Origin of the sequence: Streptomyces sp. R33, from assembly GCF_041200175.1 — a bacterium.
GTDB classification, from domain to species: domain Bacteria; phylum Actinomycetota; class Actinomycetes; order Streptomycetales; family Streptomycetaceae; genus Streptomyces; species Streptomyces katrae_B.
Genome location: NZ_CP165727.1, coordinates 6,751,161 through 6,806,030, shown reverse-complemented (window position 1 = coordinate 6,806,030; position 54,870 = coordinate 6,751,161). Strand labels below are relative to the sequence as shown.

Below are 54,870 nucleotides of genomic sequence, written 5' to 3'. Positions count from 1 at the left end.
GAGAACACCGCGCGCAGCGCCTGGCTGAGCTCGCTCTCGGCGACCTCGCGGTGCTCCTCCTCGGCCTGGCGGGCGGCGTGGGCGGCCTCGTACAGGACGATCGAGGAGGCGGGGTCGAGCGCTCCGGAGGCGGCCACCTCGATCACCACCGAGGCGCGCCGCACGAGCTGCGCGTCGAGGGCGGCGCGGGCGGCGTCCATCCGCGAGTGCAGCCGGTCCAGCCGTCCGGCGGTCCAGCTGAGGTAGACCCCGATGACGCCGAGCGCCAGGGCAGTCCAGACAAGGGTTTCGATCACGGCCCGCGACAATACCCCCTCCCCCCGCACGCGCCCTTCGCGCGGGTCGGCGCATGCGGGCCTCCCCGGCTCCGGCGCGCCGCGGGGGAATCCGTCCGTAGGCGCCGGGCCCGGGAGGGGCTGCCCGGGAGGGGCTCGGGGAGGCGCCCGTCAGGCCGACGGGTCCCGGGTGAGGCCGAGGCGGGTGCGCAGGGGGACGCGCTCGTCCGTGGCCACCGCCGCCGCGCCGTCCGTCACCGTCTCGTACACCGCGAGGATGTCCGCGCCGACCGTCGACCAGTCGAAGCGGCGTACGTGCGCCGAGCCGCGGGTGCTGAGCTCCGCCCGGCGGGCCGGGTCGCGCAGCAGGGCCACGGCGCCGGCGGCCAGCGCGTCCGCGTCCTCGTTGGTGAACAGCTCCCCCGCCGCCCCCTGGTCCAGGACCTGCGCGAACGCGTCCAGGTCGGAGGCGAGCACCGCGGCCCCCGCCGACAGCGCCTCGACGAGGATGATGCCGAAGCTCTCGCCGCCGGTGTTCGGGGCGACGTAGACGTCGACGCTGCGCAGCAGCCGCGCCTTGTCCTCGTCGGAGACCATGCCGAGGAACTCGACCCGCGCCCGCAGGTCGGCGGGCAGGGAGGCCACCGCCTCCTCCTCGTCGCCGCGGCCGGCCACGAGGAGCCGTACGTCCGGGCACTCCTCCACGATGCGCGGGAAGGCCGCCATCAGCACCGGCAGTCCCTTGCGGGGCTCGTCGATCCGGCCGATGAACCCGAGGGTCTGCCCGGACCAGGCCGGATTCGGCTCGGCACCGGCGAAGAAGTCCACGTCGACGCCGTTGGGGATCACGACCGCGTCCCCGCCGAGGTGCTCGACCAGCGTGCGCCGGGCGTACTCGCTCACCGCGATCCGCGCGCTGATCTTCTCCAGCGCCGGCTGCAGGATCGGGTACGCCGCGATCATGGCGCGCGAGCGCGGGTTCGAGGTGTGGAACGTGGCCACGATCGGGCCCTGCGCCGCCCAGCAGGACAGCAGTCCCAGCGAGGGCGAGGCCGGCTCGTGGATGTGGATCACGTCGAAGACGCCGTCGTGCAGCCAGCGCCGCACGCGGGCCGCCGACAGGAAGCCGAAGTTCAGCCGGGCCACCGAGCCGTTGTACGGCACCGGCACCGCCCGCCCCGCCGAGACCACGTACGGCGGCAGCGGCGTCTCGTCGTCCGCCGGGGCCAGCACCGAGACCTCGTGGCCGAGGCGGATCAGGTGCTCGGCGAGGTCCCTGATGTGGAACTGGACGCCGCCGGGCACGTCCCACGAGTACGGGCAGACAATGCCGATCTTCACGCGGAGCGCTCCTCCAGGTCGTCCAGCCACAGCCGCTGCAGCATGTGCCAGTCCTCGGGGTGCTCGGCGATCCCGAGCGCGAAGGCGTCGGCCACGGCCTGGGTCATGCCGGCCGTCTTCTCGTCGCGGGTCCCGGTCTTCGGCACCGCCACCTCGGGGTGGATCCGGCCGTACATCTTCGGCGAGTCCCCGTAGTGCAGGGTTGCCGGGAGCAGTACCGCCCCCGTCTGCTGCGCCAGCAGCGCCGGCCCGGCCGGCATGCGCGCCGCCGAACCGAAGAAGTCCACCTCGACCCCGGAGGCCGACAGGTCGCGATCCGCGACCAGGCACACCAGACCCCCGGAGCGGAGCCGGCGGGCCAGGATCCCGAAGGCCGCGCCGCCGCTGTGGGGCAGCACCTCCATGCCGAGGCTCTCCCGGTAGGCCACGAAGCGGTCGTAGAGGCTCTCCGGCTTCAGCCGCTCGGCGACCGTGGTGAACGGGACGCCGATGTGGCCGATGGCCCACGCTCCGGCGAGGTCCCAATTGGCCAGGTGCGGCAGGGCGACGACGACCCCGCGCCCGGAGGCGAGTGCCTCGCGCAGGAGGTGCTCGTCCTTGAACTCGACGTCCGTGCCGAAACGCTTCGGGTCCATCGTCGGCAGCCGGAAGGATTCCATCCAGTAGCGCATGTACGAGCGCATGCCGGCCTGCGAGAGCTCCCGGAGCCGCTCCGGCCCGGCGTCCGGTACGACTCGAGCCAGGTTCGACTCCAGCCGCAGCACGCTCTTGCCGCGCCTCTTCCACGCGTAGTCGGCGATCCGGCGGCCGAGGGCCACCGCGGCCGGCTCCGACAGCTTCTTCACCCCGGCCCAGCCGAGCCCGTACAGGCCGTCGACCAGCTTGTCCTGCACCCGGCCCATCAGGCCGCGCCGCCCTCGGCCACGGCGGCCGCGGCGTCGGCCTCCGCCGCCTCACGGCGTACGGTGACCACCCGCTGGACCAGCGTGACCAGCGAGCCCACGGCCACGACCCACAGGGCGATGGGCAGCAGCACCCCGATCCAGGACGGCACCCCGAAGGTCTCCAGCCCGGACAGACCAGCTGCGACCAGCGAGATCACCAGCCGCTCGGCGCGCTCGATGAGCCCGTTGACGGCGACCGGCAGCCCGATCGACTCGCCGCGGGCCTTGGTGTACGAGACCACCTGGCCGCTGGCCAGGCAGAAGATCGCCACCGCGCACAGCACGTTGTCGTTCCCGTTGCCCGCGTACCAGAGCGCGAGGCCGCCGAAGATCGCCGCGTCGGCCACCCGGTCGAGCGTCGAGTCGAGGAAGGCGCCCCAGCGGCTGGAGACCCCCGCCTGGCGGGCCATGTTCCCGTCCACCAGGTCGGAGAACACGAACAGGGTGATGGTGATCGTGCCCCAGAAGAACTCCCCCCGGGGGAAGAAGACCAGCGCTCCCGCCACCACTCCGGCCGTGCCGATCAGGGTGACCGCGTCCGGGCTCACCCCCCGCCGGAGGAGGAATGCGGCGAATGGCGTGAGAACACGCGTGAAGAAAGCACGCGCGTACTTGTTCAGCATGGCCTTCCCAGAGGGTCGCTGGGCCGCACGGCCACATCGGCCACCGGCTGGCCCATCGTAGCCAGCGCCCCGGGCCGCCACTGCCGCGCACCCACCGGTTCGCGCCAGACAATCGCCGGTCCGTGTCCGCGACACGCTCCGGACGGCGCCGGGTACTACGTATGGACGCAGTGTGACGCCAGTGCAAAGCTCGAAGGACCCCGATCAACCTCCTCACCGTCACACCGGGAGGCACGAGCACCATGGGAGCCACATCACACCAAGCCGGAGCCGCCGGCAGGGCACCGACGGCCGACCGGCCGTCGTCCGTACGGAACGTCGTGCTGGTCGGCCACAGCGGAGCCGGCAAGACCACGCTGGTCGAGGCCCTCGCCCTGACGGCGGGCGCCGTCAACCGGGCCGGCCGGGTCGAGGACGGCACCGCCGTCTCCGACTACGACGAGATCGAACACCGGCAGCAGCGGTCCGTACAGCTGTCCCTCGTCCCCGTCGAATGGGGCGGAATCAAGATCAACATCCTGGACACCCCCGGATACGCCGACTTCGTCGGCGAGCTCAGGGCCGGTCTGCGCGCCGCCGACGCGGCCCTCTTCGTCGTCTCCTCCTCCGACGGCATCGACGGCGCCACCCGCATGGTCTGGGACGAGTGCGAGGCCGTCGGCATGCCCCGCGCCATCGTCGTCACCCATCTGGAGGCCGCCCGGGCCGACTATGCGCAGATGACCACCGTCTGCGGCGAGATCTTCGGAGCCGACGACCCCGACGCCGTCATCCCGCTCTACCTGCCCCTGTACGGGCCTCCCGGCCCCGACGGGCACGCGCCGGTCGCCGGTCTCCTCGGCCTGCTCTCCCAGCGCGTGTACGACTACACCTCCGGGGAGCGCGTGGAGCGCGATCCCTCGCCCGACGAGCTCGCCCGCATCGCCGACGCCCGCTCCCGCCTCATCGAGGGGATCATCGCGGAGAGCGAGGACGAGAGCCTCATGGACCGCTACCTCGGCGGCGAGGAGATCGACATCAAGACACTCGTCGACGACCTCGAGCGCGCCGTGGCCCGCGGCACCTTCCACCCCGTCCTGATGGCCGCCCCCGCCACCGACGGCGCCCGCCAGGGCCTCGGCACCGTCGAGCTCCTGGAACTGGTCACCGGCGGTTTCCCCACCCCCCTGGAGCGCGCCGCCGTCGCCGTCACCGCCCCGGACGGCGCCGACCGCCCGGCCGTCACCTGCGATCCCGACGGGCCCCTCGTCGCCGAGGTCGTCAAAACCTCCTCCGACCCCTACGTCGGCCGCGTCTCCCTCGTCCGCATCTTCTCCGGCACCCTGCGCCCCGAGGAGACCGTGCACGTCAGCGGCCACGGACTGGCCGACCGCGGGCACGAGGACCACGACGTCGACGAGCGGATCGGCACCCTCACCTCCCCCTTCGGCAAACAGCAGCGCACTCTCACCCAGGCCATCGCCGGCGACCTCGCCTGCGTGGCCAAACTCACCCGCGCCGAGACCGGCGACACCCTCTCGGCCAAGGACCGGCCCCTGCTCATGGAGCCCTGGCCGATGCCCGACCCGCTGCTCCCCCTCGCCATCGAGGCCCACAGCAAGGCCGACGAGGACAAACTCTCCCAGGGTCTGGCCCGGCTCGTCGCAGAGGACCCCACGATGCGGCTGGAACAGAACCCGGACACCCACCAGGTCGTCCTGTGGTGCCTCGGCGAGGCGCACCAGGACGTCGCCCTCGAACGGCTGCGCACCCGCTACGGGGTCCAGGTCGACCCCGTCCCGCACAAGGTGAGCCTGCGCGAGACGTTCGGCGCCAAGGCCGCCGGCCGCGGCCGACACGTCAAACAGTCCGGCGGGCACGGCCAGTTCGCCATCTGCGAGATCGAGGTCGAACCGCTCCCGCCCGGCAGCGGCATCGAGTTCGTCGACAAGGTCGTCGGCGGCGCCGTGCCCCGCCAGTTCATCCCGTCCGTCGAGAAGGGCGTACGCACCCAGGCCGCCCGCGGGGTCGCGGCCGGCTACCCGATGGTCGACGTACGCATCACCCTCCTCGACGGAAAGGCGCACTCGGTGGACTCCTCCGACGCCGCCTTCCAGACCGCGGGCGCCCTCGCCCTGCGCGAAGCCGCCGCCGAGGCCCGCATCCACCTCCTCGAACCGGTCGCCGAGCTCGCCGTCCACGTCCCCGACGAGTACGTCGGCCCCGTCATGAGCGACCTCGCCGGCCGCCGCGGCCGCGTCGTCGGAACCGAACAGGCCGGCCCCGGCCGCACGTGCGTCCGCGCCGAGATCCCCGAGATCGAGATCGGCCGGTACGCCGTCGAACTGCGCTCCGTCTCGCACGGCACGGGCCGCTTCACCCGCGCCTACGCCCGCCACGAAGCCATGCCGCCCCAGATCGCCGACAAGGTCCGGGAACAGGCCGAGAAGGGAACCTGATCGCCGCGGCGCCAGGCGCCGTTGGAAAGCCGCCCACCCAACCCGCTTGCGGTGGGCGGCATTTCCCTGTCCCATGACCATGGGACGAGATACGCCGATAGGCTCATCTGCGCGGCAAAAGAGCACAACGCACAGCGATGGGGGCAACGGTGGCGGACGACGGATTCGACTTCAGGCCCGGGGCACAGATCCCCTTGCAGGGGGCCGGCGGCCAGACCGCGGCGACCAACGCCCTCGCCTCGGCCGCATACCGGGACGGCGGCAAGGACAGCAAGCTGTCCGACATACTCAAAGCCGACAACGAGTACCACAAGTCGACGATCAAACCCCCCAAGATCTCGCTCTTCGAACCCAACCTGGGCGAGGCCTTCTGCCGCGCCGTCGAGGCCCGCACCCTCGCCTCCGGCCGCAAACCGCTCATCCAGTCCTTCGGCCTCGATCCGCAGACCGTCGTCGAGCACTGCCTGGCCGCCTCCCGCATCCGCAAGGAGCGCGACCGCAAGCTGCGCATGATCATGCTCGTCGCCGGGGTGCTGTTCCTGCCCGGCCTGCTGCTGTGGCTGGGCCTGTTCCAGCTCCGCAAGACACTGTCCAAGGGTGACGGCAAACGCTCGTCCTGGCTGGGCACCCTGCTGCTCGTCGGCGTCGCCGTCGTGGCGGCCGTGCTCATGTTCCGGCTGCCGTTCACCGGCTTCCTCGGCCTCTACCTGCGCGGCATGATCATCGTCCCCGCCGCGGGCTGGCTCCTCGCCCGCCGGATCTGCGAGGCCACCGCCACCGACCTGCGCTCCCGCTGGGACGGCCTGCTCGCCGGCGACGGCATCGGCGCCAAGATCCCGGAGGCGGTCCCGGGCAACCCCGACGAGAAGGCCCGCGAGGACCTGCGGCACTCGCTCGCCAAGCTCACGGCCGAGGACCGCAGCAACTCCGTCTTCTACGCCGGCCCCAAGGGCATCCTCGGCATGGGCACCCGCTGGGGCAGCTGGCAGATGGCCGAGGAGCTCGCCCCCAAGACCGAAGGCATGGAGATCCACCCGTTCCGCAGCTGGGACGTCATACGCGCGGTCGACACCGAGCTGCGCAAGCTGGAGCGCGGTCCCCTGCACACCGGCGGCCTGCCGCCCGCCTCGATCCAGCACTGGATCGTCACCCCGGTCGGCGAGGGAGCAGCGGAGGTCGCCCGCCCCACCGGCGCCGACGTGGACACCTTCCTCATCAAGCCGCACGAGATCACCCGGATCTGCAACGAGCAGCAGTTCAGCGGCGGCAACCGGCACTACCTCGGCATCCAGTACCCGCTCTGGGACGGCCAGTTGGTGATCACCATGCTGGTGACGGTCACCGTGCTGTACAAGACCCTGCGGGTCGAGGTGACCGGTCACGCGCTCGGTCCGGTGCACGGCCTGTTCACCACGAAGTCCGCGGCCCCCAAGGTCGAGGTACCGAAGTCCGTCCGGTTCTGGGAGACCGTGGAGCGCACGCTGCCGCTGGTGGACGCCCAGGAAGTGGTCCGCCTCGCCGTCCGCGCCCCGCTGACCTGGTTCCCGCCGATCCTCGACTTCTTCGGCGGCAAGCTGGTCCTGCCGGAGCCGTTCGGCCTGCGCCACGTCTGGGCGGGCCAGCCCTGGCGCCACCGCTTCATGGCCGACGACGCACTGCGCGCCGCCACCCCCGTCCTGCGGGCGGTGCACGCGGCCGCGATGCGGGTCCTCGAGGAGAACGGCGCCGACATCGACCGCTTCAACAACCGTTCGATGATCGTCAGCGGGCTCGTCCAGGACGCCGCCCCGCGCAAGGCCGACGTGTACGACGCCTAGCCGGGAGCTCCCGGGACCGGCCTGCGGCCCCGGGAGCTCCTGGTCGTCCGGCCCTAGTCGGTGGGCCAGGCGTCGGCGAGCATCTGGCGGGTGTCCGCCAAGAGTTGGGGCAGCACCTTGGTGTGGCCGACCACCGGCATGAAGTTCGTGTCCCCGCCCCAGCGGGGCACGATGTGCTGGTGCAGGTGCGCCGCGATGCCGGCCCCCGCGGCCGCGCCCTGGTTCATGCCGATGTTGAACCCGTGCGCCCCGGACGCCTTGCGCAGCGCGATCATGGCCCGCTTGGTGAGATCGGCCAGCTCGGCCGTCTCGGCCGCGTCGAGCTCCGTGTAATCGGCGACGTGCCGGTACGGGACGACCATCAGGTGTCCGCCGTTGTACGGGTACAGGTTCAGCACGGCGTAGACGTGCCTGCCCCGGGCCACGACCAGGCCGTCCTGGTCGGACATCTCCGGAATCCCGCAGAAGGGACAGCCGTCCCCGGCCTCCGGACCGGTCGGCTTGTTCTCCCCCTGGATGTACGCCATCCGGTGGGGCGTCCACAGACGCTGGAACGCGTCCTGCGTGCCCACACCGATCTGCTGCTCCGGCTCACTCGTCATGGGATGCAGCATATGACCTTGCCCCTGGAGGGCGTGTCGCCGGGGCGAAGACCGCCGCCACGACCGCGATGCTGGGGCCATGCGCGAACAAGCCGAGACCCGGGACGCAGTGTGGGAGCGCCGTACCGAGCTGCCCCTGTTCTACGCCTCGCTGGTCTTCCTCGCCGGGTACGCGGTCCGCGTGCTGGCCAGCGACGCCCACAGCCTCTGGCGGGACGTCGCGAGCGTCCTGGTCCTGGTGACCTGGCTCTGCTTCATCGTGGACTTCCTGGTGCGGCTGGTCCTCAGCCGCCAGCGGCCGCGGCGTTTCATCCGCCTGCACTGGCTGGACGCCCTGGTCGTCCTGCTGCCGACGCTGCGGCCGCTGCGCATGGTCAAGGTCCACGACGCCATCCAGGCCAAGCACGACCGCCCGCGCCGCGGGCTCTACCCGCGCGTGATCACGTACGCCGGCCTCTCGTCGGTGCTGCTCGGCTTCTCCGGCGCGCTGGGCATCTACCACGTCGAGCGGCAGGACCCCTCGTCCCCGATCCACACGTTCTGGGACGCGGTGTGGTGCGTGTGCCAGACGCTGACCACGGTCGGCTACGGCGACGTGACCCCGGTGACGGCGAGGGGGCGGCTGATCGCGGTCGGGCTGATGACCTTCGGCCTGGGCCTGCTGGGCGCCGTGACGGGTTCCTTCTCGGCCTGGCTGATCCAGGTCTTCCGCCGGGAGGGCGAAGAGGGGCCCCCGGAGAACGGCAGTTCTCCGGGGGCCCCTCAGTGAGCCGCTGCGCCGGTCAGACCTGGACGCGGTCCTCCACGACCTTGGCCAGCTTGGCCAGGGCCTCGTCCTTGGCGATGCCGTTCTCCTGCGAACCGTCGCGGTAGCGGAAGGAGACGGTGCCCGCGGCCATGTCCTCGTCCCCGACGATGATCATGAACGGGACCTTGAGCTTCTGGTGGTTGCGGATCTTCTTCTGCATGCGGTCGGACGAGGCGTCCACCTCGACCCGCAGGCCCTTCTTCTTCGCCTCGGCGGCGAACTCCTGCAGGTACTCCACGTGCCCGTCGCCGATCGGGATGCCGACGGCCTGGACCGGGGCCAGCCACGGCGGCATGGCGCCCGCGTAGTGCTCCAGCAGCACGGCGAAGAACCGCTCGATGGAGCCGAACAGCGCGCGGTGGATCATGACCGGCCGCTGGCGCGAGCCGTCCGGCGCGGTGTACTCGAGGTTGAACCGCTCCGGGAGGTTGAAGTCCAGCTGGACGGTCGACATCTGCCAGGTACGGCCGATGGCGTCGCGCGCCTGCACGGAGATCTTCGGGCCGTAGAAGGCCGCGCCGCCCGGGTCGGGGGTCAGCGGGAGGCCCTGCTTCTCGGCGACCTGCTGGAGGACCGCGGTGGCCTCCTCCCAGACCTCGTCCGAGCCGACGAACTTCTCCGGGTCCTTGGTCGACAGCTCCAGGTAGAAGTCGGTCAGACCGTAGTCGCGCAGCAGGTTCAGCACGAAGGTGAGGGTCCGGTCGAGCTCCTCGGCCATCTGCTCACGGGTGCAGTAGATGTGCGCGTCGTCCTGGGTGAAGCCGCGGGCCCGGGTCAGTCCGTGGACCACACCCGACTTCTCGTACCGGTACACGGTGCCGAACTCGAACAGGCGCAGCGGCAGTTCGCGGTAGGAGCGGCCGCGCGCGTCGAAGATCAGGTTGTGCATCGGGCAGTTCATGGGCTTGAGGTAGTAGTCGGTACCACCATCGAGCTGCATGGGGGGGTACATGCCCTCCGCGTACCAGTCCAGGTGGCCGCTCTTCTCGAAGAGGGCGCCCTTGGTGGCGTGCGGGCTGTAGACGAACTCGTAGCCCTCCTCCTCGTGCCGGCGGCGCGAGTAGTCCTCCATGGTCCGGCGGATGATGCCGCCGCGGGGGTGGAAGACGGCGAGGCCGGAGCCGATCTCGTCCGGGATGGAGAAGAGGTCCAGCTCGTTGCCGAGCTTGCGGTGGTCGCGCTTCTCGGCCTCGGCGAGGAAGTCGAGGTGGGCCTTCAGCTCGTCCTTCGACGGCCACGCGGTGCCGTAGATGCGCTGGAGCATCGGGTTCTTCTCGCTGCCGCGCCAGTAGGCGGCCGCGTTGCGCATCAGCTTGAACGCCGGGATGTTGCGGGTGGTGGGCAGGTGGGGACCGCGGCAGAGGTCCTTCCAGCACAGCTCGCCGGTCTTGGCGTCCAGGTTGTCGTAGATGGTCAGCTCGCCGCCGCCCACCTCGACGTTCGCACCGTCGTCGGTCGAAGCCGAACCCTTGATGCCGATGAGCTCGAGCTTGTACGGCTCGTCGGCGAGCTCCTCGCGGGCCGCCTCGTCGGTGACGACGCGGCGGGAGAAGCGCTGGCCGCGCTTCTGGATCTCCTGCATCTTCTTCTCGATGGCCTTCAGGTCCTCCGGGGTGAAGGGCCGGGCCACGTCGAAGTCGTAGTAGAAGCCGTTCTGGACCGGCGGGCCGATGCCCAGCTTGGCCTCGGGGAAGAGCTCCTGCACGGCCTGCGCCATGACGTGCGCGGTGGAGTGGCGCAGGATGTCGAGGCCGTCCGGGGAGGAGATCTCGACGGGCTCGACGATCTCGCCGTCCTGGACGACGTACGCAAGATCCTTGAGCTCGCCCGCCACACGCGCGGCGACGATGGTGCGCTCGCCTGCGAACAGCTCGGCCGCCGTAGTGCCCGTGGCCACCACGCGCTCGTCCCGCTCGGAATCGCGTTGGATGATCACACGGACGTCTGACACCGGTCTCTCCTGACTCAGGGGATGCGCGAGCGAACGCCGCGCGCCTGAATCGTACCGAGCCGACGGGCTCCGCCGCGAAACGGTTATGCCTGGCCGGATTCGTTACGGTGGACCCGCCGCCCCCTCGCCGTCCTGCCCCGGAGGAATCGTGACCGTGCCGAGCCCGCTCGACGTCCGGGCGCTGGACCTGGCGCAGGACGCCACGGCGACGGCGGTGCACCGGATCGGCCGGGCCGCGTACGCGGTGGAGGCGGAGCTGATCGGCTTCGACGGCATCCCGGCGCTGCGCGAGAGCCTCACGCAGATGCGGGAGCAGCCGCTGCACTGGCTCGGCGCGGTCGCGCAGGACGGCTCGATCGCCGGCTTCCTGGCGTGGCAGGAGCAGCCGGACGGCAGCGCCGGCATCGACCGCCTCTGCGTGTCCCCGGCCTGGTTCCGCCGCGGCGCCGCCTCGCTCCTGCTCCGCCACGTCCTGTCCGAGCTCCTGCCCGACCGTACGGTCACGGTCACGACGGGCGCGGCGAACACGCCCGCGCTGACCCTGTACACCCGCCTGGGCTTCACCCGCGGCCCGGACTTCTCCCCCGCCCCGGGCCTCACGATGGCCGCGTTCACCGCCGACGGATCCGGCCCGGCCGGCAGATCCGGCCGGGCCGGCGTTCGAGGCGCGGGGTCCGGGGCGGAGCCCCGGGCCCTTTGAGCCCCGCGCAGCGGCGAGCCGCCCGTCAGTCGTCCGTCGGAAGGACGTCCCCCGGATCGAGTGCCTCGTCCAGCGACTTCATCAGCCGGTCCCGCTCGACCTCGTCCATCGGCACCGGCGTCACGTCCGTGGCATCGGTCAGCCGCCGGAACCCGCCCCGGCGCTGCAACCGCCCGCTCACCCGGATCGGCACGCCCACCAGATGCGCATGCCCCGCCACCCGGTACGCCTCCTCGTCCAGGACGGCCCGTACGTACGGGATCTCCGCGCCCGCGAGGACCCGCAGCCGGATCGTCCCCCCGCCGCCCGGCGCCGAGCGCCGCATCCGGACCACCGCCCCCGCCACCCGCACGGGAACCGCCGGTTCGTCCCGGGTGTAGCGCGCCGCCGCCTCCCGGAGCACCGGCAGGTCCCCCGGCGAGAACTCCACCGGCTCCGGCCGGGCCGCGCACCCCGCCGGGACCCCGGCCGCCGGGGCCCAGGCCAGGGCGATGCGGGCGCCCTCCGAACCCCGCACCAGCGCGATGAGCGCATCGGCCAGCTCCCGGCTGACCCCGGCCTCGACCGCCGCGTCGAACGCCTCCATGCCGCCGGTGGCACGCCGGTAGTCCACGGCCTCCCGCGCCGCGTGCAGGGCGTGGTGCAGCCGGGTCATGGTGCCCCGCCCGCCGTCCACCGGGACGTACGCGGTGAGCCTGCGCCCGCCGGGGGCCGGCCCCACCAGGACCCCGTGCAGAGCGCGTTCGGCCTGTCGGCGGTGGCGGGCGCCGTAGTACCCGGCCCTGGCCCGGTCCGCGAGGGCCCCGGCGAGCAGGAGCTGCCGAGCGGCCGAGCGGAGCTGCTCCTGCACGGTCCACGCCGCCGCGCCCTGGGGTCCGTACGGCCCCTCGGGGCCTTCCGGGATGCGCCGGTCCCAGCGGATCTCGTCGCTGGGCACGCTCAGTCCGTACAGCACCTCCCGCGCGGACGGCAGCGCGCTGCGCGCGAGCGCGGTCAGGGCCTCCTCCAGCAGGTCGGAGCAGTCGGGGAAGGCACGGCTCTCCGGGACGAGGAGGCTGCTCCCCCCGCCGGCCGGCCCGTGAGCGGCGGGCGGCGTCCAGCGCCCGTACCTCCCCGCGGCCCCGCCCCGGCGCTGCCAGCCGTGCCGGTGCAGCAGGGCCCCCAGCACGGCGGGGTCGACGTGGGCGGGGTCGGGTGTCCCCGAGTCGGAGAAGTCCCCGTACTCGGACGGGGACGTCAGCGGTTCGAGGTTCGGTGAGTGCCAGTGCATCAAGGAGTCCCTCCCGACCCGACCCGGGTCATGATCTCGCACAGCGCCCGGTCGTCGAAGATCCGCGTGGTGGGGATCCGTACGGTGGTCCGGCGCCGGCCGGTCACGGGGTGCCCGGCGAGGTTGGTCCAGTAGCAGCAGTGCCGCAGGTCGAGCCGGTCGTGGCCGGCTGCCAGCCACTGGTCGCGTTCTCGGGGGACGAGCATCACGACGAGGATCTTGTGGACGGCGACCGGCGTGCGGGCCAGCTTCACCAGGTGCTCGTTGTCGAGGGTGAACGCGAAGGTGGGACCGGCCGGTCTGGGTGGTACCTGGTAGGTCGCCTTGAGCTGCACCTTGATGGTGACCTCGTCGTCGACGGCGTGTTCGGGCGCGCCGTGGTTGACCTGCCAGTCGATGCCGTTGTCCGGAAAGGGCTGGGAGAGCGAGCAGCCGGCCGCGGCGGCGACGGCGTGCAGGTATCCCACCTGGAGGGTCTCCATGCAGGCGGTGGTGGCGAGCGTGCCGCGCAGCGGTCCGGTCCGCGGATCGGTCCGCCCCTGCAGCATCCCGCCCGGTTCGGGCTGCGCGAGCGCCATGGCCGGCTCCCCATGCCTTCCGGGCTCTGCCGAGTGAGGTGGACGGGGTGATGACCGGTCAGGTGTGCGGTCCCCCAGGGAAGTTGTCTCCGTACCAGAGGGCCCGCAAACGGCGTACGGCGCAAACAGGCCGGGTATCACCGATGCGGGCGGGGGTGGCACGTTCCGCGGCGGCGGCGCCCGGGTGCCCCCAACTGCCGATCGGGAACGAGGAGTTCGTCATGACGCGCTGGTACGAGGGCCCGCTGGCCGCATTCGACACGGAGACGACCGGGGTGGACGTGGAGCAGGACCGGATCGTGTCCGCCGCTCTCGTCGTGCAGGAGTGTGCGGGCGGCCGGGTCCGCTCCACCCGCTGGCTGGTCAATCCCGGGATTCCGGTGCCCCCGGGCGCCACGGAAGTGCACGGTCTGACCGATGACCACCTCCAGCGCAACGGGCGGTGGCCCGCGCCGGTCGTGGAGGAGATAGCCCGTGCGCTCGGGGAGCAGCAGGTGGCGGGCCGGCCGGTGGTGGTGATGAACGCGCCCTTCGATCTGACGCTGCTGGACCGGGAGTTGCGCCGGCACCGGGCGTCGACGCTGGCGCGCTATCTGGACAACCGGCCGCTGACGGTGCTGGATCCGAGGGTGCTGGACAAGCACCTGGACCGGTACCGCAAGGGCCGCCGGACACTGACGGACCTGTGCGCGCACTACGGGATAGAGCTGGAGGGGGCGCATGACGCGGCGGTGGACGCGCTGGCCTCGCTGGAGGTCGTACGGGCGGTGGGGCGCCGGTTCGCGGCGCGGCTGGAGCGGCTGACGCCGGCGGAGCTGCACACGCTGCAGGCGGTGTGGCACGCGGCGCAGGCGCGGGGGCTGCAGGCGTGGTTCGCGCGCCAGGGGACGCCGGAGTCGGTGGACCCGCACTGGCCGCTGCGGCCGGAGCTGCCGGCTGCGGCGTAGGCGGCGCCCGACGGCCAACGGCCCCCGAACGTGCGGAAGGCCGGTCCGTCGTGTGACGGACCGGCCTGACCCGGTGGGCGATACTGGGATCGAACCAGTGACCCCTTCGGTGTGAACGAAGTGCTCTCCCGCTGAGCTAATCGCCCGGGAACGAGTTGAACCATACAAGAGGCACGGGGTCTGGTTCAAACCGCTTCCGGTGGGGCGGCCAGCCGGGCGGCGAGAGCGCGCCGCCCGGCCCGCATCATCAGGGCGTGGTTGAGCCGGAACGCGGGCCGCGCGGGGATCGCGAGGCGCCGCAGCAGGGGGCTCTGCACCTCGACCTCCTGCTCGTACAGGGCCCGCGTGCCGCGCCCGCCGGCGCCTCGCCGGGCGCGTACGGTCCACCGCGCCCAGCCCTCGATGTCGCCGTGCAGGGCGGCCTCCAGGAGGCCCCGGCCCGGGTCGCGGAGGAGTTCGGTGGCGGTCGTGCGGATCTCGTACGGGAGGACGGAGCGGATGTGCAGGGTGCCGCTGTGCCCGTCGATCTGCTCGACGGAGCGGACCTGGGGCCACCAGCGCGGGTAGTCCCCGGTCTGCTCGAGTACGGCGTAGACCCGGGCGGGCGGGGCGTCGAGGTCCCACACGCTGCGGAAGCGGTAGCGGTTCCAGCGGTCCCGGTGGCGGCGGTCGGTGTTCCCTGCGCGGCTGCGGTCCATGGCTCCAGTCTGGACCGGCGGGCCCTCGTGCGGGCCCCCTCTCGCAGATGCACTCCTTCCGTGGGTACTCAGGGCGGATCTGAGTACCCACGCCCATGTCCTGACGCCGTGACGGGCACCACACTGCGGAACATGGCGACTCCACCACCCGGCTCCCCCCTCCCGCCCGACCGGGAGCTCGTGCTCATCGACCGCGAACTGGCCCAACTCGAGGCCCGGCGCGGTTATCTGCTGGCCCGCCGGGACTGGCTGCTGCGGCTTCCGGCGCCGGGCGGGTGGACGGCGCCGGGCGTTCCCGCCCGGCCCCGGCCGGCGGAGGCCTCGGCCCCGAGTGCGCAGAACGTGCTGCTGACCTTGGGCGCGGTGCTGCTGGCGGTGGCTGCGCTGGCGTTCACGCTGGTCAGTTGGGGGTCCATGGGGATCGCCGGGCGCAGTGCGGTGCTGGCCGTGGTGACGGCGGCCGCGCTGGGCGCGCCGGCGCTGCTGCTGCGCCGGGGGCTGCGGTCGACGGCCGAGTCGGTGGCGGCGGTGGGGCTGCTGCTGACGGTGCTGGACGCGTACGCGGTGTACGCGGTCGCGGTCCCGGGGGTGGACGGCGCCGCGTACACGGCGGGGGCGGCGGCGGTGCTGGCGGCGCTGTGGGCGGGGTACGCCCGGGTGCTGCCGGGGCTGCTGATCCCGCTGCCGGCGGCGGTGCTGACGGCGCAGCTCCCGCTGCCGCTGGCGGCGGTGGCCTCGGCGGCGGGCCCGGTGGGGGTCGGCTGGGCCCTGCTGGTGACGGCGGCGCTGGACGCGGCGCTCGTGCTGACGGCGCAGGGGGTGCGTGCGCGGGCGTCGGTGTTCGGTCCGGCGGCGGTGAGCGCGGCCGTCCTCGCGGCGGGGGCCCTGCTGACCGGACTGTCGGAGTCGGCGCAGGCCGGCTCGGCGGCCGCGGCGGCCGGTCCGGCGCTGCTGCTGGCGGCGGGCGCGGTGCTGGGCGTCGGGGTGGCCTGGCGGGAGCCTTCGGCGATGGCGGCGGCGGTCGCAGGGGCTCTGGCGGCGGTGGCGGCGCTCGGCGGCCTGGCCCGTCCCGGGCTGTCGCGCGAGTGGACGGTGGTGGTGGTCCTGCTGCTCGCCCTGCCGCTGCTGGCGGCGGTACGGGCGACCGCGCTCCCGGTGGCGGTCCGGCGCGGCCTGGCCCGGGCCGGGGCGGGGGTGGCGGCACTGGCCGCGGTGTCGGCGCTGCTGCCCGCGGTGGGCTCGCTGGTGTTCCGGATCGGGGTGCTGGGCGAGGTGTGGGCGGCGACGGCCCCCTCCCGGGACGCGTACGGGCCGGGTCCGGCGGCCGCGGTGACCCTGCTGGTCGCGGCGGGGGCCGCCGGGTGGCTGGCGCGGGTCCTGCCCCGCCCGGAGCCGGGCGTGATCGCGGTGGTCCTGGCCTGGGCGGGGCTGTTCACGGCGCCGATGGCCTGCGGGCTGCCGGTGGCGGCGGTGCTCGCGGCCCAGCTGGCGGTGACGGCGGCGGCCGGGGCGTACGCGCTGCGGGCGGCACGCGGCCCGGGGTACGCGGCTGCGGTGTGCGCCGCGGTGGGGGCCCTGAACCTGTCGGTGGCCGCGCTGGACGGCCGTACGGCCACGTTCGCGGTGTTCGGGCTGCTCGGTGCGGGCTGCGCGGCGGGGGCGGCGTACGGGCCCGCCGCGCTGCCCACACGGGCCGGCGGGGCGGTGCTGGCCGTCGGGTACGCCGGGGGCACGGTGGCGGCGCTGGGGGCGCTGTGGGGGCTCGCGGTGGCCTGGTGGGCGCTGCCCCTGCTGGCGGTCCCGGCGGCGGTGGCGGCGCTCGGCCCGCGCCTGGGCCGGGTGCGGATCCCGGCGGAGATCGCGGCGGGCGTGGTGGGCGCGGTGGCGCTGCTCCTGCCCGTCCGGGAGCCGGCGCTGTCGGCGCTGGTGTGCGCGCTGGCGGGGGTGGTCTGCGCGGGCGCGGCGGTACGGGCGGAGCGGCGCGGGCTCGGCTGGGCGGCCGGGGCCCTGTTCGTGGCGGCGGCCTGGATCCGGCTCTGGGCGTCCGGGGTGGCGGCGCCGGAGGCGTACACGCTGCCGGTGACGGTGCTCGCCCTCGCGGTGGGCTTCCTGCGCCGCCGCCGGGACGCGCAGGCTTCGTCCTGGACGGCGTACGGGCCGGGCCTGGGGGCGACGCTGCTGCCGAGCCTGGTCGCGGCCTGGGGGGACCCGTACTGGCTGCGGCCGCTGCTGCTGGGCCTGGCGGCGCTCGCGGTGACGCTGCTCGGCGCGCACCGGCGGCTCCAGGCCCCGCTGCTGCTCGGCGGCGGCACCCTTGCGGCGGTGGCCCTGCACGAGCTGGCCCCGTACCTGGTCCAGGTGGTCGACGCGCTGCCGCGCTGGCTGCCGCCGGCGCTGGCGGGGCTGCTGCTCCTGGTGGTGGGGGCGACGTACGAGAAGCGGCTGCGGGACGCGCGCCGGCTGCGGGCGGCGCTGGGCCGGCTGAGGTGACGGCGCGGACGCCCTTGGGAAGCGCAAACGCCAAGGGCCCGGAGACGGTGAGGTCTCCGGGCCCTTGGTCCGGGTGGGCGATACTGGGTTCGAACCAGTGACCCCTTCGGTGTGAACGAAGTGCTCTCCCACTGAGCTAATCGCCCGGACGCACCGCAAACATTACCCCATGTCAGCGGTGGTTCCCGACCATCACTGGTCCTTGAGGTTCCAGGGCAGCGTGAGCCCGTACTTCCACAGGTAGAAGCCGACCAGCGCGCCCGCGATCACGAGCCCGACGCTGGTCAGGATGATGTTGCGGCGGCGGACCTTCGGGTCCAGCGCCTTCTGCGCGGCCTCGGTGACCTTGCGCTTGGTCCAGCGCAGCACCAGGTGGGCCCAGGCGAACTCGGTGGCCCAGATCGCCAGGCCCGCGAAGATCGCGACCCAGCCGGGGCCCGGCAGGACGAGCATGGCGACGCCTGCGCCGATGACGGCGAGGCCGACGACGAAGACGCCGACCTGCCAGCTCAGGTGCAGGGTGCGGCGCGACTTGATGAAGGCGGGAGCCTTCGATACGTGCGGCGCTTCTTCCGTGGTCTGCTGGGTGCTGGCGTCGTCGGCTGAGGACGCTTCGGTCCCGCGGTCACTCCCCGTATTCATGGGCCCGAATCTACCGGAGCCGGAAGCACACGTGAATGGTGGTTTGGATCCGCCGTCCGAGGGACCCAGAGGTCCGCAAAACGGTCAGAGGGGTTTACAACGGCACCGTAGGTGGCATGTCGATTTCGCCGACGTGCGAATCCCCGAGCGCACACTGAGCGAAAGGCCCTGGCGCTTATGAACACCACGGTCAGCTGCGAGCTGCACCTGCGCCTCGTTGTGTCGAGCGAGTCCTCACTGCCTGTCCCGGCGGGCCTGCGGTATGACACGGCCGATCCCTACGCCGTGCACGCCACCTTCCACACCGGCGCCGAGGAGACGGTCGAGTGGGTATTCGCCCGAGACCTCCTCGCTGAGGGCCTCCACCGGCCCACCGGAACCGGAGACGTCCGCGTCTGGCCGTCCCGCAGCCACGGTCAGGGCGTCGTCTGCATCGCCCTGAGCTCACCGGAGGGAGAAGCACTGCTCGAAGCACCCGCCCGCGCACTCGAGTCGTTCCTCAAGCGGACGGACGCCGCGGTTCCACCCGGGACCGAACACCGGCACTTCGACCTCGACAAAGAGCTCTCCCACATCCTGGCCGAAAGCTGAACCAGGCCGGCAGGGAGCACCTCCCGGCATGCGCCGGGGGCCACTCCGCACCGTCCGACTCGGGGCGACGGTGCGGGCTGGACAAAAACCACATACGGCAGTGCCGGCGCTGTTCTTGCGGGAGCCACCCGCGAGGACGGCGCCGGTGTGCGTGACGCAGTCGCAACGGACGCACCTCCCGGTGCCGCCCGGGGGCGACTAGAGTCGGCCACCAGCGGCGGCACTGGTCCGTCGCCGCAGGCCCGGCCCCCAGGGAGCGACCACCGTGCAGATTCCCCACGACACCCGTCGCGCGCTCGACGTCGTCGTCGCGCTGGTGAACACCGCGGCCGAGGCGGACCAGCCCGACGGGCTGGCGGACGTCGGCTCGCTGCGCGAGTTCGTACGCGAGTACGAGATCAGCGACGTCGGCGAGCTCGGCGCCCGCGACCTCGCCGGGGTGCGCACCGTCCGCGGCAAATTCGCGCAAGTGTTCGGGGCGGCCAACCCCCGGGCCGCGGCCGGACTGATCAACGAGCTGGTGGCGACCGCGGGCACCACCCCGCAGCTGACCGACCACGACGGCTACGACTGGCACGTCCACTACTTCGCGCCGGGTGCCTCGCTCGGCGACCACCTCGCGGCCGACGGCGGCATGGCGCTGGCGTTCATCGTGGTCTCCGGGGAGCAGGAGCGGCTGCGCCGCTGCGAGGCCCCCGACTGCCGGCGGGCCTTCGTGGACCTCTCCCGGAACCGCTCGCGGCGCTACTGCGACAGCCGGACCTGCGGGAACCGGCTGCACGTGGCGGCGTACCGGGCCCGGCGCAAGGAGGCCGACGCGGGAGCGTCAGAGCAGGAAGAGGTCATGCACGGCGGCCAGTAGCAAGAGGGTGCCGATCACCCCCAGGAAGATCATCAGGGGCGGCTGGGAGAGCGCGAAGAGGCAGCCTCGCGGCTCCTCGGCAACGGGGGCGGGGCCCGTCATGGCCGTCGGCGCGGGTACCGTCGGCTCGCCCTGCGATGTGTCGAGCATGTCGGGGCGATGATGGCCCAAGGTGTCCCGATCGGGCCCTCAACACGCCAGCGTTGACGCGGGAGTTCACCCCTTCTCGTCAGGCTCGCGGTGTTTTCGTGCGCGGACCTCAGATGCCGTGCTTCTTCAGAATCGCTTCGATGTCGGAGAAGTCATCCGCAGGAGTGGCGGGCGCCGCGCCCCGGCGGGGCTCCGGCTGCGGGCGGGCGCCCTGGCCGAGCGAGGGGGCGGACGCGGCCGGGGCCACGGCCTCCTGCGCGGGGCGCCCCTGGGCCGCCTTGGACGCCTTGGCCGGCTTCTCCCCGGCGCCGAGGCTGCGGCGCTCGACGGCCCGCGTGGTCATGAACAGCACCCAGGACAGCCCGAGCAGTCCGAAGCCCGCCCAGACGGTCGGATCGAAGACCATCCCGGACACCCACTCCACGAAACCCGTCATCACCAGGGCGACCGGCACCAGCGCGTACGCCGCGATGCGCGTGGCGGCGAGGAAGCGCTTGCGGTACGCGGTCACCGCGGCAAGGCCCAGGCCGGCCGCGGACACCGCGGAACATATGGTCTCGGCAAGCATGCGGTCCTCCAGGGGTGGGCGAACTGTCCCTTCCATCCTGCACCGGGCACCGCCGCAGCGGCCATGTCCCGAGCGGATCCCGGACCGATCTCCGGGAGATCTCGGGGTCGCGCCTCCTCCTCAGGGCGGCGGCGGAAGGTCCGCTTCGGTGGCGGCGCCCGCCGGCTGGGAGACTGTCCGCATGACCGATTCCGTGATCCTCGACGTCTGGTGCGAACTCCAGTGCCCGGACTGCCACCGCGCCCTGGGCGACGTACACGCCCTGCGGGCCCGCTACGGCGACCGGCTGGACATCCGGCTGCGCCACTTCCCGCTGGAGAAGCACAAGCACGCCTTCGCCGCGGCGCAGGCCGCCGAGGAGGCCGCAGAGCAGGGCCGGGCCTGGCCGTACGTGGAGGCCGTACTGGCCCGCACCGCGGAGCTCGGCGAGCGCGGCGAGGCCGTACTGCTGGACGTCGCGCGTGAACTCGGCCTCGACGCCGAGGAGTTCGACACCGCCCTGATCGACGGCCGGCACATCCTGATCGTCGACGCCGACCAGGCCGAGGGCAAGGCGATCGGGGTGACCGGCACCCCGACGTACGTGATCGGTGGCGAGCGCCTCGACGGCGGCAAGAGCCAGGAGGGACTGCGCGCCCGCATCGAGGAGATCGCGGACCGCCTGCTGGCCGCCGGCAACGGCTAGCCGGCACCCCTCAGAGCAGATCCTTGGCGTAGTTGACGTCGGTCGTCCGGTAGCCGAGGGACTCGTAGAGCCGCAGGGCCGGGGTGTTGCCGGCGAAGACCTGGAGTCCGAGGGTGCGGTGGCCCGTGGCGAGGGCCTCGCGCTCGGCGAGGAGCATCAGGTCGCGGCCGTACCCACGGCCCCGGTGCTCTTCGGCGACCGCGACGTCGAAGACGTACGCGCCCTGCCCGGCCGGCGCCACCCACACGTGGCCGACCGGGGCGCCCGCCGCCTCGAGGACGCAGAGGGTGGTGCCCTCCGTGGCCAGTCCGTGCGGCAGCTGGCGTGCGTGGTCGGCCTCCGACTTCGCCCGCGCGGCTTCCTCCGGCATGCCCCGGCTGGTCCAGTCCGCGGTGTAGCCGTCGATCGCGTCGCCGAGCCAGACCTCGTACTCGGCCTCCGTCATGGGGCGGCCGAGGACCCCCTCCCGGAGCCGGGGCGGCTCCGCGGGCAGCTCCTTGGCCATGATGCGGCTGTACTCGGCGTACCCGAGCGCCTGCGCCATCCGCAGGCCTCCCGCCGAGTCGGCGGGTACGGAGACCCGGACGCGGCGGCAGCCCCAGCCGCGCAGCACCTCCTCGGCGGCGAGCGCCCCGACCGTGGCACGGCCGCGCCGCCGGTCGGGCTCGTCGACGGCGAGGTCGCGGATCTCCCCGACCGTCGGCCCGAAGGGCGTGTCGCAGGCGACCATCAGCGTACCGACGCGCCTGCTGTTGACCCGGATCTCGTACGGGCGCGACCGCGCGCCCCCGGTGCTCTGCTGAAGCGGCCCGCTCGGCCGCAGGGTGGTGGTCATCAGTCGAGTTCTACCCCGCCCTGCGGGCCGTGCGACAGCCTTTAACGGGGCAGTCCGGCCGCCCGCCCCCGACGCGGCGGGGGCGGCACGGGGCTCACGGGTCCAGGTCCTCGCCGGAGCGCGCGTCGAAGATCCGCATCGCCTCGGCCGTGACGGGTCCCGGCACGGCCGCGGCCGTCGTGCGGTCGTCGACCCGGTGGACTGCCTGGACATCGCGCAGCGTGGAGGTCAGGAAGATCTCCTCGGCCTGCTCGAGCGCCTCGAAGGGCAGGTCCGTCTCCTTGGCCCCGGCCCACTCCACGACCAGGGCGCGGGTGATGCCGGCCAGGCAGCCGGAGGCGACGGGCGGCGTGTGCAGCTCCCCGTCGAGCACGACGAACACGTTGGAGCCGGTGCCCTCGCAGAGCCGCCCGACGGTGTTCGCGAACAGGGCCTCGGAGGCCCCGGACCGGTGGGCGGCGGCCAGCGCGACGACGTTCTCCGCGTACGAGGTGGTCTTCAGACCGGTCACGGCGGAGCGCTCGTTGCGGACCCAGGGCACGGTGATCACGGCGGTGGTGTCGGGCCGGCGGGCGGTCTCGCCGACGGCCACGACCAGGGTGGGGCCGGACTCCCCGCGGTCGGAGCCGAGCGGGGAGACACCGCCGGTGTACGTGATGCGCAGCCGGCCGAGCGGCATCGGGTTGGCCTCCATGACGGCCGCGCAGGCCCGGCGCACCTCGTCCAGGTCGGGGTCGGGAAGTCCGAGACCCCGGGCCGAGCGGGTCAGCCGGTCCAGATGCCGGGTGAGCGCGAAGGCCGTGCCCCGCTCCGCCTTCAGCGTCTCGAACACCCCGTCGCCCACGGTCAGCCCGTGGTCGAACACGGACACCTGTGCGCTGTCGGCGTCCCGCAGCGCGCCGTCGAGCCAGATCCTCACCGTACGATCCCTCCGCTCACCCAGGGGTACCAGTCACCTCATGGGCCCCTGACGCTACCCGCAGGAGCCGGGCGGCCTTCAGTTCGGTCTCGGCCCATTCGCGTTCGGGGTCGGAGCCCCAGGTGATGCCGGCGCCGGTGCCGAAGAGCAGGCGCGGGCCGCCCGGGCCCTGGCGGTCGATCCAGAAGGTGCGGATGCCGACGGCGAGCTCGGCCGTGCCGCGGTCGGCGTCGACCCAGCCGATGCCCCCGCAGTAGGGGCCGCGGGGGGCGGTCTCGAGGGACTCGATGATCCGCAGCGCGGAGGACTTGGGTGCACCGGTGACGGAGCCGGGCGGGAAGGTGGCCGCGAGCAGCTCGGGCCAGCCGGCGCCGTCGGCGAGTTCGCCGCTGACGGTGGAGACGAGGTGGACCAGGCCCGGGTGCTCCTCGACGGCGCACAGTTCGGGGACGGCGACGGAGCCGGTGGCGCAGACCCGCCCGAGGTCGTTGCGCACGAGGTCCACGATCATCACGTTCTCGGCGTGGTCCTTGGGCTGGAGGTCCGCGGCGGTGCGGCCGGTGCCCTTGATGGGACCGGACTCGACGTGGCGGCCGGCCCGGCGCAGGTAGAGCTCGGGGGACGCGGTGGCGATCTCGACGCCGTGGGCCGGGAGGCGAATCGTTCCTGCATACGGGGCCGGGTTGCCGCGCGCGAGCAGCGCCGTGAGGGCGTCGACGTCGGCGCGGTCCGGGTTGGGCAGCGGCGCGGACATCACGCGGCAGAGGTTGGCCTGGTAGACCTCCCCCGCGGCGATGTACTCGCGGATGCGGCGTACGCCGGCCGTGTAGGCCGCGCGGTCCAGGGAGGAGGACCACCGGTCGGCGGCGGGGCCGCGCCAGGCTCCCGCGACGGGCGCCGGGACCGGGTCGGGGCGTACGTCGCCGAAGCGGGCGCAGACCAGACGCCCCTCGAAGTCCGCGGACACCGCCCAGAAGCCGGTCGAGTCGAGGGCGGAGGGGTCGCTGGTGACGTCTCGGAGGTCGGTCGCGAGGAGGCCGCCGAAGCGGGCCAGGGGGAGCAGGTCGTGCACGGCTGCGAGTCTATGACCGGTGACGCCGCGGCGCCGGTGAGGTGACTGCCGGGTGACCGGTGGTGATCGAGCGGCAGCACGCTGCGGAAACGCGTTTTTGAGCTGGCCCGGGAATCCGCTAGAGTTCAACACGTCGCCAGGGAGCGAAGGGGGAAAACCCCGGAGCGAACACGGTGACCTGCGGACGTAGCTCAGTTGGTAGAGCACCACCTTGCCAAGGTGGATGTCGCGAGTTCGAGTCTCGTCGTCCGCTCGAAGTGGGGGATCTTCCCGAGAACCCCTGCAGCTCCAGGTGGAGTGGCCGAGAGGCGAGGCAACGGCCTGCAAAGCCGTCTACACGGGTTCAAATCCCGTCTCCACCTCCAAGGACGATTAGCTCAGCGGGAGAGCGCTTCCCTGACACGGAAGAGGTCACTGGTTCAATCCCAGTATCGTCCACTGGTCCGCAAGGACCCCGCGCGATTAGCTCAGCGGGAGAGCGCTTCCCTGACACGGAAGAGGTCACTGGTTCAATCCCAGTATCGCGCACGCAGTATCTGCACCACCTTGCTCCACCTGCGGTTTCGCACCGTGGCCCCGCGCGATTAGCTCAGCGGGAGAGCGCTTCCCTGACACGGAAGAGGTCACTGGTTCAATCCCAGTATCGCGCACCACCTCCAGAAGCCCCGGCCGTCTCGACGGCCGGGGCTTCTGCGTTGCGCCAGGGCTTCTGCGCTGTGGAGGCGGCTCAGGAGGAGAAGAGCATCCGCCCGAAGCCGCCCTTGTGGTGGCCGTGGTGACCGTGGCCGTGCCCGCCGTGCTGCGGGGCACCCCAGGCGGGGGCGGGGGCGTGCGCGGCCGGGTAGGGGGCCGGCGGCGCGGCGGGCGGCGGGACCTGGCCGTACTGGCCGCCGGTGTACTGGGACTCCAGGCGGGTCAGCGCCTCCAGCTCGCCGTAGTCGAGGAAGATGCCGCGGCAGTTGCTGCACTGCTCGATCTGGACACCGTTGCGGTTGTAGGTGTGCATCATCGCGTGACACTTCGGACACTGCATGACCGGATCAACTCCTCGCCGTCTGCTTCGACACCGGATGCATGCCCGGTGGCGTGAAGCTCACCCTACGACGGAGCCTGCGGCTCCAAGTCGGGCGGGAGGGTGGCGATTCGGGCACAGGAGTCCACCATCAGCCGTTCCACGTCGTCGAGTCGGCGGTGGTTTTCTGCCGATTTGGCCAGGGCCAGAGCAGCGGTCTGTACGGTCAGCGCCCGGGCGGCGAGGTCCAGTTCCGGCCAGGGGTCGGAGCCGGCCGGCCCGGCCGCGGGGCCGCCCGCCGCGCGGTAGGAGTCGAGGAAGCGGACCCAGGTGGCGGTGTCGAGCAGCCCGGCGGCGTACCAGGCCGCGGGCCGGGCCAGGTCCCAGGCCGGGGTCCCGATCCCGAGGTCGTCGACGTCGATGAGCCGCCAGCCCCCGTCGGGTCCGGGGCCGCGGACCAACTGCCCGAGGTGCAGGTCCCCGTGGCACAGCGCCCCGCCCCGGGGCGCCGGCGCCTCCCCCCGCACCCAGGCGGGCAGGGTCCGCGCGGCGGCCCGTACGAGGTCGCCGGCGGGGCGGCCCTCGGCGGGGCTGGGCACGAGGGCGGGACCGGGCCGGGATCCGGCCGAACCGGCCACACCGGCTGCACCGGTGGCGCCGGGGACGCCCACGGGCCCGGCCGCCCGTGCGGGACCGGCGGCAGCGGCACCGGCGCCCCGGCCGGGAGCCGTCGCCCGCGCCAGGCGGCGCAGGGCCCGGGCCAGTTTGGCCGGGCCGCGCATCGGCGGCACCGGACCCGGCAGCCGGTGCACGGGCACCTGGTGCAGGGCCGCCAGCAGCCGGCCGGCCGCCTCCCACGGGGCGTCCTCGGGGCGCTCCGGGTCGACCGGGGCCCCGTACGGCCACAGGGACACGGGCCGGCCCCCGAGGTAGCCGACCTCGGGGCGCAGCGGGGCGAGCAGCACCCCGGCCAGCGCCTCGTCCGCGGCGATCCGCATCCGAACGGCGAGCCCTTCGCGGTCGCTGTCCCCGGCGTGCGCCTTGGCCACGATCTCGCCGCAGCGCACGACGGTCCCGTCCTCCCGCTCGGCGAGGAGTTCGTACGGGGCGTCCTGCTGCCCCGCGCCGGCGTACGCCGCGAGGGCGGCGGGCAGTGGCTCCTGGTTCATCGCGGCTCCACGGCTCCCGTCGCTGGCGTCTCGGGAGCAGGTTACGGAACTGCGGGACGGCATGAAAAAGGGTGCTGCCCGTCCGACTCCCCAGTCGGACGGGCAGCACCCTTCTCCTGCCGTCCGTCGCGCCCCCGTCCCCACGGGGTGCGACAGGCCGATGTCCCGGTCCGGGCCGCTCTCCCGGACCAGGGGCGCCGCTCAGCGCCCCAGCATCACGCCCACGGACGACGCCTGTACCGCCACCTGGTCGAATCCCCCGAAGAGGAAGACCAGGAGGGCGGCCAGGGGGAGCACCATGGCCGCGGCCACCAGTGGGTGGCGCGTGCCGGACTCATGGCCGTTGAACGCGAATGCCTTGCGTCCCTGCCGTGCGATGTCCGCCATGGTCCTCTCCCTGTCGGTTGCAGCGGCGGGTTCGTGACCTCGGGGGACGAGTGCGCCACCCGCCGCTTGTCTTCAACACTAGGCGGGCGCAAGGCCCCTGGCCTCCTGCCCGCGTACCCCTTCGCAGGCCTCCAGGAGGATGACGGGGCCACCCCTCGTGTACTCCCCTGGGTGGAGACCGCTCCCCCGTATTGGGGGTCTTCCCGGAGGGGATGACCGGAGGGTAGTGAGTTCGCTCACTTCCGTCACTCCCCGCGCATGCGTGTCCGCCTGCGGGGTACGGACAAGATCCCCTCGTCCGCCGGCCCGGCGCACGCGTCGCCCGCCGGCCGTGCGCCCGGCGCACCACCCCTGCGGGCGCCTCAATCCCCTTGGCGCCAGGGCTGTTTGGCCGTACCGGCAAGTGCCGTACGGACAGGGGTCCGTGCGGGTGAGAAACCCTCAAGTGGGCTGTGCCGCACTGACGATCGAATCCTCGGGCGAGGGCGCGGCCTCTGAGCGCTCGTGGCGGATGGTCCGTAAGCTGTGGCACGTCAACAGGACGACCGGTCAGCGGGGTGGACATGGCGATGATGCGGCTCCGGCGCGAGGACCCGCGTGTCGTCGGCTCATTCAGGCTGCACCGACGGCTCGGTGCCGGCGGTATGGGCGTGGTCTACCTGGGGTCCGACCGGCGCGGCCAGCGTGTCGCCCTCAAGGTGATCCGGCCTGATCTGGCCGAGGACCAGGAGTTCCGCTCGCGCTTCGCGCGCGAGGTGTCCGCCGCCCGGCGGATCCGCGGCGGGTGCACCGCGCGCCTGGTGGCCGCGGACCTGGAGGCGGAGCGGCCGTGGTTCGCAACGCAGTACGTGCCCGGCCCGTCCCTGCACGACAAGGTGGCGGAGGAGGGTCCGCTTTCGGCCGCGCAGATCGCCGCGATCGGTGCCGCGCTCTCCGAGGGACTGGTCGCCGTGCACGAGGCGGGGGTCGTCCACCGCGATCTCAAGCCCTCGAACATTCTTCTGTCCCCCAAGGGCCCCCGGATCATCGACTTCGGGATCGCCTGGGCCACCGGTGCGAGCACCCTCACCCACGTGGGCACGGCCGTCGGCTCCCCCGGCTTCCTCGCACCCGAACAGGTGCGCGGGGCGGCCGTCACCCCGGCCACCGACGTCTTCGCGCTGGGCGCCACCCTCGCCTACGCGGCGACCGCCGACTCGCCCTTCGGCCACGGCAGTTCCGAGGTCATGCTGTACCGCGTGGTGCACGAGGAGCCGCATCTGGTCGGGGTCCCGGACGCGCTCGCGCCCCTCGTACAGGCCTGCCTGGCCAAGGATCCCGAGGAGCGGCCCAGCACGCTGCAGCTGTCGATGCGGCTGAAGGAGATCGCGGCCCGCGAGGCGCAGGGGCTGTCCGACGGGCGCCCGCCGGTGCAGCGCGCACGGACCGAGCGGCCCACCGGACGGTCGGCGGAGCGGGCCGATGCGTACGCCGACCAGCGCACGGAGCGCCGTACGGGCGGCACGCCCGCGCCCCAGGCGCCGAACCAGGGACAGGGGCAGGGCCGGGGCCCGGACAGCGGGCCGCACTCCCGTCCCTCCGGCGCACGGCCTTCGTCCTCGCGGCCCTCGTCCTCGCGGAACCCGGGCGGTCCGTCCTCCCGGCCGACGGCGGGGCGTACGGGCGGCCGCCCGGCCCCGCGCACGACGGGCACGGGCCGGCGGTCGTCTCGGCCGGACCCCAGACTGATGCGGCAGCGACTGATCGTGTTCGTCGTGGTGACGCTGATCGTCGCGCTGGGCATCGCCGCCGCCCAGAAGTTCTGAGGGTCTGGAGTTCTGAGGGTCTGGAGCTCTGGGGTTCTAGAGCTCCGGCGGAACGGGCACCGGCGACTGGGGCGGGCGGGTCGCGTAGAAGGCGACCGCCGAGGCCGCGGCCACGTTCAGCGAGTCGATCCCCTCGGCCATCGGGATGCGGACCCACTCGTCGGCGGCCCGCAGCGCGTACGTGGACAGGCCGTGCCCCTCGGAGCCGAGCATGATCGCGGAGCGCTCGAAGCGCTCCGGCGGGACCTGGTCCAGCGGCGTGGCCTTCGGGCTCGGCGTCATGGCCAGGATCCGGTAGCCCGCCTCGCGGACCTTCTCGAGGTCCGCGGGCCACTTGTCGAGGCGCCCGTACGGCACCGAGAACACCGATCCCATCGAGACCTTGATGGCGCGCCGGTAGAGCGGGTCCGCGCAGTCCGGGGAGAGCAGTATCGCGCCGATGCCGAGGGCGGCGGCGCTGCGGAACGCGGCGCCCAGGTTGGCGTGGTCGACGAAGCCCTCGAAGACGGCGATCCGGCCGCCCGCCCCCTCCCCCGCGAGCAACTCGTCGGCGGTCGGGAGCGGCTTGCGCTGCATCGAGGCGAGGGCGCCGCGGTGCACGTGGTAGCCGGTGACGCGTTCGGCGAGCTCCGGGGTGACGGCGTAGACCGGCGCCGGGAGCTCGTCGATGACGTCGCGCATGACGTCGACCCACTTCGCGGAGAGCAGCATCGAGCGCATCTCGTACCCGGCGTCCTTGGCGCGTCTGATGACCTTCTCGCCCTCGGCGATGAACAGGCCTTCTTCGGGCTCGCGCCGGCGCCGCAGTTCGACGTCGGTCAGGCCCGTGTAGTCGCGCAGGCGGGGGTCGTCGGGGTCTTCGACGGTGATGAGATCAGCCACAGGGTGATACTGCCTTGTCCGGGGTGTGGTGCCAACGGCCCTGCCGGGCGCGGGCGCTTCAGGCGGTGGGGGTATGGACGTTGACGACCTCGCCGATCACGATGACCGCGGGCGGACGGATCTCCTCCGCCCGTACCGTCTCGCCGACGGTGGCGAGGGTGGCGTCGACGCGGCGCTGGGTGGCGGTGGTGCCCTCCTGGACGACCGCGACCGGGGTGTCGGCGGAGCGGCCGTGCCGGACCAGGGCCTCGGCGATCAGGCCGATCTTGTCGACGCCCATCAGGATCACCAGGGTGCCGGTGAGCTTGGCGAGGGAGGCCCAGTCCACGAGGGAACGCGGGTCGTCGGGGCCGACGTGGCCGCTGACCACGGTGAACTCGTGCGCCACGCCGCGGTGGGTGACCGGGATGCCGACGGCGCCGGGCACCGAGATGGAGCTGGAGATGCCGGGGACGACGGTGCAGGGGATACCGGCCTCGGCGAGCGCCTGGAGCTCCTCCATGCCGCGGCCGAAGACGTACGGGTCCCCGCCCTTGAGCCGGACCACGGCCTTGCCGGCCTTGGCGTGCTCGATCAGGGCGTTGTTGATGGCCTCCTGGGCCATGTACCGGCCGTACGGGATCTTCGCGGCATCGATGACCTCGACGTGCGGCGGGAGTTCGTCGAGCAGGTCTCGGGGGCCGAGCCGGTCGGCGATGACGACGTCGGCCTCGGCGAGGAGGCGGCGCCCGCGGACGGTGATGAGGTCCGGGTCGCCGGGGCCGCCGCCGACGAGGGAGACACCCGGGGTGCGGGTGCGGGCCGTGGCGAGGGAGCCGTCGCGCAGCCCCTCGACGACGGCGTCGCGGACGGCGGCGGAGCGGCGGGGGTCGTTGCCGCTGAGGACGGCGACGGTCACGCCCTCGACGCGGCCGGTGGCCGGGGTCCAGGCGGTGGCCGCATCGGCGTCGTCGGCGCGCACGCACCAGACCCGGCGGCTCTCGGCCTCGGCGGAGGCCGCGTCGTTGGCGGCCCGGTCGCGGGTCGCGATCAGCGCGTACCAGGCGCCGTCGAGGTCGCCGTCCTGGTAGCGGCGGCGCTCCCAGCGGATCTCGCCGGTCTCCGCCATGGCGTCCACGGAGGGGGTGGCGGAGGGGGAGATCAGCAGGACGTCGGCGCCGGCCGCGACGAGCGCGGGCAGCCGGCGCTGCGCGACCTGTCCGCCGCCGATGACGACGACGCGGCGGCCGGCGAGGCGGAGTCCTACGGGGTAGGCGGGGCTGTCGGCCATGGCGGGGGCTGCTCCTGAGGGCGACGGGGAGGCGAGCCGCTACGGCAGTGGAGCGGCGGATGGCTGAGCTGTGGTGCGGTACTGAGGGTCCAAGATACGTCCCCACCTGCGCGGCAGCACGCCCCGGGGTCCGCAGCGGCCCCGGCGGTGCACCCCGCCTGCGCGGAGTCGATCCGGCCGTCCGCGTCGGGGCGGCTCGAAGCCGGTTCGTCCGGCCGCGTTCCCGTCCGCGTCGAGCGGGGAGATCACGGCTTCGCTCTCGGAATTGTTTCCGCCCGGCTCCATGGACCACCACAGGGTGACGCCGTGCCCGCCGTGCCCCGCACCGCGGGCTGCGCCACCCAGGCCGAGCCGGTGCGGGGACGGCGGGTCCCGCCCGCTACTTCTCGGTGACGCCCGCCGAGTCGAACGTGGCCACCTCGTGCATCGCGCGGGCCGCGCTCTGGACCAGCGGGAGGGCCAGCAGGGCGCCCGTGCCCTCGCCGAGGCGCAGGTCCAGGTCCACCAGCGGGCGCAGGCCGAGCTTGTTCAGGGCCGCCACGTGCCCCGGCTCCGCGCTGCGGTGGCCCGCGATGCACGCCGAGAGGGACTCGGGGGCGATGGCCCGGGCCACCAGGGCTGCCGCGCCCGCGCTCACGCCGTCCAGGATGACGGGAGTGCGCAGGGACGCCCCGCCGAGGAGCAGGCCGACGATGGCCGCGTGCTCCAGGCCGCCGATGGCCGCCAGGACGCCGATCGGGTCCGCCGGGTCCGGCTGGTGGAGCTCCAGTGCGCGGCGGACGACCTCGACCTTGCGGGCGTGCGTCTCGTCGTTGATGCCGGTGCCGCGGCCCGTGACCTCCGCCGGGTCGACCCCGGTGAAGACCGAGATCAGGGCTGCGGAGACCGTCGTGTTCGCGATGCCCATCTCGCCGGTCAGCAGGGCCTTGTTGCCTGCGGCGACGAGGTCGCGGGCCGTCTCGATGCCCACCTCGATGGCCGCGATCGCCTCCTCGCGGGTCATCGCCGGGCCCGTGGAGAGGTCGGCCGTGCCCGGGCGGACCTTGCGCGGGAGCAGGCCCGGGGTGGCGGGGAGGTCGCCGGCCACGCCGACGTCGATGACGCAGACCTCGGCGCCCACCTGGTTCGCGAACGCGTTGCAGACCGCGCCGCCGCCCAGGAAGTTGGCGACCATCTGCGTGGTGACCTCCTGGGGCCACGGGGTGACGCCCTGGGCGTGGACCCCGTGGTCGCCCGCGAAGATCGCGACCGCGGCCGGCTCCGGGATCGGCGGCGGGCAGACCCGGGAGAGGCCGGACAGCTGGGCGGAGATGATTTCGAGCATGCCCAGGGCCCCGGCGGGCTTGGTCATGCGCTTCTGGCGCTCCCAGGCCTCGCCCAGCGCCTTCGCGTCGAGCGGGCGGATGCTCGCGACCGTCTCCGAGAGCAGGTCGTGCGGCTCCTCGCCGGGCAGCGCGCGGCGGCCGTACGTCTCCTCGTGCACGACCCAGGCCAGCGGCCGGCGCTGCGACCAGCCGGCGTGCGCCAGCTCGGGCTCCTCCGGGAACTCGTCGACGTAGCCGACGCACAGGTACGCGACGACCTCGAGGTGCTCCGGCAGGCCGAGCTCGCGGACCATCTCGCGCTCGTCGAAGAAGCTGACCCAGCCGACGCCGAGGCCCTCGGCGCGCGCGGCGAGCCAGAGGTTCTCGACGGCGAGGGCCGAGGAGTACGGGGCCATCTGCGGCTGGGTGTGCCGGCCGAGGGTGTGGCGGCCGCCGCGGGTGGGGTCGGCGGTGACGACGATGTTCACCGGGGTGTCGAGGATGGCCTCGATCTTGAGTTCCTTGAACTGCTTCGCCCGGCTCTTGGGCAGCGACTTCGCGTAGGCCTCGCGCTGGCGCTGGGCGAGCTCGTGCATCGTCCGGCGGGTCTCGGCCGAGCGGATGACGACGAAGTCCCAGGGCTGGGAGTGGCCCACGCTGGGCGCGTGGTGCGCGGCCTCCAGGACGCGGAGCAGCACCTCGTGCGGGATCGGGTCGGTACGGAAGCCGTTGCGGATGTCGCGGCGTTCGCGGATGACGCGCAGGACGGCCTCGCGCTCGGCGTCGGCGTACGCGGGGGCCGCTTCACCGGCGGAGGGCTCCACGGGGGGCTCGGGCGCGGCCTCGGCGACCGGCTCGGCGGCTGCCTCGGCCTCCGGCTCGGCAGCCGGCGCGGGGGTCTGCCCGGGAACGGCTTCGGGCTCCACCTGTGCGACGGCCTCGGCTGCCGACTCCGGTACGGCTTCCGGCGCGACGGGGGCCGCGAGGGCCTCGGGAGCGGCCGGCTCCGCGGCGACGGGCTCCTCGGCGGCGGGCTCGACCACGGCGGGCTCGACGGCCTCGGGGGCCTGCGGCTCCGGCGCGGCGGCCGGCGCCTCCAGGGCTGCTTCCGCCACCGGCATGTCCGCGGGCGCGGCCTCGGCCACGACCGGCTCCGGCGCGGGCTCGGCGGCGGGCGCCGGGGCCTGGACGGGCTCCGCGGCAGCAGGCGCAGGCGTCTCGGCGCCGGGCTCCGGCGCGGTCTCCGCGACCGGCGCGGGCTCCGGGACGGCGACCGGCTCCGGCTGAGGGGCTTCCGGGGCCTCGGGGACCTCGGCGGCCACGGGTGCCACCGGCTCGGGTGCCACGACGGGCTCGGGGACCGCGACCGGCTCGGCAGCCACCACGGGCTCCGGGGCCATCACGGGCTCCGGCGCCACTACGGGCTCCGGCGCCACCGCGGACTCGGGGGCCACCACGGGCTCCGGAGCCACCACGGGCTCCGGCTCCGCCGTCCACGGCTCGCCGGCCTGCGGCGGGGTCTCGCCCGGCTGCGGCGCGGCCGGTACGGCGGCGGCCTCGGGGCGCGGGACGTCCAGGTACTCGGGACCGACCGTCGGCGGCCCGGCCACCTGCACCGGAATCGGCGCCACGGGCGCACTCACGGCAGCGGCGACGGGCGCGACAGGGGCGACGGGCGCCGGGGCGGCCACGGGAGCCGCCGCCGGACCCCGGTCGGCGAGCGAGCGTACGACTCCGCCGGTGGCCTCGGGCACGGGCGGACCCATGTGCAGCGGCCGACGGGCGGGCATGGCCTGGGCGACGGGCGCGGCCGGGGCCACCGGGGCGGCCGCCTGCGGCGGGGCCACGAGGCCGCCGAGGTCGAGGGCACCGGAGTCACGGCCGCCGGCCTCGTGCGCACCCGCGCTGTACGAGACGTCGCCGTACGAGGGGTCGGGGAACGCGGGCTGTGCGGGGAACGCGGGCTCCGCGTAGGCGGGCTGCGCCTCGGGGTACTCGGCGTACGGGGCATCGCCGTACGAGGTCTCGACGGGGAAGACCGGCGCCGGCGGGACGACCTGCGGGTCGCTCCACGCACCCTGGCCGCTCGGCATCAGCAGCAGTTCCTCGTCCTCCGGCTCGGCCGGGTTGTCCACGAGGTCCTGGAAGGCGTAGCCGCCCTGGACGGGAGCGGGGACGGGGCCCGGGTTCTGGACCGGAGCGGGAATGCCCTGCTGATCCACCATGCCCGCGTTGTCCGGGAGACCCTCGCCCGGTACCTGGCCGGTGTCAGTCATGCGTACCCCTCGCCCATCGGTTGTGCCTCTTCGATCGCCCGGTCGCCCACGAGGCCGCCTGGCGGCGTTGCCGTGCGGGGTTGCCGTGCGATGCGCCTCGTCTCCCGCACACCCTGCGCGACAACCAGTAAGCATTGTCGCGCCCGTTAGCCACCACGGCAGCCATAACTGCCATGGTCCGCTGTGGACTGCGCCACGTCGCGCATCGGGCGGTGCCGTCACCCCCGACACAGCAGGGCGGTACGACGATCGGCCAGCCTACCGCGGGGTCCGGTCTAACGATTCACGGGGCGTTCGGCTGCCAGGAGGAACACGACGGAACGGTCCTGTTCACCCCACGTACGGGTGTCCAGGCCCACGGACTGGAGGAGCGCGCACTCGACGGTGTAACCGCCCTCGGTGAGCGCGCGGCCGATCGCCTCCGCCTCGTCGCGGGTGGAGGCGTGGCTGACGATCCGTTCGGGGCGGCGGTCGGCGACGGCCCGGGCGGCCTCGGCTCCCCCGCCGCCGATGCGGACGACGTCGGGTTCGGGGAGGTCTTCCAGTACGTGCGGTGCGCGGCCGGCGACGACCTGGAGCTGCACTCCCCGCTTGCGGGCGGCGGCAGTTGCGCGTTCGCAGGCGCGCGGGTCGGCGTCCACCGCGATGACGGCGGCGCCGAACGCGGCGGCCTCCACGGCGAAGACGCCGGAGCCGGTGCCGATGTCCCAGACGAGGTCTCCGGTGCGCGGGCCGAGGCGGGCGAGCTGGGCGGCGCGCAGCAGGGCCGACTCGCCTTCCCCGGCGTCGGCCAGGGGGCGGGCCCAGCCGCGGGCACCGGTCTGGGCGGGGCTCTGGCCGAGCAGCCAGGCCGGTTCGGCGGTGGCGGAAGAGGAGGAGAGGGAGGCGGACTGTCCGCCGATGACGATGACGACGTTGGGGTCGCGCCAGCTGTGGTCGGCGACCCGGTCGGAGGTCAGGACGGTCACCTGTTCCTTGGCGGTGCCGAGCTCCTCGCAGATGACGAAGGTGCGGTGGACCGCGCCGAGCAGGAGGGCGAGTTCGGCGGGGCCGGCGCCGGGCGAGGTGAGGACGGCGACCTTGGCGTGGGCGCGGCAGACGTTGACGGCGCGGCGCAGGGTGCGGGGGTGGGCGACGACCACCTGGGCGTCGTCCCAGGGCATGCCGGCGCGCGCGAAGGCGGCGGCGACGGAGGACACGGCGGGGACGACCTCGACCTCGAGGCCGTGCTCCGGGGCGCGCAGGGTGCGTACGGCGCCGAAGAAGCCGGGGTCGCCGTCGGCGAAGACGACGGCGGTGCCGCGGTGGCCGGCGATGCGGCGGGCGGCGAGGCCGAGGCTGCCCAGACGGATGCGTTCGGCGGTGGGCGGGACCTCGGGGAGTGCGAGGTGGTGCGCGGCGCCGGCCACGAGGGTGGCTGCGGAGAGCGCGGACCGGGCGGCCGCGGTCAGGGGCGAGCCGTCCCAGCCGATCACCGTGACCCGGTCGGCCATCGTCGTCAGTCTCCTGGGGTGGGGGCGGGCGAGGTTTCGTCGGCAGGGGCGCGCACGGTGAGACTACCCGGTCATCGGGTCAGCTCCAGTCGGCGCCGACGGCGTAGCCGCTCGCGTCCGCCTGCGCTCCGGGGCCGTATCCGTAGTCGTCGTGGCCGCTGTAGCCGTTGTAGCCGTCCGAGTCCCCCGTGTACTCGACGTCCTCCGGGATGAGGCTCCAGACGATGAGGTCGGTGCGGGTGTCCGCCCAGGAGCCGTCGGGGTTCTGGGTGCGCACTATCCATGCGTTGCGCAGGACGCCTTCGCTGATGCAGCCGATCTTCTGGGCCACCTGCTGCGAGGCGGTGTTGTCGGCGGCGGTGCGCAGTTCGAGGCGTTCGAAGCCCTGGTCGCGGAAGAGCCACTGGGCGACGGCGAGTACGGACTCGCTGGCGTAGCCCTCGCCGCGGGCCCAGGGGGCGGTGACGTAGCCGACCTCGGCGCTGCGGGTGCGCCAGTTGGTGTTCTGCAGGTGCACGATGCCGACGAGGCGCTGCGTGAGGAACTCGGCGACGGCGAAGACGATGCCCCTGCCCTCGGTGCGCTCCGCGTGGGAGTCCCGGGTGGCCCAGGCCTGCGCGTCGGCCTGGGTGTAGGGGTGCGGTACGGAGGTCCAGGCGGTGACGTGCTCGTCGTTCATCATCTCGGCGAGCGCAGTGACGTCCTCCCCGTCGAAGGGGCGCAGCACCAGCCGGTCCGTGCTGATGGTGACGTCCGGGAAGGTGGTAGTCATGCGCAGCTCCATGCCGTTGCTGGACCGTTTGTGCGGGTCGTAGGCACAGCATGCAGCATCGGCGGCGGGATGTGGCGGCCGGGTTGCCCGGAAGCGGGCAGCGCTCGGCCCCGCACACCCACCGGGGGCGTACGGGGCCGGACGGCTGGGAGGATCAGGCCTTCGGGGCGCCGAAGGCGGGGACGACGGAGCCCTGGTACTTGTCCTCGATGAACTTCTTGACCTCGTCGGAGTTGAGGAGCTTGGCGAGCTTCTCGATCCGCGGGTCCTTCTCGTTGCCGGCCTTCACCGCAAGGAAGTTGGCGTACGGGTTGCCCTCGGCCTTCTCCAGGACCAGCGCGTCCTTGGCGGGCGAGAGCTTGGCCTCGAGGGCGTAGTTGCCGTTGATGACCGCGGCGTCCACGTCGTTCAGGGCGCGCGGGACCGTGGCGGCCTCCAGCTCCTTGAACTCCAGGCCCTTCTTGTCGGTGATGTCGGACAGCTTGGCGGCGGTGCCGACGCCTTCCTTGAGGGTGATCAGGTTGTTAGCGGCGAGCAGCTGGAGCGCGCGGCCCTCGTTGGTGGTGTCGTTGGGGACGGCGATGGTCTGGCCGGCCTTGATGTCGGTGAGGGCCTTGACCTTCTTGGAGTAGAGGCCGAGGGGCTCCAGGTGCACGTTCACGACGGGCACGACGTGGGTGCCGTTCTTCTTGTTGAAGTCGTCGAGGTACGGCTTGTGCTGGAAGTAGTTGCCGTCGACCTGGCCCTGCTCGGTGGCGGTGTTGGGGAGCACGTAGTCCGTAAACTCCTTCACCTCCAGCTTGAGGCCCTCCTTGGCCGCGAGCTTGTCCTTGACGAAGTTCAGGACGTCGGCGTGGGGGCTCGGGGAGGCCGCGATGACGAGCGGCTTGCTCGCGTCGGCCTTGCCGCCGTCGGCCTTGGTGGAGGACGGGTCCGAGGAGCTGCCGCAGGCGGTGAGGCCGAGGGCGAGCGCGGCGGAGGCGGCGGTGAGGGCGGTGACCTTGATGTTCTTACGCACGAAGAGTGCCTTTCATTGCGGTGCAAGTGCGCAGGTCGTGCGCGGTTCTTGCGGGTGGTGGCGGCCCGAGCACGACAAGTGCGGGCTTTCTGGGGTGGAGAAATCCGGGGAGCGGTCCGGTGGTGCGGTCCGCGCCGTTCAGGCTGTCCGGCCGCGGCGGGCGAGGAGTCGGACCACTCCGTCGCCGATCAGCTGGATGACCGTGACGATGGCGACCAGGACCACGACGGTGGCGAGCATGAAGCCGGTCTCGAAGCGCTGGAAGCCGTAGGTGATGGCCTTGGAGCCGAGTCCTTCGCCGCCGACCGCGCCGGCCATGGCGGAGTAGCCGATCAGGGTGATCAGCGTGGTGGTCACGGCGGCGACCAGCGAGGGCAGGGCCTGCGGGAGGAGCACCTTGCCGACGAGGGTGGGGACCCCGCCGCCCATGGACTCGACGGCCTCGATCAGGCCGTGGTCCACCTCGCGGACGGCCGTCTCGACGAGGCGGGCGAAGAAGGGGATGGCGCCGATGGCGAGCGGGACGATCATGGCGGTGGGGCCGATGAAGGTGCCGACGACGGCGGTGGTGACCGGGATCAGGGCGATCAGCAGGATGATGAACGGCAGCGAGCGGCCCAGGTTCACTATCACGCCGAGGACCTTGTTGAGCGGCCGGTTCTGCAGGAGGCCGCCCTTGTCGGTGAGGACGAGCAGGATGCCGACGGGCAGTCCACCGAGGACGGTCACCAGGGTGGACCAGAGCACCATGTAGAGGGTGTCGTACGTGCCCTGGGTGAGCAGGGGCTGCATCTCGGACCAGGTCACTGGGCACCATCCTTGACGAGCTGGGCGAGCTCGGCGTCGGCATCTTCTGTGTTCTCGACGTCGTCGGTGACCACGTCGACCTGCAGGCCCTGCTCGCGCAGGAAGCCGACGGGCACGACGTTGTCCTCGTAGCGGCCGGGCAGCTCGATGCGCATGCGGCCGATCTGGCGGCCCGCGACGGTGTCCATCGCGGCGCCGAGGATCGAGATGTCGATGTTGTACGTCCGCGACAGCTGGGAGATGACCGGCTGGGTGGCGGCGTCGCCGTGGAAGGTGACGTCGACGACCGTGCGGTCGGGGCCGGTGGCGGCTCCGCTGACGGGGAAGAGCTCGCCGGCGAGCTCGGAGCCGGGGGTGGCGAGCAGTTCGGCGACGGTGCCGGACTCGATGATCCGGCCCCGCTTCATCAGGGCGGCCGAGTCGCAGACGCTCTTGACGACGTCCATCTCGTGGGTGATGAGCAGGACGGTCAGGCCGAGCTGCTGGTTGAGGTCGCGCAGCAGCTGGAGGATCGAGCGGGTGGTCTCGGGGTCCAGCGCGCTGGTGGCCTCGTCGGAGAGCAGCACCTTGGGGTCGCCGGCCAGGGCGCGGGCGATGCCGACGCGCTGCTTCTGGCCGCCGGAGAGCTGGGCGGGGTAGGCCTTGGCCTTGTCGGCGAGGCCGACGAGGTCGAGGAGTTCGAGGGCCTTGCGGGAACGCTCGCGGCCGGGGACGCCGAGGATCTCCAGGGGCAGTTCGATGTTGCCCTGCACGGTGCGCGAGGACAGCAGGTTGAAGTGCTGGAAGACCATGCCGATACGGCTGCGGGCCTCGCGGAGCTCCTTGCCGGCCCGGCGGCCGCGGCCGGCCAGGGCCGTGAGGTCGACGCCGTCGACGGTCACGGTTCCGGTGGTGGGGCGCTCGAGCAGGTTCACGCAGCGGATCAGGGAGGACTTGCCGGCGCCGCTCTGGCCGATGACTCCGTAGACCTCGCCCTCGCGGACGTGCAGATCGACGCCGTCCAGGGCGGTGACCTCGCGGCCACGGGACTGGTAGACCTTCGTGAGGCCCGATGTGGTGATCACAGGAATTCCGTCGCTGTCGAGTGCACGGCGCAAGCGGGTGCCGGGCACGGGGCAAACATCTGGGGACGCGATACGGGTCAGATCATCAGAAAACGACGCTGACGACGCGTGCGCGGGGCAGGAGCGGTCCGGTGCTGCTTCGGGGCGGCGGTCCGGACGGGCTCGGCCGGTCTCGCTTCGGGGCGCGAGACTGCAAGGAGAGGGGCCCTCAGAAGGCGCACATTCGACACATACAACGAGCACCGGGCGTCATCGTCGCCTCGGTCGCAAGGGTGCGGCTGCTCGTCGTGGTCATGGGCCCCAGTAAAGCAGACCTCCCCCTTCACCGATCACTGATGTCCGCATAGCGGACGGAATCCGGCCGCATTCCGGACAGCACCGGTCAGGGCCGGTCATCCGAGACGAAGGCCCTACCGCTGGGCTGACCTGCACGGACACGGCCCGGGAAGCCGCTGCGCGGCGACACCTGCAGGGCCGGGCGGGGGCCCGCGCTGTGGCCAAGGCCACGACCCACGGCTGCCGCGGGCCGGCTGCCCGCAGGGGTGCGCGCGGCCGGGCCGGCGGCCCGTAATACCCTCGCTGCATGCTCGACGCCCTGACCGTCGCCCTCGGCGCGGCCGCACTCGCCCTCGCCGCCTGGTGCGGATACGCCGCCCTGCGGGACCAGCCGACCAAGGACTGGCACTTCATCGGCATGGGCGTGGTGACCCTGCTGGCCCTGGCGCAGCTGGTGGTCGGCGTGGTGAAGCTGGTGCAGGGCGGCGAGCCCGACGAGGGCACGGTGATCTTCGTGGCCTACCTGGTGGGCGCCTTCGCGGCGGTCCCGGCCGCCGGGCTGCTCTCGCTGAGCGAGCGGACCAAGTGGGGTTCGGTGACGGTGGCCGCGGGCGCACTCGTCCTCGCCGTGCTCGAAGTACGCCTCTACGACATTTGGGGAACCCCCGGTGCCTGACACGCAGATGGACGACACGGCCGCCGCCCCCGCCGAACGGGGGCGGCTGGTCTCCGGGCCCGGGCTGCTGCTGGTCTGGCTGTACGGGGTGATCACGGTCGGCGCGGTCTCGCGCTCGGTCTACCAGATCTCCACCGAGTTCGACCGGGCCCCGCTGCCCTACACGCTGACCGGCCTGGCCGCACTCGTCTACTGCTTCATCACGTACTCGCTGGTGCGCGGCGGGGAGACGGCCCGCAGGGCGGCGCGCGCATGCTGCGCCGCCGAGCTGGCCGGGGTGCTCGTCGTGGGCACCTGGACCCTGGTGCGGCCCGAGTCCTTCCCCGACTCGACGGTGTGGTCGCAGTTCGGGATGGGCTACCTGTTCATCCCGGTGATCCTGCCGGTCACCGGGATGCTCTGGCTGCGCGCCAAGCGCTGAGCTCCGGAGGCGGGCGTCAGGCGCTGACCGCGAAGTCGGCCGCGTCGGTGGCCTCCTTCTCCAGGATCACCAGGCGCACGCCATCGGAAGCCGTACGGCCGCCGACCTGTACGTAGCCGGCCTTGCGGTAGAGGCGCAGGTTGGACTCGCTCTTGTGGCCGGTGTGCAGGCGGAAGCGGGTGGTGTCGCCGTGGCCCGCGAGGGCCTCCTCGACGGCGCGCAGCAGCCGGGCACCGAGTCCGTGGCCCTGCAGGCGCGGGTGGACGCAGAGCTTGGCGATCTTGCCGGTGCCGTCCTCGTCGACCTTGCCGCGCACGGTGCCGACCACTTCGTCGCCGAGCCGGGCCACCAGTACGGTGTCCGACTCCAGCTCCGCCTTGAGGGAGTCCAGGGTCTGGGTGAGCGGCTGGATGCGGTAGTTGCCGTACAGCTCGGCCTCGCGCTGGAACGCCAGGTACTGCAGTTTGAGGATCTGCTCAGTGTCCTCGGCAGCTGCCGCCGAAATGGTCACGCTCATGCCCATGTGCGCATGCCTCCCGCTCACCTGGTAGCCCATTGGTCTACCGCTCCCTTCCCCGATGGCGAGGAGCCGCAACCTCTGACGCGAGCATTCTGCGCAGACATCCCAGGCATCGGGAACGGACGGGTCCCAAACTTCCTTGTGAGATACCCAACTCTCCTGCGATTTCACGGTAGGTGAGGTCTCTGGGCGAAAGAAGTGCCCTCATGAGCTCCGGACACCGTCCGGGCAATCGGGCGACCGCCGATCGGAGGGCGCGGTTCTCCTCCCCGTGCAGCAGGGCGTCTTCGGGTTCGGCGCCCGCGCTCCCCGGCCGGCAGCCGTACGGGATCTCGCGGCGTGCGCGGCGCCGGGCGAGCCGCGCTTCGGCGCGCACCGCCCGGCGCAGCCAGCGGGCCGGCTCGGCGGGGGCGGGGTCGTGTTCCAGCAGCCTGACCCAGACGGCTTGTTCCAGGTCGGCCGCCTCCACGCCGGCGCCCGGGGCTTCCGCCGCCGCCTCGGCGGAGAGCAGCGGGCCCAGTTCGTTCAGCAGGTCGGAGTCCTTCAACAGGTCCATGCCGGGCGGGACGCGCGGGACGCACCCCGCGGTTTCCCCGCCCGGCACAGCCCACCCGTACGTGATGTTCCGCTTGTCTGTTGACGAGACTCCCTAGCGTCCGCGGCCCGGGCGGAAGGCCTCCGCCGCGAGCAGTCCGGTGTCCGCGTTGTCCGTGAAGATGCCGTCGATGCCCTGCTCGAAGTACGTCTTGAAGGCGCCGAAGGCGTCCCCGTAGGCGGCCGGGTCGGTGCCCCTGCGGTACTCGGCCGGCAGGAAGCTGTTCTCGTTGCGCGCGGTATAGGGGTGCAGCACCAGCCCGCGGGCGTGGGCGTCCTTGACCAGCGTGGTCGGGGTGCCCAGCTTCCCGGCGGCGTCGCGCGGGATGATCAGGTCCATCGTGGGGCCGATGCCCTGGGCGAATCCGGCGATCCACTTCAGGCCCTCGGGCTTGACCAGGTCCGCCACCGTCCGCGGGTCCTTGGCCTGCTCGAAGTCCCAGGGCCGGGTGCCCGCCGCCGACAGCAGGACCACGCGGGGCGCGGAGACCAGCTTGGAGAGCCGCTGGATGCTGGAGGGCTCGAAGGACTGGAGGAAGAGGGGAGCGTTCCGGCCGTCGCGGCCGTAGCGGCGCAGCAGTTTGGCGAGCGGTTCCTCGAGGCCCAGGCCCAGGGACCGGAAGTACGTGGGGTGCTTGGTCTCGACGTGCAGCCAGACGCGCTTGCCGCGCCTCTTGCCCTCGCGGTCGGCCCAGCGCAGCACCTCTTCGAAGGTGGGCACGTCCCACCGGCCGTCGTAGAGCGTGTTGCGCTGGCGGACGGCGGGGATACGTTCCTTCGCCCGCAGGGTCTTCAGCTCGGCGAGGGTGAAGTCCTCGGTGAACCAGCCCGTGACCGCGACCCCGTCGATCGACTTGGTCGTACGGCGGGACGCGAACTCGGCGTGATCGGCGACATCGGTGGTGCCGCCGATCTCGTTCTCGTGGCGGCACACCAGGTGGCCGTCCTTGGTGGGCACCAGGTCCTGCTCGACGACGTCCGCGCCCAGGTCGAGGGCGAGCTGGTACGACCCGAGGGTGTGCTCGGGCCGGTAACCGCAGGCGCCGCGGTGGCCGATGACCAGCGGGACGGGGAGGTCCCGGTAGCCGCCGCCGTGGCGCGCATCGGCCGCGAAGGCCGCCTCCGCCGTGTCCGTGGCCCGAGCCGTCTGCGCCGCCGAGGCGGATCCCGCCGAAATTCCGGCCATCCCGCCGCCCGCCGCCAGGACGGCCGCTCCCAGGACCGTGCGCCGTGCTGCCCCACCCTGTGTCATGAGTGCCACTCCTGTCGTATGGAAGGGCCGGCGGCACCCGGGGTCGGCGGGTTCCTGCGGCCCGATTCGGCGTGGCGATCGTAGGCAGCAGCCGGTGGCGCAGGGGTGGGCCCGCGGGGAACATGGCGGAAACGTGCGTCAACACTGCGTATCCACCTCGTGAACCCGATGTGCACTCGGAGCTGACCCACGAGTATCGTCCTCACCTGCACTACCGCCGTGTGGTGCGAAACCGCTTTTCGATGCCGGAGGGCTCACGTTGTTCCGTACATCGCTCATCAAAGCCACTGTCGGACCGGTCATGCGCATGATGTTCCGCACCCGTGTGGAGGGCATCGAGAACATTCCGGGCACCGGGCCGGTGATCCTGGCGGGCAACCACCTCACCTTCATCGACTCGATGATCCTTCCGCTGGTGTGCGACCGCACGGTCCACTTCATCGGCAAGGACGAGTACGTGACGGGCAAGGGCATCAAGGGCCGCGCCATGGCCTGGTTCTTCACCGGGGCCGGCATGATCCCGGTCGACCGTGACGGTGCGAACGGCGGCGTCGCCGCCCTGATGACCGGCCGCCGGATCCTCGAGGAGGGCAAGATCTTCGGGATCTACCCCGAGGGCACCCGCTCCCCCGACGGCCGCCTCTACCGCGGCCGCACCGGCATCGCGCGCCTGACCCTGATGACCGGCGCCCCCGTGATCCCCTTCGCGGTGATCGGCACCGACAAGCTCCAGCCGGGCGGCGCGGGCATGCCGCGCCCGGGCCGGGTCACCATCCGCTTCGGCGAGCCGATGGAGTTCTCCCGCTACGAGGGCATGGACCGCGACCGCTACGTGCTGCGCGCCGTCACCGACTCGGTGATGGCGGAGGTCATGCGGCTCTCGGGCCAGGAGTACGTGGACATGTACGCCACCAAGGCCAAGGCGGCGTAGCGCCTACTGCCGCTGCAGTGACCGGCTGACACCCGCCGCGGTCGTCGTGGCGAGGATCCAGCCGGTCACGATCAGCACGTACGAGAGCCACTGGTACCAGCCGCTCGGCGCGTAGGCGGATTCCTGCCCGAAGCTGATGATCGGCACGAGCAGGTCGATCGTGTAGAACACGGCATTGAAGTCGGGCGCCTCCCCCGCCTTCAGCGGCCGGGGCGCGTGCAGGCTGTATGCGATCGAGCCCACGAGCAGCAGCGCCAGCAGCCAGCCCGCCGCGCGCAGCGGCCGGAAGCCGTAGCCGACGGTGGCGTCCTGGAGCAGCCCCCAGACCCTGGCGTGCCGGGGCAGGGTGCGCCGGTGGCGTCGCAGCTTGGCGAGCTGCACGGTCCTGGCGGCGGCCTCGTCGCCCGCCGTACGGTAGGCGGCGGCGAGCTGCTCGTACGCGTACGGGAGGTACCCGGACTCCTCGCGCTCCAGGGCGGGCAGCCGCTGCTCTGGCGGCAGGTGCGGGCCGAGGGTGCGGTAGGTCAGGCCGTCGACGGCGATCCGCTCGGGCCAGGCGTCCGGATCGATGTGGAACAGGTCGAAGGTGGAACGCCGCAGGTTGACCTCGCCCTGGATCGGGGGGCACCGGCGCAGCCACATCTCGCCGACGGCGCAGCTGGAGGCGCGAAGGGCGGTCCCGCCGGGGTTTCCGAGGTCGGCACGGCTGAGGTAGGCCTGGCCGGGTATGCGGGAGCCGGTGAGGTTGACCATGCCCCGGGCGTGCAGCCGGTTCGCGCGCAGGTCGGTGCCCACCGTCAGCGTCTCGGCGTGCAGGGCTGTCCCCCCTGGGGTCAGCAGGCGGGCCCGGTCGAGCTGGACCTGTCCGCCCACGGTGGCACCGTTGAGCCGCAGTTGGCCGTGCACCGTCAGGTCGTTGGCGATGATGTCGGTGCCGATCTCGGCGTGGTTGAGCTGGAGCGCGGCCTCGCCCGCCTCTTCCTCGGGGACCGGGCCGACCACGGCTCCCTGGAGGAAGAGCCCCCCGGAGATCCTGGCGCCCTGGAGGCGTACGGGCCCGGTGATCCGACAGCAGGAGAGCCGCAGGACCAGGTCCACGCGCAGGGTGGCGGCGGTCAGGCCGGGCAGCGTCGAGTAGCCGAGGACGAGCGCCTTCAGCTGGGCCCCGTACAAGAGGGGTTTGCGCTCGAACCAGCAGTCCCGCAGCCGGATGGCGTGGTCGACGACGGAGTACCTGAGGTCGAGTTTGCCTACGATCCTGGCCCCTTTGAGCTTGATCCCGGCGACCTGTCCCTCCTCCGCGGGGCCGGCGCCGAGCAGGAGAGCGCGGAGGACCTCGGCGCGGATGGTGCGCTCCGGTCCCCAGCCGGCCCCGTCGACGGAGCTGTCGCCCGGCTCTTCCCGGAAATCGACGCCTTCACCGCGCGGGAAGGCGTCCCATACGCGGCGTTCCGCCGGGGTCAGCTCGTTGATCTCCATCGCGGGGATGGTGTCCTGTGCGTCAACGGACTGTCAACTCTGTGCAGGACACCACCGATTGGGCACGGCGCTCGGCATCGTCAGTGCACCACGCCGTCCTGGAGCCGCTGGCCCTTCAGCAGGAACCACGCCGCCACCGCGGTGGCCAGCAGCACGGCCGCGCCCACGCCGGAGGCGTACCGCAGGCCGTCCACGAAGGCCTCCTGGGCGGCGCCCACCATCTGCGTGGCGGTGGCCGGGTCCACGGCCTTGGCGGCCTCGACCGCGCCGCCCAGCGATTCGTGCGCGGCGTCGGCGACCGGTCCGGAGACCGAGGCCGGGGCGGTGAAGCCCTGGTAGACGCCCGTGACGATGGAACCGAGCAGGGCGATGCCGAGGGCCGCGCCGAGTTCGTACGCGGTCTCGGAGACGGCCGAGGCCGAACCGGCCTGCTCCTTGGGGACGCTGGAGAGGATCACGTCGGCGGTGACGGTGAAGGAGAAGCCGGCGCCGAGGCCGACGACCAGCAGGGCCGCGCCGAGCAGCGGGTAGCCGCTCTCCTTGTGGACCAGCGTCAGCGCGCCGAGCGCGAGCCCGATGGCCGCGAGGCCGCCGGTCACGATCGACCGTACCGAGTACCGGCGGGCGTACCGGCCGGCGACCAGGCCGGTGGCCACCGCGCCGATGGCGGCGGGCAGTTCGGCCAGGCCCGCCTCCAGGGGGTCGCGGCCCTGGACGAGCTGGAGGAACTGGGAGAGGAAGAAGACGAGGCCGGAGAGGCCGAAGACGGTCAGCAGGTCGGCCAGGACCGCGCCGGAGAAGCCGCGGTGCCTGAAGAGCCGCATGTCGAGGAGCGGCGACGGCAGGCTGAACTGGCGGCGGACGAAGGCGCACAGGCATGCGGCGCCGATGACGGCGGCGGCCCCGACGGCCCAGGTGACACCGTGGGTGGCGACTTCCTTGACGGCGTAGACGACACCGATGACGCCGACGAGCGAGAGGGCGACGCTGATCAGGTCCCAGGGGCCGGCCACCGGGTTCTTGGACTCGGGCAGCAGCTTGATGCCGACGAGGACCAGGGCGATCATCACGGGCAGGTTGATGAGGAAGACGGAGCCCCACCAGAAGTGCTGGAGCAGGGCTCCGCCGGCGACGGGCCCGATGGCCGCGCCGGCCGAGGCGGTGGCGCCCCAGATTCCGATGGCGAGGCTGCGTTCCTTGGGGTCGTGGAAGATGTTCCGGATCAGCGCGAGGGTGGACGGCATCAGGGTGGCACCGGCCACGCCGAGCAGGGCCCGGGCCACGATCATCATCTCGGGGCTGGTGGCGTAGGCGTTGAGGACGGAGACGGCGCCGAAGGCGGTCGCACCGACCAGGAGCAGCTTCTTGCGGCCTATGCGGTCGCCGAGGGAGCCCATGGAGACGAGCAGTCCGGCGATGACGAACGAGTAGATGTCGCCGATCCAGAGCAGTTGGGTGCCGGACGGCTTGAGGTCCTCGCTGAGCGAGGGCGTGGCGAGACCGAGTACGGTGGCGTCCACCGCGACCAGCAGAACGGCCAGGACGAGCACGGAGAGCGCCAGCCAGCGCCCCCTGCTCCCCCGGCCCTTGATCGCCTCCGTCCCCTTCTCCCGGGTCAGCTGTTCGATGCGGCTCATTTCTCCACACTCCGTCGTGCGCCACCGAGCAGCAGCTCGATGATCATGTACTGGAAGTCCTTCGCGGCGACCCGGCCGTCCATGACGGCCCAGGCGCAGGTGCCGATGAGGCCGTAGAGCGCCTCGGTGAGCCAGGCGGGGCTCAGGTCGATCCGGATGTCGCCCTCCTCCTGGCCGCGCCGGAAGAGCGCGCTGACGCGGGCGTCGAGCCGGGCCCATCCCTCGTTGACCTGGTCGCCCTCGAAGAGCTGGTTCTCGGTGACGAGGAAGGCCAGCAGCTGGGCGTCGCGCTCGGCCTCGGCGACCAGCCGGCGCAGCGCCTCGACGGCCGTGCCCTCGTCCAGGCGGGCGTTGTCGAAGGCCGTCTCGAACTGGCGGATGCCGAGTTCCTCGAGGGCCCGTACGAGGGCGTCGCGCCCGGCGAAGTGCCGGTGCAGGGTCGCGCGCCCGATGCCTGCGGCGCGGGCGACCTCGTCCATCGTGGCGGTCGATTTGCGGGAGAGCAGGGCTGCGGCGTCGCGGAGCACCTGGTCACGGTCCATGGCCATGAGACAAGCATACCTCGAATGAGACGTTCATGTCTCACCCAATAAATGGGGTGCCCCCGGCACCCGGAACGGAAGGCTGCCGAGATGACACCGAAGCCCTTGCTGCTGATCGACGTGGACGGCCCCCTGAACCCCTACGCGGCCCAGCCCCAGCGCCGCCCCGAGGGGTACTCCACCCACCGGATGCGTCCGGCCGGCTGGACCGAGGCGGAGAGCCGGCGCCCCCTGCGGGTCTGGCTCAACCACGCCCACGGCGCAGAGCTGCTCGCGCTGGCGCGCAAGTACGAGCTGGTCTGGGCCACCACCTGGAAGGACGAGGCGAACGACTGGATAGGCCCGCATCTGGGCCTGCCGCGGCTCCCGTACATCGACTGGCCGCAGATGCACGGGCGGACTCCGCGCGGCACCTTCTGGAAGACGCAGTACGTCCTGGAGTACGCGGGCGAGCGGGAGTTCGCGTGGATCGACGACGACATCACAGCGATGGACCGGGAGTTCGTGGACCAGCGCCACCCGGCGCGGGCGCTGCTGATGCGGATCGACGAGCGGATCGGGCTGGTCCGGGGGGACTTCGAGCGGCTCGCCGGCTGGGCGGCGTGAGGGACGGCGCCCGACCGGGCCCAGACACCGAGGCCGCCGGTCCGGGGTTTTGATCATGCCCACCGGGCCCATCTAGCATGCCCATGCCACTCCCCGCGATCTTGCCGTCCGACGAAAGCGACCCATGCGCATCAAGCGGATCCTCGCCACGACCGCCGCCCTCACCTGCCTCGCCGCCCTCCCCGCCTGCAAGGGGGACGGCCAGGCCGCCCCACCCGGCGCGCCCGCCTCCTCCGCGGCCCCCGCCGGCGCCGCCGCCGAGGGCGCGCTCGCCGAGGCGCAGCGGTACATGCGCCAGTTCACCGGGTGCGAGGACCTGGGCACGAAGCCCGACGACCCGAGGATGCCGAGGGGCGACTTCCCCAAGATCGGGCAGTGGTCGGTCACCGAGGTCGGCGTCTGCCGCGACGGGGGCGGGCAGGGCGACATCGCCATCGCCGTCCCCAAGGACATGAAGGCCTTCCAGGCGGGCTACAAGCAGTACGTCATGGACAGGATCTCCGGGGGTGACGGGGCCTACGGGCTCTTCAGCAACGTCCTGGTCGGCAAGGGCTTCGTCGCCTTCCCCACCAGCTCGAAGACCGCCATGGCCCTGCTCCGGTCGGACATGCGCGTCCTGGTCTGCAACCCCGGCGGCCGAGTGCCCGAGGGGTACAAGCGGGAGAAGCCCCTGGTGGAGGGCTGCGGCCTCACCGACTTCTTCGCCGCCGAAGACGGCTCGGGCAGCCCGAACTTCGAGACCCCGCAGGACCCGGCGGGCGGCGGCGAGAAGCTCGGCCAGCCGAAGACCGGCAGCCTCGGGCTCGCCCGCGCCGGCAGCATCGCCGAACTGCGCAAGCTCGTCGGCAACAGCCTGGACTGCGAGAAGCACTTCTCCACGGACCCCGAAGCGGTGGCCATCGAGTCCATCGACTACCAGCCCGCGGTGAAGGGCAACGCGCTGGACTGGGGGATCACGGACCGCGCGCTGTGCGGTCAGCCCGCGGGGGCGCAGCGCGCCGTCAACCTGAGCTGGCTCGACACCGTCGGGGACATGAAGAAGCTCCAGACCAGGGCGAAGGCCGCCCAGCAGGCCGACCTGAAGGACGACGGCAAGCTGAAGGCGACCGTGAGCATGCTGCTCGTCGGGGAGAACATCGCGGTCGAGACCAACAGCCCGTCGGCCCGGTTCGGCCTGTACCAGCTGCAGTTCCTGTACCTGAACTGCGTGCCCGGCTTCTCCGCCCCTTCCGGGTACCGGCTGGAGAAGGCCCAGGTCGAGGGCTGCGTCCTGACCAACTACGAGCCGGAGCACCCGGTGCGCTGAACGGGCGGGCGCGCGGCGGCGGACATGAGGGAGGGGCGGTCGGGGCACGGGGCTCCGACCGCCCCTCCCGGCGTCCCGCGGCGTGCGGACGTACAGGCCTTCGGGCCGGGGGCCTTCGGGCGTGCGGGCCGCATGGCCGCGGGGGCAAGGGGGCAGTGCCGTTCGGCTACTGCTTGTGGGTCGCCCAGGCGTGCTGGATGACCAGGTCGGCCTTCAGCTCCGCGAGCTGCTTGGCGACCGCCGAGGGGGCGGTGCCGCCGCGACCGTTGCGCGAGGCGAGGGCGCCGGGCACGTTGAGGACCGTACGGACCTCCGGGGTCAGGTGCTCCGAGATCTTCGCGAACTGCTCGTCGGTGAGCTCGTCCAGCTCGATCCCGAGCGCCTCGCACTCCTTCACGCACTCGCCGGCCACCTCGTGCGCCACGCGGAACGGCACGCCCTGCTTGACCAGCCACTCCGCGATGTCCGTGGCGAGCGAGAAGCCGGCCGGAGCGAGCTCCTCCATCCGCTCCCGGTTGACCGTGAGGGTGGCCATCATCCCGGTGAAGGCCGGGAGCAGGACCTCGAGGGTGTCGCAGGAGTCGAAGACCGGCTCCTTGTCCTCCTGGAGGTCCCGGTTGTACGCCAGCGGCAGCGCCTTGAGCGTGGCCAGCAGGCCCGTCAGGTTGCCGATGAGCCGGCCCGACTTGCCGCGCGCCAGCTCCGCGATGTCGGGGTTCTTCTTCTGCGGCATGATCGACGACCCGGTCGAGAAGGCGTCGTGCAGGGTCACGAAGGAGAACTCCTTCGTGTTCCAGATGATGATCTCCTCCGCGATCCGGGACAGGTTGATCCCGATCATCGCGGTGATGAAGGCGAATTCGGCGACGAAGTCGCGGGAGGCCGTGCCGTCGATCGAGTTGCCGACCGAGCCGCGCTCGAAGCCCAGGTCGGCGGCGACCGCCTCCGGGTCCAGCCCCAGCGAGGAGCCGGCCAGCGCGCCCGAGCCGTACGGGGAGACCGCGGTCCGGGTGTCCCACTGCCGCAGCCGCTCCGCATCCCGGGACAGGGACTGCACGTGGGCCAGTACGTGGTGCGCGAAGAGCACCGGCTGCGCGTGCTGCAGGTGGGTCCGGCCGGGCATGGCCACGTCGTGGTGGGTCTCGGCGAGGCCGACCAGCGCGTCCTGGAGGTCCGCGATCAGGCCGCCGACGATGCGGGCGTGGTCGCGCAGGTACATCCGGAAGAGGGTGGCCACCTGGTCGTTGCGGGACCGGCCGGCGCGCAGCTTGCCGCCGAGGTCGGCGCCGAGCCGCTCCAGCAGGCCCCGCTCCAGGGCGGTGTGCACGTCCTCGTCGGCGATGGTGCCGGTGAACGAGCCGTCGGCGACGTCGGCTTCGAGCCGGTCGAGGCCCGCGATCATGCGGTCGAGCTCATCCGCCGTGAGCAGGCCCGCCTTGGCGAGGACCCGGGCGTGGGCGCGGGATCCGGCGATGTCGTACGGCGCGAGGCGCCAGTCGAAGTGGACCGACGCGGACAGCTTGGCGAGGGCCTCGGCCGGGCCGTCGGCGAACCGGCCGCCCCAGAGCCGGACGTCACCACCGTTGTTGCTGCTCACAGCTACTGCTCCTCAAGACTGCATCTGCATGGCTTTGGATGCGCACATGGCGTCGGATGTGAAACTGCCTCCCCGCCGCGGAGGATGCGGGGAGGCAGTCGGGTACTGCTGGGCCGTCAGGCGAGGTCGCAGCGCGCCGCGATGTGGGCATAACTATGCAGTACTCCGTATGTTTCGTCAATCGAGCCCGCCGTCGTGCCGCTGACCAGCCCGTATATCAGGGGCGGAGCCCACGGGCGGCCGCCTACGATCGGCCGGGAAGCTGTTCCGGGGGAGGGCACATGCGGCTCATACGGCAGGACATCGCGCAGGGGCACGACGCGGCGCTGGCGCTGATGCGGCACGCGGACACCGGGGTCTCCGACGTGACACGGGCGGTGCTGCTTCGGCCGGACACCGAAGTGTTCACCGGCAGGCTCCTCTGGCACCGGCCGGAATCCTGGATCGCCTTCGACGAGGAGGTGCGGCGCCTGGCCTCCCGCTCGTACGAGCCCCTGCACAGCGACCGGATCGAAGCCCGGCTGTGCCACCCCGACGGGCGGGTGCGCGCCGCCGCCCTCGCTTTGTGGCGGAACCCGCCGGTCCTGCTCGTCCTGATCCGGTGCGCCGACTGGGTCCCGGCGGTGCGGCACCGCGCCCGGCGGGTGCTCGGCAGGATCGTGGCCAAGGACCCCGAGCCCATGCTGGCCGCCCTCGTCCCGCTCGCCCTGCGACTGGGCCGGCGCGAGCACGGCGCCTGGGCGGTGGAGCAGCTGGAGGCCTCCCTGAGCGGCCGGTACTCCCTCCTCGCCGCATGGTGGCGCCCCGGGCGGCCCTCGACGACGTGGAGCTGGAGCTCCCTGACCGCGGAGCAGCGCGCCCGCATCCTGGACCACCTCGGCAGGGCGGCGGACCTGCCGACGCGGCGGTTCGCCGCCCGCCTCACCCTCGCCGCCGGCCGGCTCGGCGTACGGGAGCTCGCCCGGCGGGCCGCCGCGGAGCACGACCCGGCGACGGGCCGGCTGTGGACCGACGCCGCCCTCGCGGCGATGGCCGCCGGCGGGCCGGACGACGAGGCGGTCGACACCCTGCTCGGCAGCCGCGTCCCGATGGTCCGGGCCGCCGGGGTCACCGCCCTGCGCCGGGCCGGCCGCGCGGCGGAGGCCTCCCGGCACCTCGTCGACCGGTCCGCTGTCGTACGGGCCTGCGCGCGCTGGCTGCTGCGCCAGGACGGCGGCGACCCGTACGCCCACCACCGCGGGCTCCTCGCGGACCCGGAGCAGGTGAGCCGGTATGCGGTCACCGGCTTCTGCGAGTTCGCCCCGCGCGCCGACGCGCCGCTGCTGAGCGCGCTGCTGCGGCATCCCGTCGGCGCGGTACAGGCCGCCGCCCTGGCCGGGCTGCGCCGGATGGACGCCACCCCCGACGACGCGGTGCTGCTCCCACTGCTGGACGACGGTTCGGCGTCGGTGGCCCGCGAGGCCGCGCTCTGCCTGCGTCCCGTGGCCCGGCGGCTGGACACCGAAGGGCTGGCCGCCCGTACCGCCCCCGGCCGGCGTCTGCACAACCGCCGCGCCGCGTTCCGCCTGCTGCAGGCCCAGGGCGGAATCGCCGCGCTGCGTGCCGCGGTGGCCCTGTCGGCGGACCCCGACCCGGGCCTGCGCCGGGTCGCGGCGGACACGGTGCAAGGCTGGGACTGGCTCCACGCCCTGCAGGAGGGACAGGCGGAGCGCGCGGAGCTCGGCGCGCTGCTGGCGGCGTCGGCGCACGTGCTCCCCACTCACCGGCTGCGGTGGTGGCGCACCCGCCTGGGTCTGCAGGAGAACGACTGCGCAGAACTGGACGCACTGCTCACCCGGACGCCGCACGACGAGGACCGGCGGCTGTGGCGCGCCCGCCGCGAGCTGTGGGACTGAAATCCCCAGGCCCGAACCGGCCGTTCTGACCGATAATCGGATCATGGGAAAGCTCTACGAACGTATCGACGGCCGGCTGCGCAAGTTCATCGAGGAGCAGCCGGTCTTCTTCACCGCGACCGCACCGCTGGCCGGTGACGGCCACGTCAACCTGTCCCCCAAGGGCCGCGCGGGAACGCTCGTCGTCATCGACGAGCAGACCCTCGCCTACCTCGACTTCGGCGGCAGCGGCGCCGAGACCATCGCCCACGTCCGCGAGAACGGCCGGATCACGTTGATGTGGTGCGCGTTCAGCGGCCCGCCCAACATCGTGCGCATCCACGGTGAGGGCGAGGCCGTCTTCCGCGACGACCCCCGCTGGGGCGAGCTGATCGGCCTGTTCGGGGAGGCCGACGGGCCCTCCGCACGGGCGGTCATCGTCGTGCACGCCCGCCGGATCGCCGACGTGTGCGGGTACGCCGTCCCCTTCATGGAGTACCAGGGCGAGCGCACCCTCCACGCGGAGTACTTCGGCCGCAAGACGGACGAGGAGTTCGGCGAGTACTGCGAGAAGAAGGTCGAGTTCAGTCTCGACGGCCTGCCTGCACTGCCCCTGCCCCTTCCGCCCCGTACCGTCTGACATGTGCTGCGTACCGCTCTCGTCACCGGCTCACTGATCGTCACCAGCCTGCTCGCACAGGGCCCGTACGGGCCTGCGCCGCTGCCGGCCCGTCTCACCGACACGGGCGGCGGCAGCCAGCTGATCACCGCCGTCGCGCCCGCGCCCGGATCCACCACGGGGCGGCTGACCTGGTGGGACCGCCGGGCGGGGCGCTGGTACGAGGCCGGCAGCGCGGACGCGCGCTTCGGCGCGAACGGCCTGACGGAGGGTGAGACCCGCACCCAGGGCACGAACACCACGCCGACGGGCCTGTACGAGCTGCCGTACGCGTTCGGGATCCGGCACGCGCCCGCCGGGACGGAGTTCCGCTACCGGAGGGTGACCCCTGATTCCTGGTGGTGCCAGGACAATGCGTCCGTCGCATACAACCGGTGGACCGAGCCGCTGCCCGCGGACTGCGCGCCGGGCGAGGCGGAGCACCTGGTCACGTACGAGAAGCAGTACGCGCACGCGCTCGTCATCGCCTTCAACTACGACCGGCCGGTGCACGGCCGGGGCGCGGGCATCTTCCTGCACGTCAACGGCAAGGGGGCGACGGCCGGTTGCGTGTCCGTGCCGGAGCGGGCGATGCGCGCGATCCTGCGCTGGGCCGATCCCCGCCGACGCCCGCACATCGCGATCGGCACGCAGGAGGGGCCGCTGGCCGTCACCCGCTACTAGGCGGTGCGGCATCGCCTTCGGGCCCGGCCTCGTCCTCGTCGGCGGCCCGGTACTCGTAGGCGTCCTCCCACCAGACCTTGTCGTCCAGCCACTCGTCGTCGTCCTCGTCGTCGCCCTCGCCGTCGTCCTCGGCCTCGTGGACGACCGCGTCGGCGCCGCGCCACCTGTAGTGGTCACCGATGCTCCGCAGGACGTGGCAGCGCTGCTGTTCGTCCAGCGCCGCGAAGGCCGGATGCGGCTCGGCGCGGACCAGGTCCCCCAGCGGGTCGCCGCACTCCGTGCGGGCCCGGACCTCCCGGCCGGCTCTTTCGGCGAGCGCCAGCGCCACCAGGCCGAGCCCGGCCACCACGGCGCAGGCCCATTCCCGTGCCCCGTGCGGGCGCTCGGTCAGCAGCAGCACTCCCACCATGCTCCAGGACATCATCACGAAGACGACGCCCAGGCAGGCGCAGCAGGCCAGCAGCTGGTTCCCCTCGCCGTCCGGCATCCGCGGCAGTTCGGGCAGCAGGGCGTCCCGTCCGCTGCGGTACGCGCCGCGCCGCAGCCGGTACTCCTCGTCGGACCAGTCGATCCAGCCGATCGACACGGGCTCGGGATCGTGCCGGCGTACGGCCTCCAGCAGGGCGGCGGGCAGCGGGTGGGCCGGAGTCCGGGCGGGGTCGCGGCCCTCCTCGGTCAGGAACGCCGCCCCGTCCCCGTCGATCCGGAGGTACCCGTCGAGGACGAGTTCGGCGGCGGCCGCCACGGTCGCC

Annotated in this window: 52 protein-coding genes and 7 tRNA genes (2 of these 59 running past the window's edge); 23 read left to right on the top strand and 36 right to left on the bottom strand. The window is 72.9% G+C overall.

All coding sequences use genetic code 11. The annotated features are described in order from the left end of the window. From AB5J51_RS31325 to pgsA, 4 genes are all read right to left on the bottom strand, one after another. Window positions 1-296, bottom strand: partial view of a membrane protein gene (locus AB5J51_RS31325; protein ID WP_030294527.1) — the 5' portion only. It extends 244 nt beyond the left edge of the window; only the first 296 of its 540 coding nucleotides appear in the window; its start codon is at window positions 294-296; its stop codon lies beyond the left edge, outside the window. A 150-nt stretch (window positions 297-446) separates the two neighbouring features. Further along, the gene (locus AB5J51_RS31320; protein ID WP_053786044.1) at window positions 447-1,616 is read right to left on the bottom strand and encodes a glycosyltransferase family 4 protein; all 1,170 of its coding nucleotides are present in this window, start codon (window positions 1,614-1,616) and stop codon (window positions 447-449) included. Further along, the gene (locus AB5J51_RS31315) at window positions 1,613-2,518 is read right to left on the bottom strand and encodes a phosphatidylinositol mannoside acyltransferase (RefSeq protein ID WP_369779161.1); all 906 of its coding nucleotides are present in this window, start codon (window positions 2,516-2,518) and stop codon (window positions 1,613-1,615) included. Before AB5J51_RS31315 ends, AB5J51_RS31320 begins: the two co-directional genes overlap by 4 nt. Then, window positions 2,518-3,183, bottom strand: coding sequence for a phosphatidylinositol phosphate synthase (gene pgsA, locus AB5J51_RS31310; RefSeq protein WP_053786042.1), 666 nt, complete (start codon window positions 3,181-3,183; stop codon window positions 2,518-2,520). Before pgsA ends, AB5J51_RS31315 begins: the two co-directional genes overlap by 1 nt. A gap of 242 nt (window positions 3,184-3,425) precedes the next feature. On the opposite strand from pgsA, the gene AB5J51_RS31305 reads away from it, so the two are divergent. Together AB5J51_RS31305 and AB5J51_RS31300 are read left to right on the top strand one after the other, a co-directional pair. Further along, a complete protein-coding gene (locus AB5J51_RS31305; RefSeq protein WP_369779160.1) occupies window positions 3,426-5,621 on the top strand; it encodes an elongation factor G-like protein EF-G2 in 2,196 nt (731 codons plus the stop codon). A 149-nt stretch (window positions 5,622-5,770) separates the two neighbouring features. Beyond that, window positions 5,771-7,438 (top strand): hypothetical protein, encoded by a 1,668-nt coding sequence (locus AB5J51_RS31300; RefSeq protein ID WP_369779159.1) that lies wholly within the window; start codon window positions 5,771-5,773, stop codon window positions 7,436-7,438. A 53-nt stretch (window positions 7,439-7,491) separates the two neighbouring features. On the opposite strand, the gene AB5J51_RS31295 is transcribed toward AB5J51_RS31300, so the two are convergent. Then, window positions 7,492-8,052 carry an HIT domain-containing protein gene (locus tag AB5J51_RS31295; protein ID WP_053786039.1) on the bottom strand — a complete coding sequence of 187 codons (561 nt, stop codon included), beginning with the start codon at window positions 8,050-8,052 and terminating at the stop codon, window positions 7,492-7,494. Between the two features lie 67 nt (window positions 8,053-8,119). Here AB5J51_RS31295 and AB5J51_RS31290 point away from each other — a divergent pair, with 67 nt between their 5' ends. Next, window positions 8,120-8,809, top strand: coding sequence for a potassium channel family protein (locus AB5J51_RS31290; RefSeq protein ID WP_136224307.1), 690 nt, complete (start codon window positions 8,120-8,122; stop codon window positions 8,807-8,809). Window positions 8,810-8,822: 13 nt separating this feature from the next. Here AB5J51_RS31290 and thrS read toward each other — a convergent pair whose 3' ends face one another. Beyond that, window positions 8,823-10,799, bottom strand: coding sequence for a threonine--tRNA ligase (gene thrS / locus AB5J51_RS31285; protein ID WP_133898548.1), 1,977 nt, complete (start codon window positions 10,797-10,799; stop codon window positions 8,823-8,825). Window positions 10,800-10,947: 148 nt separating this feature from the next. On the opposite strand from thrS, the gene AB5J51_RS31280 reads away from it, so the two are divergent. Further along, on the top strand, window positions 10,948-11,499 hold the full coding sequence (locus AB5J51_RS31280; protein WP_369779158.1) for a GNAT family N-acetyltransferase: 552 nt from the start codon (window positions 10,948-10,950) through the stop codon (window positions 11,497-11,499). 25 nt (window positions 11,500-11,524) lie between these two features. Here AB5J51_RS31280 and AB5J51_RS31275 read toward each other — a convergent pair whose 3' ends face one another. Both AB5J51_RS31275 and AB5J51_RS31270 read right to left on the bottom strand, forming a co-directional pair. Beyond that, window positions 11,525-12,769: a hypothetical protein gene (locus AB5J51_RS31275; RefSeq protein ID WP_369779157.1), complete on the bottom strand. Its 1,245-nt coding sequence runs from the start codon at window positions 12,767-12,769 to the stop codon at window positions 11,525-11,527. Next, complete coding sequence (locus AB5J51_RS31270) at window positions 12,769-13,347, bottom strand: DUF4365 domain-containing protein (RefSeq protein ID WP_053786036.1); 579 nt, start codon at window positions 13,345-13,347, stop codon at window positions 12,769-12,771. Before AB5J51_RS31270 ends, AB5J51_RS31275 begins: the two co-directional genes overlap by 1 nt. Before the next feature lie 221 nt (window positions 13,348-13,568). Between AB5J51_RS31270 and AB5J51_RS31265 the strand changes: the two genes are divergently transcribed. After that, on the top strand, window positions 13,569-14,294 hold the full coding sequence (locus AB5J51_RS31265) for a 3'-5' exonuclease (RefSeq protein WP_053786035.1): 726 nt from the start codon (window positions 13,569-13,571) through the stop codon (window positions 14,292-14,294). A gap of 74 nt (window positions 14,295-14,368) precedes the next feature. Here AB5J51_RS31265 and AB5J51_RS31260 read toward each other — a convergent pair. Together AB5J51_RS31260 and AB5J51_RS31255 are read right to left on the bottom strand one after the other, a co-directional pair. After that, window positions 14,369-14,440, bottom strand: a tRNA-Val gene (locus AB5J51_RS31260). A gap of 39 nt (window positions 14,441-14,479) precedes the next feature. Then, a complete protein-coding gene (locus AB5J51_RS31255) occupies window positions 14,480-14,992 on the bottom strand; it encodes an SRPBCC family protein (RefSeq protein ID WP_136224305.1) in 513 nt (170 codons plus the stop codon). 132 nt (window positions 14,993-15,124) lie between these two features. Here AB5J51_RS31255 and AB5J51_RS31250 point away from each other — a divergent pair, with 132 nt between their 5' ends. Beyond that, on the top strand, window positions 15,125-17,482 hold the full coding sequence (locus AB5J51_RS31250) for an SCO7613 C-terminal domain-containing membrane protein (RefSeq protein WP_369779156.1): 2,358 nt from the start codon (window positions 15,125-15,127) through the stop codon (window positions 17,480-17,482). Between the two features lie 74 nt (window positions 17,483-17,556). Here the strand turns inward: AB5J51_RS31250 and AB5J51_RS31245 are convergent. Together AB5J51_RS31245 and AB5J51_RS31240 are read right to left on the bottom strand one after the other, a co-directional pair. Next, window positions 17,557-17,628, bottom strand: a tRNA-Val gene (locus AB5J51_RS31245). A 46-nt stretch (window positions 17,629-17,674) separates the two neighbouring features. After that, entirely contained in the window at window positions 17,675-18,124 is a 450-nt protein-coding gene (locus AB5J51_RS31240) for a TIGR02611 family protein (RefSeq protein WP_053786033.1), read from the bottom strand. 177 nt (window positions 18,125-18,301) lie between these two features. Here AB5J51_RS31240 and AB5J51_RS31235 point away from each other — a divergent pair, with 177 nt between their 5' ends. Continuing rightward, window positions 18,302-18,715 carry an SsgA family sporulation/cell division regulator gene (locus AB5J51_RS31235; protein ID WP_030011909.1) on the top strand — a complete coding sequence of 138 codons (414 nt, stop codon included), beginning with the start codon at window positions 18,302-18,304 and terminating at the stop codon, window positions 18,713-18,715. Between the two features lie 265 nt (window positions 18,716-18,980). Beyond that, the gene (locus tag AB5J51_RS31230) at window positions 18,981-19,577 is read left to right on the top strand and encodes a CGNR zinc finger domain-containing protein (protein WP_053786032.1); all 597 of its coding nucleotides are present in this window, start codon (window positions 18,981-18,983) and stop codon (window positions 19,575-19,577) included. Here AB5J51_RS31230 and AB5J51_RS31225 read toward each other — a convergent pair. Together AB5J51_RS31225 and AB5J51_RS31220 are read right to left on the bottom strand one after the other, a co-directional pair. Continuing rightward, window positions 19,542-19,727 (bottom strand): hypothetical protein, encoded by a 186-nt coding sequence (locus AB5J51_RS31225; protein ID WP_133898544.1) that lies wholly within the window; start codon window positions 19,725-19,727, stop codon window positions 19,542-19,544. The two genes, AB5J51_RS31230 and AB5J51_RS31225, sit on opposite strands and share 36 nt — an antisense overlap. A 109-nt stretch (window positions 19,728-19,836) precedes the next feature. Then, the gene (locus tag AB5J51_RS31220) at window positions 19,837-20,295 is read right to left on the bottom strand and encodes a hypothetical protein (protein ID WP_053786030.1); all 459 of its coding nucleotides are present in this window, start codon (window positions 20,293-20,295) and stop codon (window positions 19,837-19,839) included. Window positions 20,296-20,476: 181 nt separating this feature from the next. On the opposite strand from AB5J51_RS31220, the gene AB5J51_RS31215 reads away from it, so the two are divergent. Next, window positions 20,477-20,980 carry a DsbA family protein gene (locus tag AB5J51_RS31215; RefSeq protein ID WP_136224303.1) on the top strand — a complete coding sequence of 168 codons (504 nt, stop codon included), beginning with the start codon at window positions 20,477-20,479 and terminating at the stop codon, window positions 20,978-20,980. Between the two features lie 10 nt (window positions 20,981-20,990). Here the strand turns inward: AB5J51_RS31215 and AB5J51_RS31210 are convergent, their stop codons facing one another. The 3 genes from AB5J51_RS31210 to AB5J51_RS31200 all read right to left on the bottom strand — a co-directional run bounded on the left by AB5J51_RS31210 (window position 20,991) and on the right by AB5J51_RS31200 (window position 23,806). Next, complete coding sequence (locus AB5J51_RS31210) at window positions 20,991-21,815, bottom strand: GNAT family N-acetyltransferase (RefSeq protein ID WP_369779155.1); 825 nt, start codon at window positions 21,813-21,815, stop codon at window positions 20,991-20,993. Window positions 21,816-21,909: 94 nt separating this feature from the next. Then, a complete protein-coding gene (locus AB5J51_RS31205; RefSeq protein ID WP_053786028.1) occupies window positions 21,910-22,734 on the bottom strand; it encodes an aminotransferase class IV in 825 nt (274 codons plus the stop codon). 16 nt (window positions 22,735-22,750) lie between these two features. Further along, entirely contained in the window at window positions 22,751-23,806 is a 1,056-nt protein-coding gene (locus tag AB5J51_RS31200) for a chorismate-binding protein (protein WP_369779154.1), read from the bottom strand. Between the two features lie 180 nt (window positions 23,807-23,986). Between AB5J51_RS31200 and AB5J51_RS31195 the strand changes: the two genes are divergently transcribed. The 5 genes from AB5J51_RS31195 (at window position 23,987) to AB5J51_RS31175 (ending at window position 24,459) form a co-directional block, all read left to right on the top strand. Beyond that, window positions 23,987-24,059, top strand: a tRNA-Gly gene (locus tag AB5J51_RS31195). A gap of 38 nt (window positions 24,060-24,097) precedes the next feature. Then, a tRNA-Cys gene (locus AB5J51_RS31190) sits at window positions 24,098-24,171 on the top strand. 1 nt (window position 24,172) lies between these two features. After that, window positions 24,173-24,244: transfer RNA gene (locus AB5J51_RS31185), tRNA-Val, on the top strand. A gap of 18 nt (window positions 24,245-24,262) precedes the next feature. After that, window positions 24,263-24,334: transfer RNA gene (locus AB5J51_RS31180), tRNA-Val, on the top strand. A 50-nt stretch (window positions 24,335-24,384) separates the two neighbouring features. Then, window positions 24,385-24,459: transfer RNA gene (locus AB5J51_RS31175), tRNA-Val, on the top strand. A gap of 74 nt (window positions 24,460-24,533) precedes the next feature. Here AB5J51_RS31175 and AB5J51_RS31170 read toward each other — a convergent pair. The 3 genes from AB5J51_RS31170 to AB5J51_RS31160 form a co-directional block, all read right to left on the bottom strand. Continuing rightward, complete coding sequence (locus AB5J51_RS31170) at window positions 24,534-24,839, bottom strand: zf-TFIIB domain-containing protein (RefSeq protein ID WP_053786026.1); 306 nt, start codon at window positions 24,837-24,839, stop codon at window positions 24,534-24,536. A gap of 65 nt (window positions 24,840-24,904) precedes the next feature. Next, complete coding sequence (locus AB5J51_RS31165) at window positions 24,905-25,987, bottom strand: phosphotransferase family protein (protein ID WP_369779153.1); 1,083 nt, start codon at window positions 25,985-25,987, stop codon at window positions 24,905-24,907. A gap of 201 nt (window positions 25,988-26,188) precedes the next feature. Next, the gene (locus AB5J51_RS31160; protein ID WP_053786024.1) at window positions 26,189-26,374 is read right to left on the bottom strand and encodes a hypothetical protein; all 186 of its coding nucleotides are present in this window, start codon (window positions 26,372-26,374) and stop codon (window positions 26,189-26,191) included. A 557-nt stretch (window positions 26,375-26,931) separates the two neighbouring features. On the opposite strand from AB5J51_RS31160, the gene AB5J51_RS31155 reads away from it, so the two are divergent. Beyond that, window positions 26,932-28,179: a serine/threonine-protein kinase gene (locus AB5J51_RS31155; protein ID WP_168724228.1), complete on the top strand. Its 1,248-nt coding sequence runs from the start codon at window positions 26,932-26,934 to the stop codon at window positions 28,177-28,179. Window positions 28,180-28,215: 36 nt separating this feature from the next. Here the strand turns inward: AB5J51_RS31155 and AB5J51_RS31150 are convergent, their stop codons facing one another. The 8 genes from AB5J51_RS31150 to AB5J51_RS31115 all read right to left on the bottom strand — a co-directional run bounded on the left by AB5J51_RS31150 (window position 28,216) and on the right by AB5J51_RS31115 (window position 39,065). Beyond that, window positions 28,216-29,061 (bottom strand): RNA methyltransferase, encoded by an 846-nt coding sequence (locus AB5J51_RS31150; RefSeq protein ID WP_133898537.1) that lies wholly within the window; start codon window positions 29,059-29,061, stop codon window positions 28,216-28,218. 58 nt (window positions 29,062-29,119) lie between these two features. Further along, window positions 29,120-30,331 carry a uroporphyrinogen-III C-methyltransferase gene (cobA, locus tag AB5J51_RS31145; protein WP_053786022.1) on the bottom strand — a complete coding sequence of 404 codons (1,212 nt, stop codon included), beginning with the start codon at window positions 30,329-30,331 and terminating at the stop codon, window positions 29,120-29,122. A 379-nt stretch (window positions 30,332-30,710) separates the two neighbouring features. Then, entirely contained in the window at window positions 30,711-33,911 is a 3,201-nt protein-coding gene (gene cobT / locus AB5J51_RS31140) for a nicotinate-nucleotide--dimethylbenzimidazole phosphoribosyltransferase (RefSeq protein WP_369779152.1), read from the bottom strand. Window positions 33,912-34,186: 275 nt separating this feature from the next. After that, window positions 34,187-35,404 (bottom strand): precorrin-6y C5,15-methyltransferase (decarboxylating) subunit CbiE, encoded by a 1,218-nt coding sequence (gene cbiE, locus AB5J51_RS31135; RefSeq protein ID WP_369779151.1) that lies wholly within the window; start codon window positions 35,402-35,404, stop codon window positions 34,187-34,189. A 79-nt stretch (window positions 35,405-35,483) separates the two neighbouring features. After that, window positions 35,484-36,176 (bottom strand): GNAT family N-acetyltransferase, encoded by a 693-nt coding sequence (locus AB5J51_RS31130; RefSeq protein WP_133898534.1) that lies wholly within the window; start codon window positions 36,174-36,176, stop codon window positions 35,484-35,486. 154 nt (window positions 36,177-36,330) lie between these two features. Continuing rightward, on the bottom strand, window positions 36,331-37,194 hold the full coding sequence (locus AB5J51_RS31125) for a MetQ/NlpA family ABC transporter substrate-binding protein (RefSeq protein ID WP_369779150.1): 864 nt from the start codon (window positions 37,192-37,194) through the stop codon (window positions 36,331-36,333). A gap of 138 nt (window positions 37,195-37,332) precedes the next feature. Continuing rightward, entirely contained in the window at window positions 37,333-38,001 is a 669-nt protein-coding gene (locus AB5J51_RS31120) for a methionine ABC transporter permease (RefSeq protein ID WP_030294468.1), read from the bottom strand. Beyond that, a complete protein-coding gene (locus AB5J51_RS31115) occupies window positions 37,998-39,065 on the bottom strand; it encodes a methionine ABC transporter ATP-binding protein (RefSeq protein WP_136224296.1) in 1,068 nt (355 codons plus the stop codon). Before AB5J51_RS31115 ends, AB5J51_RS31120 begins: the two co-directional genes overlap by 4 nt. Window positions 39,066-39,648: 583 nt before the next feature. Here AB5J51_RS31115 and AB5J51_RS31110 point away from each other — a divergent pair. After that, window positions 39,649-40,017 carry a hypothetical protein gene (locus tag AB5J51_RS31110; RefSeq protein ID WP_030294464.1) on the top strand — a complete coding sequence of 123 codons (369 nt, stop codon included), beginning with the start codon at window positions 39,649-39,651 and terminating at the stop codon, window positions 40,015-40,017. A 7-nt stretch (window positions 40,018-40,024) separates the two neighbouring features. After that, window positions 40,025-40,438: a hypothetical protein gene (locus AB5J51_RS31105; RefSeq protein ID WP_136224367.1), complete on the top strand. Its 414-nt coding sequence runs from the start codon at window positions 40,025-40,027 to the stop codon at window positions 40,436-40,438. A gap of 16 nt (window positions 40,439-40,454) precedes the next feature. On the opposite strand, the gene AB5J51_RS31100 is transcribed toward AB5J51_RS31105, so the two are convergent. From AB5J51_RS31100 to AB5J51_RS31090, 3 genes are all read right to left on the bottom strand, one after another. After that, window positions 40,455-40,961: a GNAT family N-acetyltransferase gene (locus tag AB5J51_RS31100; RefSeq protein WP_030294460.1), complete on the bottom strand. Its 507-nt coding sequence runs from the start codon at window positions 40,959-40,961 to the stop codon at window positions 40,455-40,457. Between the two features lie 37 nt (window positions 40,962-40,998). Continuing rightward, a complete protein-coding gene (locus AB5J51_RS31095) occupies window positions 40,999-41,514 on the bottom strand; it encodes an RNA polymerase sigma factor (protein WP_078987264.1) in 516 nt (171 codons plus the stop codon). Window positions 41,515-41,607: 93 nt separating this feature from the next. Further along, window positions 41,608-42,804 carry a glycerophosphodiester phosphodiesterase gene (locus AB5J51_RS31090; protein ID WP_136224295.1) on the bottom strand — a complete coding sequence of 399 codons (1,197 nt, stop codon included), beginning with the start codon at window positions 42,802-42,804 and terminating at the stop codon, window positions 41,608-41,610. Between the two features lie 301 nt (window positions 42,805-43,105). Between AB5J51_RS31090 and AB5J51_RS31085 the strand changes: the two genes are divergently transcribed. Next, window positions 43,106-43,735: a 1-acyl-sn-glycerol-3-phosphate acyltransferase gene (locus tag AB5J51_RS31085; RefSeq protein WP_053786093.1), complete on the top strand. Its 630-nt coding sequence runs from the start codon at window positions 43,106-43,108 to the stop codon at window positions 43,733-43,735. 3 nt (window positions 43,736-43,738) lie between these two features. Here the strand turns inward: AB5J51_RS31085 and AB5J51_RS31080 are convergent, their stop codons facing one another. The 3 genes from AB5J51_RS31080 to AB5J51_RS31070 all read right to left on the bottom strand — a co-directional run bounded on the left by AB5J51_RS31080 (window position 43,739) and on the right by AB5J51_RS31070 (window position 47,399). Then, complete coding sequence (locus AB5J51_RS31080; protein WP_053786014.1) at window positions 43,739-45,214, bottom strand: hypothetical protein; 1,476 nt, start codon at window positions 45,212-45,214, stop codon at window positions 43,739-43,741. An 80-nt stretch (window positions 45,215-45,294) separates the two neighbouring features. Beyond that, window positions 45,295-46,851, bottom strand: coding sequence for an MFS transporter (locus AB5J51_RS31075; protein WP_369779149.1), 1,557 nt, complete (start codon window positions 46,849-46,851; stop codon window positions 45,295-45,297). After that, window positions 46,848-47,399, bottom strand: coding sequence for a TetR/AcrR family transcriptional regulator (locus AB5J51_RS31070; protein ID WP_053786012.1), 552 nt, complete (start codon window positions 47,397-47,399; stop codon window positions 46,848-46,850). The genes AB5J51_RS31075 and AB5J51_RS31070 overlap by 4 nt, the downstream gene beginning before the upstream one ends. Before the next feature lie 84 nt (window positions 47,400-47,483). Between AB5J51_RS31070 and AB5J51_RS31065 the strand changes: the two genes are divergently transcribed. Beyond that, a complete protein-coding gene (locus AB5J51_RS31065; protein ID WP_369779148.1) occupies window positions 47,484-47,999 on the top strand; it encodes an HAD domain-containing protein in 516 nt (171 codons plus the stop codon). A gap of 124 nt (window positions 48,000-48,123) precedes the next feature. After that, a complete protein-coding gene (locus tag AB5J51_RS31060) occupies window positions 48,124-49,305 on the top strand; it encodes a hypothetical protein (RefSeq protein ID WP_369779147.1) in 1,182 nt (393 codons plus the stop codon). A 166-nt stretch (window positions 49,306-49,471) separates the two neighbouring features. Here the strand turns inward: AB5J51_RS31060 and argH are convergent, their stop codons facing one another. Continuing rightward, entirely contained in the window at window positions 49,472-50,902 is a 1,431-nt protein-coding gene (argH, locus tag AB5J51_RS31055) for an argininosuccinate lyase (RefSeq protein ID WP_053786009.1), read from the bottom strand. Window positions 50,903-51,183: 281 nt separating this feature from the next. On the opposite strand from argH, the gene AB5J51_RS31050 reads away from it, so the two are divergent. The 3 genes from AB5J51_RS31050 to AB5J51_RS31040 are packed head-to-tail and all read left to right on the top strand — an operon-like array spanning window position 51,184 to window position 54,118. Continuing rightward, window positions 51,184-52,797: a hypothetical protein gene (locus AB5J51_RS31050; protein WP_369779146.1), complete on the top strand. Its 1,614-nt coding sequence runs from the start codon at window positions 51,184-51,186 to the stop codon at window positions 52,795-52,797. Window positions 52,798-52,840: 43 nt separating this feature from the next. Beyond that, the gene (locus AB5J51_RS31045) at window positions 52,841-53,416 is read left to right on the top strand and encodes a pyridoxamine 5'-phosphate oxidase family protein (RefSeq protein ID WP_053786007.1); all 576 of its coding nucleotides are present in this window, start codon (window positions 52,841-52,843) and stop codon (window positions 53,414-53,416) included. A gap of 6 nt (window positions 53,417-53,422) precedes the next feature. Further along, the gene (locus AB5J51_RS31040) at window positions 53,423-54,118 is read left to right on the top strand and encodes a L,D-transpeptidase (RefSeq protein WP_053786092.1); all 696 of its coding nucleotides are present in this window, start codon (window positions 53,423-53,425) and stop codon (window positions 54,116-54,118) included. On the opposite strand, the gene AB5J51_RS31035 is transcribed toward AB5J51_RS31040, so the two are convergent. Continuing rightward, on the bottom strand, window positions 54,105-54,870 hold the 3' portion of the coding sequence (locus AB5J51_RS31035; RefSeq protein ID WP_369779145.1) for a hypothetical protein. 164 nt of this gene lie beyond the right edge of the window; only the last 766 of its 930 coding nucleotides appear in the window; its start codon lies off the right edge, out of view; it ends in the stop codon at window positions 54,105-54,107. The genes AB5J51_RS31040 and AB5J51_RS31035 overlap by 14 nt on opposite strands.

Coding starts and splice junctions, on each gene's coding strand:
- AB5J51_RS31240 (WP_053786033.1), bottom strand. CDS start 18,124: ATGAATACGGGGAGTGACCGCGGGACCGAAGCGTCCTCAGCCGACGAC.
- AB5J51_RS31220 (WP_053786030.1), bottom strand. CDS start 20,295: ATGCTTGCCGAGACCATATGTTCCGCGGTGTCCGCGGCCGGCCTGGGC.
- AB5J51_RS31110 (WP_030294464.1), top strand. CDS start 39,649: ATGCTCGACGCCCTGACCGTCGCCCTCGGCGCGGCCGCACTCGCCCTC.
- AB5J51_RS31315 (WP_369779161.1), bottom strand. CDS start 2,518: ATGGGCCGGGTGCAGGACAAGCTGGTCGACGGCCTGTACGGGCTCGGC.
- AB5J51_RS31275 (WP_369779157.1), bottom strand. CDS start 12,769: ATGCACTGGCACTCACCGAACCTCGAACCGCTGACGTCCCCGTCCGAG.
- AB5J51_RS31130 (WP_133898534.1), bottom strand. CDS start 36,176: ATGACTACCACCTTCCCGGACGTCACCATCAGCACGGACCGGCTGGTG.
- AB5J51_RS31085 (WP_053786093.1), top strand. CDS start 43,106: ATGCGCATGATGTTCCGCACCCGTGTGGAGGGCATCGAGAACATTCCG.
- AB5J51_RS31170 (WP_053786026.1), bottom strand. CDS start 24,839: ATGCAGTGTCCGAAGTGTCACGCGATGATGCACACCTACAACCGCAAC.
- AB5J51_RS31210 (WP_369779155.1), bottom strand. CDS start 21,815: ATGACCACCACCCTGCGGCCGAGCGGGCCGCTTCAGCAGAGCACCGGG.
- AB5J51_RS31045 (WP_053786007.1), top strand. CDS start 52,841: ATGGGAAAGCTCTACGAACGTATCGACGGCCGGCTGCGCAAGTTCATC.
- AB5J51_RS31160 (WP_053786024.1), bottom strand. CDS start 26,374: ATGGCGGACATCGCACGGCAGGGACGCAAGGCATTCGCGTTCAACGGC.
- AB5J51_RS31060 (WP_369779147.1), top strand. CDS start 48,124: ATGCGCATCAAGCGGATCCTCGCCACGACCGCCGCCCTCACCTGCCTC.
- AB5J51_RS31095 (WP_078987264.1), bottom strand. CDS start 41,514: ATGGACCTGTTGAAGGACTCCGACCTGCTGAACGAACTGGGCCCGCTG.
- AB5J51_RS31255 (WP_136224305.1), bottom strand. CDS start 14,992: ATGGACCGCAGCCGCGCAGGGAACACCGACCGCCGCCACCGGGACCGC.
- AB5J51_RS31225 (WP_133898544.1), bottom strand. CDS start 19,727: ATGCTCGACACATCGCAGGGCGAGCCGACGGTACCCGCGCCGACGGCC.
- pgsA (WP_053786042.1), bottom strand. CDS start 3,183: ATGCTGAACAAGTACGCGCGTGCTTTCTTCACGCGTGTTCTCACGCCA.
- AB5J51_RS31075 (WP_369779149.1), bottom strand. CDS start 46,851: ATGAGCCGCATCGAACAGCTGACCCGGGAGAAGGGGACGGAGGCGATC.
- cbiE (WP_369779151.1), bottom strand. CDS start 35,404: ATGGCCGACCGGGTCACGGTGATCGGCTGGGACGGCTCGCCCCTGACC.
- cobA (WP_053786022.1), bottom strand. CDS start 30,331: ATGGCCGACAGCCCCGCCTACCCCGTAGGACTCCGCCTCGCCGGCCGC.
- cobT (WP_369779152.1), bottom strand. CDS start 33,911: ATGACTGACACCGGCCAGGTACCGGGCGAGGGTCTCCCGGACAACGCG.
- AB5J51_RS31215 (WP_136224303.1), top strand. CDS start 20,477: ATGACCGATTCCGTGATCCTCGACGTCTGGTGCGAACTCCAGTGCCCG.
- AB5J51_RS31165 (WP_369779153.1), bottom strand. CDS start 25,987: ATGAACCAGGAGCCACTGCCCGCCGCCCTCGCGGCGTACGCCGGCGCG.
- AB5J51_RS31070 (WP_053786012.1), bottom strand. CDS start 47,399: ATGGCCATGGACCGTGACCAGGTGCTCCGCGACGCCGCAGCCCTGCTC.
- AB5J51_RS31250 (WP_369779156.1), top strand. CDS start 15,125: ATGGCGACTCCACCACCCGGCTCCCCCCTCCCGCCCGACCGGGAGCTC.
- AB5J51_RS31090 (WP_136224295.1), bottom strand. CDS start 42,804: ATGACACAGGGTGGGGCAGCACGGCGCACGGTCCTGGGAGCGGCCGTC.
- AB5J51_RS31100 (WP_030294460.1), bottom strand. CDS start 40,961: ATGGGCATGAGCGTGACCATTTCGGCGGCAGCTGCCGAGGACACTGAG.
- AB5J51_RS31080 (WP_053786014.1), bottom strand. CDS start 45,214: ATGGAGATCAACGAGCTGACCCCGGCGGAACGCCGCGTATGGGACGCC.
- AB5J51_RS31235 (WP_030011909.1), top strand. CDS start 18,302: ATGAACACCACGGTCAGCTGCGAGCTGCACCTGCGCCTCGTTGTGTCG.
- AB5J51_RS31065 (WP_369779148.1), top strand. CDS start 47,484: ATGACACCGAAGCCCTTGCTGCTGATCGACGTGGACGGCCCCCTGAAC.
- AB5J51_RS31105 (WP_136224367.1), top strand. CDS start 40,025: ATGGACGACACGGCCGCCGCCCCCGCCGAACGGGGGCGGCTGGTCTCC.
- AB5J51_RS31295 (WP_053786039.1), bottom strand. CDS start 8,052: ATGCTGCATCCCATGACGAGTGAGCCGGAGCAGCAGATCGGTGTGGGC.
- AB5J51_RS31270 (WP_053786036.1), bottom strand. CDS start 13,347: ATGGCGCTCGCGCAGCCCGAACCGGGCGGGATGCTGCAGGGGCGGACC.
- AB5J51_RS31290 (WP_136224307.1), top strand. CDS start 8,120: ATGCGCGAACAAGCCGAGACCCGGGACGCAGTGTGGGAGCGCCGTACC.
- AB5J51_RS31050 (WP_369779146.1), top strand. CDS start 51,184: ATGCGGCTCATACGGCAGGACATCGCGCAGGGGCACGACGCGGCGCTG.
- AB5J51_RS31305 (WP_369779160.1), top strand. CDS start 3,426: ATGGGAGCCACATCACACCAAGCCGGAGCCGCCGGCAGGGCACCGACG.
- AB5J51_RS31265 (WP_053786035.1), top strand. CDS start 13,569: ATGACGCGCTGGTACGAGGGCCCGCTGGCCGCATTCGACACGGAGACG.